Raw genomic sequence first — 41,818 nt, 5'->3', positions numbered from 1 at the left:
ATGCGCCTCACCCACCAGCCAGCCGGTCGCGCCGTCATAATTCATGACGCAGGTTGGTTGCGCATGAATGCCCATTTTATGTTCCAAAGCCCCGACTGACATATCGTTGCGTTGCCCAAGGCTTCCATCTTCCTTGACGAGGAACTTTGGTGCCAAGAACAGACTAATGCCTTTCACGCCCTTCGGCGCATCCGGCAGGCGGGCCAAAACCAGATGGATGATGTTACCGCCAAAGTCATGGTCACCGGAGGAGATGAATATCTTGGTGCCCTTCAGCTTGTAGCTACCGTCATCGACAGGTTCAGCGCGTGTGGTGAGTAGACCAAGATCTGTACCGGCAGATGCCTCGGTTAGCGCCATTGCACCCGTCCATTCACCGCTTGTCATTTTCGGCAGATAAATCTGCTTCAAGTCCTCATTGGCGTGACGTGCAATTGCCTCTGCCGCGCCGCGTGTCAGCCCCGGGAAAAGGCCGAAAGACAGATTGGCGGATGCCATCATTTCATCTAGCAGCAACTGGAGTACACGCGGTAATCCTTGACCGCCGAACTCCGGATCACCTGACAATCCACCCCACCCCGCATCGACAAAAGCCTTGTAAGCTGCTGCCATGCCACTTGGCGTGCGCACCGCACCATTCTCGAGCGTTGAGCCCTCTTCATCACCGGAGCGATTGATTGGTTCCAGAATGCCCCTCGCAAATTTGCCGGCTTCCGCCATAACAGTCACGGCAAGTTCGGTATTGACGTCCTCAAAGCCTGTGAGGCTCTGCATGACGCTGTCGAAGCCGAAAATCCTCCCCAGCAGAAAGTCTATGTCATCGACCGGTGCAGTATATGGCGCCATTACAGATTGCCTCCAGATTTGGAATGTCGCGTTTCGCGGGGATCATGACTGACCTCGCTCATATCAGATAATGTACCAAACGACCGTTACATTTTTCAAGTTAGAAGTGGAGCAACAATAAATAAGGGCAGTTGGTGGGCGAAGGGGGGATGCCTAATTCGACACAAATGCAGGTAGTGAACTGCTGAAGTGATGAGAGATTGCCGGAACAATTCATCGACTTGTCGAGAGGCTATCACACAACCAAGCGACGTAGTGATTCGATTTTTTTCTGTAAAATTTTGCAAATTTTGATCCAGCGGCGCTGTCGATTGCGTCATTTGTGAGGCTCGCCGCCCACGGAGCCGGTGTTCGGCGCAAACATCGCTTTGGTGTCAATCTTGTTAATGCGACGTACGAATAGGTATCTGAATTATCTGTGTAATTTCGGATTTTCTGAAAGCTGAAAGCAATGTCATTTCGTTTGTTATGGTCTAATATATGAATGAATAAGGCGTAGTTTTCTGTGGTGTAAAACTCCTGTTAACTGTCACTTCTGGACGAAGTGTCAGAATCGTGTTCTATGTCTTGGCGGACACTGGTCGGCAAACCGACGAAAGGTCGCCAAGGATAGAAAATGACGATATCTGAGCGTGCAGACGCCATGGTTGGAGCAAAGGAAGACGCTGGTGATAAGATCACGCGTCACGCTACCCTTTTGTCTGGCCAGTTGCAGCAGCTTAGAACACGCATGTATCCGCCAAAAGCTGAAAAATCTTTGCGTTATTTCATGACCAATGAAGTTTCGCGGCTGACTTCCATTCCGGATTCGACGCTGAAGCTGATGTCCAGTGAGGGACGCGGGCCTGTGCCGAGCCGTCTTGAAAACAATCATCGAGTCTACACGCTTCCGCAAATCAATGAATTGCGCGAACTGTTTGCCAAGCAGAAGCCGGCGGATGCGTTACGTTTCCTGCCGCGCCGGCGCGACGGTGAGCATCTACAGGTATTGGCGATTGCCAACTTTAAGGGTGGTAGTGCGAAAACGACGACCTGCGTGCATCTCGCCCACTACCTGGCTTTGCAGGGGTATCGCGTTCTGGCGCTCGACCTTGACCCGCAGGCATCGCTGTCTGCGATGTTTGGTGCGCAGCCAGAAGTCGACGTTGGTGCCAACGAAACCATCTATGCAGCGCTTCGTTACGACGACGCCGAGCGACGCCCGATCCGTGACATTATTCGCAAGACCTATTTTGACGGGATTGACCTGATCCCTGGCAATCTCGAAGTCATGGAATATGAGCACGAAACACCACGTGTGCTCGCAAACAAATCGAGCACTGGTGCAATCTTCTTTGAGCGGTTGAAACTCGCTTTGGACGAGGTTCAGGACGATTATGATATCGTCATTCTGGATACGCCGCCATCGCTCGGCTTTTTGACTTTGAGTGCCATTTACGCTGCGACGAGCATGATCATCACGGTGCATCCAGCCATGCTTGACGTGGCGTCGATGAGCCAGTTCTTGTTGATGATGGGCGACCTGATTGGCGTCCTGAATGAAAGTGGCGCACAGCTTGATCAGGATTTTATTCGGTATCTGATCACGCGTCATGACCCGAATGATGGTCCCCAATCACAAGTGGTTGCCATGTTGCGCCACCTGTTTGGCACGGATGTCCTTTTGCCAACCTCGATCGAAAGCACGGCGGTCGAAGCAGCAGGGCTTGCCAAACGTTCCCTCTATGAATTGGAGATGGGGCAGATTGGTCGGGACACTCATAAACGTGCACGTGAAGCCGTTGATGCCGTGAACGAAGCGATCATCGAGTTGATCAAAAATAGTTGGGGGCGCAAGTGAGCAAGGGATCACGCAAATCAATCGTTGCCAGTTTCGGATTGCTCTCGGCAGAGTTGGAAAATCATCTGAAAGGTGAAGTGTCTGTGCCTGTTGTCACACCACAGGCATCGAGCAATCGTGTTGGTGCTGGAGTGATAGGCGCGGCCCATCGGGCAATTGATGATATTCGCGCGGAACGTGATCGTTTGAAAGCCTTGGTCGAGGCTGGCGGCGGTGCGCTGCAGATGCTCGATACGGGTATAGTTGATCCCTCCCCTTATCCGGATCGTTTGCCGGAAGATGATCCCGATGCGTTCGTGCTTTTCAAGAAGTCGATTGAGACTGACGGGCAAAAGGTACCGATCCAGGTTCGCAAACATCCGACAGCCGATGGGCGATATCAGATTGTTTATGGGCACCGTCGTTGGCAGGCCGCCAAGGAGCTTGGTAAACCTGTTCAGGCTATCGAAGTCGATATTTCCGATCTGGATCTTGTTGTTGCACAAGGTATTGAGAATGCCAGCCGCCAGGACTTGAGCTGGATTGAACGCGCTTTGTTTGCGTCGCGAATGGATGCTGCCGGCATCAAGCCGCGCGATATCTATGCTGCATTGTCAATCGATGATGCTGAGTTGGCCCGCATGCGTGGTGTTTATCGCACGGTTCCTGCCGATATCATTGAAACGATCGGCCGGGCTCCGAAAATCGGTCGTCCACGATGGGTCGATTTTGCCAAAAGAATAAATGCCCGGGCAGATGCCTTGGAGCTGATCCGCAAGACGTTGGCGGACAACTCTGACAGTGCGCTGAATTCAGATAGGCGTTTCCAGACTGTGCTAGACGCGCTCAAGCCAGCAGTTGGTGAAAAGGCGCCAACCGAAATCCTGGACGCAAATGGTGATCGGCTCGTGGCGTTGAATATGTCCTCGAAAGAGGTGCGAATTTCCGCTGAGGATCAGCTCGGCAAGGAATTTATCAAATATGTCACGGAGCAATTGCCGGCTTTGGTCGAGCAATTTTCGCTTCAACGTGCACAGAAGAACAACTGAACATGAAACCTAACGTATTGTTTTACAACAGGGAAAGGTAATTACAGCAAAAGAAAAAGGCCCCCAAACGTTGCCGCATGGAAGCCTCTCTCAGATTTAGCACTTCGAGAATCGCATTTCCATGATTCACAGTCAAGAGTTTTTGGCATCTTTTTGGTGAGCGGATTTCTGTTGCCTTATTAGAGGTAAAAGAAGATGCAACCTGTCAACGTATCGACGCCCTTTGGGCGGCGGCCGATGACGCTTGACCTAGTTAAACGGCAAGTGGCTTCGGCTCAAATCAAATCTGGCAAAACTGCCGATAAGTGGAAGGTATTCCGGGATGTCTGCGAAGCACGCAGCATGTTGGGGGTACAGGATCGTTCGCTTGCTGTGCTCGATGCCTTATTGAGCTTTTATCCTGAAACGGAACTGAAGCAGGGCGATCAGCTGATTGTTTTCCCGTCCAATGCAAGTCTTGCTGTTAGAGCGCATGGTATGGCAGATGCAACATTGCGCCGACATCTCGCAGCGCTGGTCTCGGCCGGACTGATTGTTCGCAAGGACAGCGCCAATGGCAAACGCTTTGCGCGCAAGGACCGTTCGGGCGAGCTGCAGGATGCATTCGGCTTTGATATTTCGCCGCTGCTGGCGCGCTGCGAAGAATTTGCGCATCTCGCCCAAGAAGTGGTGGCGGAGAGGGCGAAATTCAGACGGTCAAAAGAAGCGCTTACGATTTGTCGGCGTGATGTCCGCAAATTGATTTCGGCTGCGATTGACGAGGCTGCCGAGGGCGATTGGCATCGCGTAGAAGATATTTACAATACAATCGCAGCACGAATCCCGCGTTCACCAACCATCATTGAACTTGAAGAACTGCTGGATGAAATGCAGATGTTGAGGGCAGAGGTCCTTAATATGCTGGAAACGCTTGATAATTCCAACAATATAAGCGCCAATGCCGATCATTTTGAGCGTCACAAACAGAATTCAAATACCAAACCCCTCAATGAACTTGAACCTGGCTTAGAAACTAAGCAGGCTACGATCCTTGGTGACAAATCGCCAAAGCCGAATACGGAGCTAAAGGCTTTTCCTTTAGGTATGGTGTTGAGGGCCTGCCCGGAGATCATTGCTTACGGACCGAATGGAGTGATTGAAAACTGGCGCGATCTGATGTCGGCGGCAGTGACTGTTCGATCGATGTTGGGTGTGAGCCCATCGGCCTATCAATCCGCCTGCGAAGTCATGGGGCCGGAAAATGCAGCGGTGGCAATAGCCTGCATTTTGGAAAGGGCACAACATATCAATTCCGCTGGTGGTTATCTTCGTGATCTGACGCGAAGAACTGCACTTGGCGAATTTTCGCTTGGGCCAATGGTGATGGCGTTGCTTAGAGTTGCGGGCACGAGTCAAAGGCAGGTTGGTTGATGCATTCGTTCACTCTCCCACGAAAACTATCCGAGTGTGTTCGGTGTGAAGGGATAGCTCACATTGGTTTTTGCGGATGAGACGTAGGGAATGATCGTCCTGAATTTTTTGACAGGCTTTGCGAAGCGTCGTTGGCGATTGATCCGGGTGGAAAGTTGGGAGCCCGGATATCACATGATCGACGTTGGAGATGGTTATTCGAGTGGTCACAAATAAAGGAGCTGGGACAAGCCAGGTAGTTTGACATCGCAATTGGCCTAAGGCCGTCGACGTAATTGTGCGAGCAGCAATCCTGTCAATTGACAGGGTTCGCGCTGTTGCGTGTTTTGCAGTAAGGCTCAAGGGCCTTCGCTTGTTTCCAGACTATGCTGAATATACAGCTGCCGCAATTTCTGGGTAATTGATCCAGGTTTGCCGGTTCCAATTGGATGGCCGTCAATGGCAACAACTGGCATAACAAATACACCAGCGGATGTGATGAAAGCTTCGTCCGCATTTTTTGCTTCGTCAGGTGTGAAGGAGCGCTGCTCGGTCGCTATGCCGGCACTTTCGGCAATATCCAGAATTGACGCCCGGGTAATGCCATGCAGCAGCGCGTTCGACAAAGCGCGCGTGACGACCTTGCCGTCCTTGGTCACGATATGGAAGTTGTTGGATGTACCTTCGGTGATCAGGCCATCTTCAACAAAAATCGCGTCGTCTGCTCCCCGGCGTTGAGCGTCAACCTTCGCCATGGACGAAAATAGCAATTGCACTGTTTTAATCTGACGATTGGACCAGCGACCTTCCGGAACGGTTGCGACAGAAATGCCGGTTTCCCATCGCGGATTTTGCAGCACATTGCGTGCCTGTGTGAACATGACGATGGTCGGTTCGAGATCTGCGCTGTAGAGAAAATCGCGATCTTCGGCACCACGCGAAATCTGCAGATAAATCAGGCCGTCTTTCAATTCGTTTCGACGGAGGATCTCGAAATGAAGGGACTTAAGGGTGTCCTCTGTTACCGGATTTTTGATGCCGAGGGATGCCATGGATTTTGCAAGCCTGGCGGCATGGCCAGTGAAATCAATCAATCTGCCATTAGCAACGGCAGTCACTTCATAGATTGCATCGGAAAAAAGGAAACCGCGATCAAATACGGATACCTTTGCATTTTCTTCCGAAACCCAATCACCGTTGACATAAACGGTCCTGCTCATTTCGATCGTCCTTTAAAGAATTTTGAAGCTAACTCGTCCTACAACAAGTCTCATTAACGGGGAATTGCTTTCGGCATGAAAGCTGGTTGAATGCGGCCATCCCGTAAGTGCGTTTATTGCCGAGAAGGTGTTTTCAAGACATGTCCAAATTACCACCCATCGCTTTTGTCTCTCGTGGTGATGCCGCGTCCGAAGCCTCTTGGATTGCGACACTAAGTGAAGCGATGCCTCAGGAAAACATCGTCGCCTTTTCAGCACTGTCGGGTGAAGACAAGCGTCGCGTTGAAATTGCCATTGTAGCCAATCCCAATCCCGCTGATATTGCGGAACTGACCGGATTAAAATGGGTGCACAGTCTTTGGGCTGGTGTCGAACGACTGGTCGCAGAATTGGGTGCCGGCGCACCACCTTTGGTCCGCCTGGTTGATCCCGAATTGTCCCGGGTGATGGCTGAGGCAGTTCTCGCGTGGACTTATTATCTCCAACGCGACATGCCGGCCTACCGGAAACAACAACAACGCAAGATTTGGGAAGAGCTGGAATACCGGCACCCGAGTGAAATGACCGTAGGTCTGATCGGACTTGGTGAATTGGGCACAGCATCTGTTCGCAAGCTGAAAGAGGCGGGTTTCAACGTTATCGGCTGGAGCCGTTCACTGAAATCGATCAGTGGTATTGACACAGTATCCGCTGATGATGGCCTGAGCACACTTTTACGCAAGTCCGATATTGTGGTTTGTCTCGTGCCTTTGACAGCAGAAACACGGGGATTGTTGAATTCGACACGTATCGCGGAAATGAAACACGGCGCGTCTATTATCAACTTTGCCCGTGGACCGATCATCGTTGCCGATGATCTGCTCGGTGCATTGAATAGTGGTCATCTCTCCCACGCTGTACTTGATGTGTTTGACGTCGAGCCACCGCCGCAAACCTCACCCTTCTGGGATCGTGAAAATGTAACGGTATTGCCGCACATCTCTGGACCGACGAGCCCGGCGAGTTCCGCACGCATTGTCGCGGCAAATATTCGCGACTGGCGCGCGACTGGAAAATTGCCCGTGACCGTCGATATGCAGCGCGGGTACTAAATGGAAAAATGCCCAGCTCTTAAATGAACCGGGCATTCTTTTGATCTCATAATGTTGGGATCACTGTTAGAATTTCGTGGTTACACCAAGGAAGAAGGTACGGCCATTTTCCACGAAGTTGGATTCACTCTTCGGCTGTGTGTCGAAGATATTATTGATGCCGGCCTTGAAGTCGACATTCTCATTGAAGCTGTACTTCGTGGAGATGTTGGCCACGGCATAGGGATCAACATTCTGTGCGACCAGCGTTTCCGGTGTCGTGACATAATCAACCTGCTTGCCATAATAGTCACCGGAAAGCGTGAAGCTGAGGTTGTCACGGACCTGCCAAACCAGTTCCGTATGAATGGAAATTTCCGGATCGGCTGACAGCGGCATGTTGGTTTCAAGGTTCTTCGACTCGAACAACCACGTAAACGAGTTCGTCCAGGTCAAAGTGTCGTGCAACGGTATGGAGAGGTTTCCTTCCAGACCTTGAGATCTTGCCCTGTCGACGTTGATCTGCTGCACATATTTCGTACCACCTGATGTGATCAGGGAGGCAACACGGGCCGATGTGATCTTGTCTTCAATCTCGTTGAAGAAATAATTCAAGCCAGCCTGCAGACCAGTCGAATTTTCGTAGAACAATCCGCCTTCAAAGCTGTTGCTGGTTTCGGGCTTCAGGTCAGGATTGCCGACCATTTCGCAAGGACCGCCAACCGCACCGCAACCACGGCCGCGGGATGTTTGAACCCAGTTGGGATTAAGCTGCCGAAGATCTGGTGCCTTGAATGCCTGGGCCCAACCGGTCTTGAAGGTGAGATCCGGGGTTATGTCCCAGGTGACATAAGCGCGAGGCGAGAGATGACTACCAAACATATCATGATAGTCATAACGCAGGCCGGTCGTTAGATGGACGGTTTCAATGATGTCCAGTTTGTTTTCCGCAAACAGGGCAGCAGTCCATGTGTCCGTTTGTGGCGAGCCGCTTGAACCGGTCACTGTATTGGCCTTGCCCAGATTTTCCGGGTCGTCGAGTTCCTCGTACCGGAATTCACCACCAACAGTCAGCCCGTCTGTCCAGAAATAGTCTAGCGGCATCGCCAACTTGCCATCCAGCGTAAAGCTGCGAGCGGTGATGTGATCACCCAAAACATTGCCATCTCTGTCTGTGATGGTGTGTTGGTTTTCGGCATTCTCCATGAAACCCGTCACTGTCGACGTACCAAAGTCCCATTCGCCGACATGGCGCAGGGAAGCCGAAGTGCGTTCAATCGTGGTTGGGGTATCTACTTCGCCGGGTGCGAGATACGGAATGTAACGCTCACGGCCAAAACCTGCTTCGAGATCAATGACGTGGTCTGCGGATGGTGTCCAGGTTAGACGACCTGTCAGGTCGAAGTCGCGCGTGCCACGCGGTGTTTCCACCCCGCCGCCCAAGCTTTCGTCGGCTGCTTTTTGCTTGCTGACATTGCCAAAAACGCTGAATGCCAGCACATCTGGGATGACTGGGCCGCTGATATAACCGCTGAGTTTCTGTTTGTTGCCGGTCAAACCGTTGCTCGGCATCAATGTCTCAGCAGTCAAGGAACCGCGTAAACGATCGCTGTTTTTCTTCGTGATGATGTTGATGACACCGCCAAGTGCGTCAGAACCATAAAGTGTCGACATCGGACCGCGCACCACTTCAATACGTTCGATGGCGTCGATTGGAACCCAATCAAGATCACCATTGTATTTGCGCATCGTCGTCAGTCCGGCATTAACCCGTTTCCCGTCAATCAGGATGAGGGTGTAGCTGCTGCCCAGGCCACGAATGCTAACGCCACGTGTACCATTGCTGCCGAAACCGACATTGACACCGGGCTGTGTACGGATCGCCTCTGAAATATCCGTGACGGCTTTGCGCTCAAACGTATCGGAATTGATGACCGATACACTGGCTGGCGCATTGCGAAGATCGGTCTCAACCGAAGACGCTGTGACAACCAGTTGCTGAAGCACGAGTGTGTCTTCATCTGATGTTGTCTCAGCCTGCTGAGCATAGGCATTATGAGCAATAAAAATGGCGGTTCCGGCAAGGCATGCACGGGTTAAGCGCTTCATTCCGGATTTCAGGTTTTCGCTTGAATATTGGCGGTTTTTTGCGCGCAACATCGCCCCCTGCCCGCCCCCACGACGGTCAGCGATCAACTTCATGTGACACTCCAGAGAATTAACTTGAGTAATGGTATCCACATAATTAACGGGTTAGGTAAGGGCAACCACGTTGTTTTTGAATGATTCCAAATTTGAATATGAGGAAGTTACCTCGGCAGAATCGGAGCGGTCGTGACAGGGGAAAAATTACGGCGCGGGGGCGTTGATCAGCCACAGGATCGTTCGGGGCAGCTGCGCCTTTTGATCGTGCTCGACACGTTGTTGAGAGAAGGCAGTGTCAGCCGCGCTGCGGCAAGCATGGGAATTCAGCCGCCTGCGATGAGCAGAATGCTGAGCCAATTGCGGGAAATTTATGGCGATCCGCTGTTTCATCGCACGGCCAGAGGTCTTGTGCCGACGCCGCTTGCCGACTCCCTTAGGGTGCGCGTGCGTGCACTCGCAGCGGAAACGGACCGATTGTTGAACCCACCGAAGGATGTCACGCCCTCCTCAAAACCAAACGAAACCGGTTGGAGCGGTCCGGCACTCCTCGATGTTCCGCCCCTTGCCGTTCGCCCGTCTGTTTTATTGGATGGCCAACCCTCCCCCGAGCACATCGCTGACAAACTATCGCGTATTGGTGATAATGCGCCGCCGATGCAGAGGCTGGCAAAATATATCGCACTTTCAGGAGCCGGCGTCGGCCGCAGTCGCTCTCTTGCTCAGGACGAAGCGCGCGATGCACTGGCAATCATTCTGGATGGTGAGGCTGATCCGGTTCAGATTGGTGCTTTGTTGGCGACGATGCAATATCGTGGCGCAACGACATCTGAATTTGCCGGTTTTGTTGAAGCCGTGCGGCAACATGTAAATGCCGTCGATGTCGGAACTGGGTTGGCAGATCTGGATTGGCCGGTCTATCTGTCTCCAAAACTGCGCTCTTCTCCATGGTTTATGCATGCAGTGCGTCTGGTGGGCATGGCCGGATATCGTGTCGCCATGCACGGGTCGGCGGGCGGCGGGCAGGATGCTGCGAAATTCATTATTGCAGCAAAAATGTCAGGCATTCCGGTATGTACTTCGATCAAGGATGCCAAAAAAGCCCTGAAAGATGGTTCAAGCGTCTTCATTCCATTGGAAACGCTGGATTCTCAGATCACGCGACTTATCGGTCTTTATCCATTGATGGAAATGCGTTCACCGCTGAACTCGATCCTGCAATTGATCAACCCACTCGGCGCAAAGGCCAGCATCATGGGGGCGTCTGGCTCATCTCGACGAGATCTGCACCGTGATATTTCAATGTTGCTCGGTGTCCAGCAACTTTCCATCATTGGCAATATCAGGGACATTCCCGAATTTTGGCCGTTCCGAGCGACAACAATTTATCGTTTGCTGGATGGTGCACCGTTTGATTTTTCCATTCCGGGCATGAAGCAGCCGAGTGCTGAGCCGGATACGTTGATGACCATGCGCGAATATTGGCATGCAGTTTGGACAGGCGCGGCACGGGATGAACGCATGGAGATGGTGATATGTGCCACAGCGGCAATGGCACTCATGACCATCGAACGGGCGACTGCGGATAGTTTTCAAGAACACTATCAACGTGCTTTGAGGTTGTGGAAAGAGCGGCCAACTAGTGTGCCGTGTGCAGCGTCCAGTACCTATGCGGCACCTTCAAAATCCCCAGTATGATGTCACAGTCTTGAAATGGCTGACTAAAAACGATGTTTGAAATTGTAATTTGAAACTTGGCTTTGAAAGCAGCGGGATTTTGAAGGTACCGTTAAGCCAATGATCTCAAAAGATAAATTTCAATCTTCTAGAACATCGCCTGGCTGAAGTTGCGACGTTTTATAGCAAATAAACGTCACAACAAACTGTGGTGCGATTTCAGATCACGGGGTAGAGCGACCAGAAAAACAGCTCTTGTTCCTGCTCGATATCCTTACGTGATGTTTCGTCACGTTTTGTGCGAGCTGCAGTTTTTTCGCTGCCCGTGTCTATGGTGTTCTCGGGCTTTTTGCGGCCGAGACCGAAGAGGTCAAAGGAAAGCATGTTCATACCTGCCACCATTTCCGTGTCTCCTGTCTAATCGTTTACGACCCGTTAAGTGTGCTTTGTTGCCACTTTTTCGTCAAGATTGGTCAGGCAATCAATTTTCTATTTTTTCTGTAGACTATAGCAAGAATGTTTACACGGACGGCGGCTGGGAAAATTCAGGCTGATATTGATATTACTGACTTATTTTGACTGGTCATAAATCTTGGCGATTGCAGACAGGCCGGCTTGCTTGTCATGCTGTATCCCCAGATGTGTCAGGATAGAGCAATAAGCCTCTATATTGGCTGTGACTGCGTCGCGTGTTGCACGGCACCCAGTGTGATTGAAGCGGAGAATACGCTCTGCGCCTGGGCCAACACCTGGTGTCAAATCTGCCTGTTGTGGCAAAGGTCGCGCGAGTACGTCGTCCAGACTGATTTCGTGTGGTAACGCGATTGTTGTGACAAGGGCCGATGCTTCGTTCTCCGGCACCCAAAGAGTGGCACCAAGTGCAGTCATGGCATCACGTGTGGCGCGGGCGGCAGATGCATGCCGGGCAATGATCGACGCCATTCCCTCTGCCTCAAGGCGATCGACGGCGGCTTGTAATGCGTAAAATTCCAGAGGGGCGGGTGTTCCCGGCAATGCTCCCCTGCCCTTCTCAAGCCATTGTTTTTTTTGATCAATCAACGACAATATGGAATCACGTGGGGCATCATCACGGTCAAGAAATGCCCAAGCCTGCGGACTGACTGAAAGGGCTGAAACGCCCGCCGGCCCTGCGAGCGACTTTTGTGGTCCGATAACCGCGATGTCTATGCCAAGCTTGTCGACCTGCAGCTGGTGGCCGCCAACTGATGCGACCGCGTCAACAATGGTGAGAATGCCGCGTTGTCTGGCAAGTGCGACAATCTCTTCCAAGGGGTTGAGAATGCCGCTTGCGGATTCCGCGTGTACCAATGCCAGAATTTTCGTTTCGGGTGCTGCGTCGAGCGCTTCTTCGACCTGTTCCAGCAAAACAGGCTTTGCCGCTTCCGCCTGCAAATTGTTGACTTTTGTTCCACCACGGGTCAGCCGTGAACCGAACCATGTTCCATAGGGGCTGGTGACGATGTTGAGGGCTGTCAAATTGGGCCGAGCAAGGCTGGTTGCAACTGCTTCGAGTGCCACTACCGCCTCTGCTTGGATCAACAGGACATCGTTTTTTGTACCAAGCAGCGCCGCGATCCTGTCCGCCAAAGGGGCATAGGCGTCTGCTGGAAAGGCAGGCACATCGAGCAATGAAGTCCAGTCACGGTTGGGCATTATGGGTATCCTCATGCGGTATGTTCAGCCGTGGAACGGCCTCAATAAGCTGTTTGGCAGCGCTGGATTGTGGAGCTGCGATGACCTTGCCAGTCACACCACTTTCGACAATATGGCCTTTTTCCATCACCGCGATGCGGTGGCAGACGGCACGAATGATGGCCAATTCATGAGAGACAAAAATGCAGGCAATGCCGGTGTCACGTTGGATTTCGACAAGCAGTTGCAAAATACGGCTGCGGACAGACACATCCAGTGCTGACACGGCTTCGTCCATGACGAGGAGAGCGGGGTTTAGGGAAAGAGCTCGGGCGATTGCCACACGCTGACGCTGCCCACCGGAGAGTGCCATGATGGACCGGTCGGCGTAACTGGCAGGTAGCCCTACCCTATCAAGCAATCGGTTTATCGCCTTGTCACGCTCACCGGATGACACGATGTTATGGATACGCAGCGGTTCACCAATCGCACTTGAGACCGTTGCGTGCGGGTTAAACGCACCGACAGTGTCTTGAAACACCATCTGCATATGTTTGCGTTGCGCGCGTAACGCTTTGGGTGAAATACTTAGCCAATCCTGCCCCATGAATGTGATGGAGCCGCGATCAGGTCGCACCAGCCGCATTAGAATACGGGCAAGCGTTGATTTTCCGCAACCTGAAGCGCCGGCAAGGCCAAGCGTTTCACCCCTGTCCAATGCAAAGGAGATATTCGATAGAGCTGTGATCCTGCGCGGTCCGTCCTCGTAGGTTCTTGAAAGGCCATTTACCTGCAACAGGATGTCGCTCATTGGAGTGGCTCCAACACCAGTGGCGGCGTTGCGAGGTCGATATGAGCGGCAATCAGCTCCCTCGTATAAGGATCACGTGGCGTTGTTATGACCCTTTCTGCCTCCCCCTGCTCCACCAGCCGTCCGGATTGCAGGACAGCGATGCGGTCGGCAAGGCTGCTGGCCAGAGCAATGTCGTGGGTGATAAAAATCAGCGTCATACCTTCCTGCTGAACCAGGCTGTCCAGCAACCGCGCGATGGCCGCTTGTGTCACACTGTCCAAGGCACTTGTGGCCTCGTCTGCAATGAGGATGGACGGCTGCGCCGCAATCGCAGCGGCAATGGCCACACGCTGTTTCTGACCACCAGAAAGTTGATGAGGGTAGGCATTCATCAGCCGTGTCGGGTCCGGCAATTGAACGCGTTCAAGCAATTCTCTGGCATGATTGAGTGCCTGGCGGTAGGAAAGCGCGAGATGCCGATGTGCACTTTCGGCGACCTGTTCGCCAATTTTCAGCACAGGGTTGAGGCTGCCAGCGGGATCTTGAAATACATATGCCAGCTCTCGCCCGGCTAAAGGGTGGGCTGCACTCTGGCCGCCATGCATGGTCCATTCAACGGACCCGCTGGATTTGACGTTATCGGGTAAAAGCCCTGCGAGAGATCTGGCCAATGTCGTTTTGCCAGAACCGCTTTCGCCGATGATTGCCACTCTCTCTCCTGCATAGATGTCGAGGTCGATGGCTGTCAATGCCGAAGTCGTCTGGCCAGGATAAGTGATGCTGAGATTTTGGATACGGCAAAGTGGCAGGCTCATTCGTCGCCTCCCTTATTTCCACGTGCCAGGGCGAGGTTGATCCCTTCACCCAGGAGATACACACCCAGAACAAGTGTCAGCAATCCAAGCCCCGGTATGATGGACAGGAAGGGAGCGGAACGAATGACATTGCGTCCCTCTGCTATCATCGATCCCCATGTAACGATGTTGGGATCTCCCAATCCGAGAAACGACAGCGCTGCTTCCGTCAGGACAGCTGCAGCCACAATGATGGCGGCGAGGGCTAAAACCGGTGGCAGTGCATTTGGCAATATTTGCCGGAATGCAATCTCCAAAGGATGCATGCCAATTGTCCGTGCCGAAGCGACATAGTCGCTTTCGCGAATGGACAGGACCTGGGCGCGTGTCAATCGGGCCGGGTCTGCCCATGCACCCAGTGCAATTGCGATAACGACGATGGGCATGGATGTGCCAATGGTGCTGACCAAGGCCAGCGCCATCAGGAAACTGGGAACGATCTGGAAAGCGTCAGTCACTCGCATCAGGGCTTCATCGATTAGTCCACTGGCAAAGCCAGCAAGGGTGCCGATGATTGTGCCAAGGCTGATGGCTGTAAGCGCCGCTGCCAGTCCGACCGCAAGAGAGGCGCGGGTTCCATGCGCCAATCCGGCCAGAACATCGCGCCCCAGTCGATCGGTTCCGAGCGGAAATGCCATATCGCTAAAGGGTGGAATAAGTGGGCCGCCGGCAATCGAAAGAGGATCAGCCGGGAACACATAAGGCGCTGCCAGAGCAACGGCAGCCAGTGCTGCCAGTATGATGAAACCTGCCAGCCCTTCCGGCGAGGCAATGAGGCTGCGCAGAGCTTTCATGTGCCGCTGTTCCCTGCCCCAACCCGTGGGTCGAGTGTGGCATAGACAATGTCGACGACCAGATTGACGAGGATGACAAAAGCGGCGCTCACCAGAATAATTCCCATCAACAGCGGTGTATCACGACCAGAGACGGCCTCCTGTGCCAGACGACCAAAACCGGGTATGGCAAAAACACTCTCAATCACTACACTACCGCCAAGCATTGCTGCGGTTTGAAGACCCAGCACTGTTATCAGCGGTAGCAGCGCATTGCGGGCAACATGACGCAAAACGATCCTGCTGCGGCTAAGACCTTTCGAACGGGCAAAGAGCACGAAATCAAGTTTCCAGATGCCGGCCATGGATGTGCGCATCACACGCAGGAACAGCGCCAGATAGATCAGTCCAAGACTGGCAACCGGCAAGACGAGATGTCTTGCAATGTCGATTGCTCGTTCCCAGCCGACCTTACCAGAGGCGATGGTCTCAATGCCTGACGTCGGTAACCAGCGCAGCTGTACGGCGAAGACGATGGCAAGGACAAGACCGAGCCAGAAACCCGGCATGGCGTAGAGGGCAAGCGAGGAAATCGACAAAAAGCGATCACGCAGACTGCCAGGTTTTGCCCCCGCCACGATGCCCAAAGTTGATCCCAGCGCAAAAGAGAGTGCAGTCGCGCTTCCCATCAATAGCAGCGTATTTGGTAAACGCTCGAGTATGAGAGCCAGCACAGGACGATCAAAGGCAAGAGACCAGCCAAGGTCAAAACGCGCCACAGAGCTAACGTAGAGCCAAAGACGGGCCATTACGGATTGGTCGAGACCGTATTGTGCCCTCAGCGTCTGCACAAGCGCTGCATCACCGCCACCTATGGAGGTGAGATATGCATCGACCGCGTCGCCTGATGCATTTTCCAGCAAGACAAATGTGAACAGAAGCACAATCAGCAGCACCGGAATGGCGCTGACCGCTCGTCGCTTCAGCAATGTCATGGAGCGGCGCATGGCTCTATCCCCGACTGTCGAATCCTGATTTTGAGGTGCAGCCAAGCAGTATTTGGCAGAGTTGGCCAGCCTGTTTTGAAAAATTATGCTCCCGCCTTTGGGTAGGCGGGAGCGATGTTATGACGGCCGGTGATTTGGCCACCGGTGTCGCCTTTTGAGATGGTAGGGTGGAGAGATTGTATTTACTCCCCTACCCTGTCAGCTGTCAGGAAACCAGTTCCGTATCCGCCCAATTGGATACGGCCCAGCGCGGGTTGCTTGCAACATTGTGCACGCTGTCACGGGCAACCGTGATGAAGCCCCACTCAGCCACATTGATCAATGGAAGGTCCTGTGTGACCTTGTTCTGGAATTCCTTGTAGAGCTCGGTGCGTGCTGCCGTGTCGACTGTTTCCGCCGCCTTGTCGATCAGCGTATCCAGTTCCTTGTTCTCGTAGCCGCCCTGATTGGAGAAACCGACGCCGGCTGGTGTTCCCGATTTCACCAAAATGGTGGTGGAGATGGCGGGGTCGCCACGGAAGACGGGTGGCGCGATGGCCAGGTCAAATGCGTGATCGGTATAGACCGCTTTTTGATGGGCCGCTGAATCATTATTGACCAGTTCCGCATCAATGCCGATTTCGGCCAGTGCTTGCCGCAGATAGGCGCCAAACTGCTTAGTCTCGTTAAAGTAAGGTGCTGGAAGCAGCTTCAACGAAAAGCGGTTACCGCCCTCGTCCCTGGGGTAGCCGGCCTCATCCAGCAGCGCATTGGCCTTGGCAACGTCGAAATCATAAGTCTCAACCGCGTCGGTGTAGAACTCAGGCGCGTTCTTGGGCACGGGTCCAGTCGAGGCGGTTGCGTAGCCAAGGAAGATCGTATCCACCACGAACTTCTTGTCTACGGCGTGGGCAATCGCCTGACGAACCTTCAGATCCGCGAGCTCCTTGCGGCGATGATTGATCTCGACAACCAGCTGATAGGTTAGCGCTTCGTAGCCACCGGCAATGACCTTGATACCTGGAACATCCGAAATGCGTGCGAGATCTGTCAGTGGAACGGCGGAGAAGGCTGCGAGGTGAATTTCTTCTGCTTCCAATGCAGCCCCCGCACCTGCCCGGTCTGGCAGAATGCGATAAATGATTTCCTGGAGTTTCGGCTGACCCGCATTCCAGTATTTTTCGTTGCGTGTCAGTCGGTAATATTCACCTGGCTTGTATTCCGCAAAAACGAACGGACCTGTCCCTACCAGCTTGTTGTTGGCCGGATTGGTGGCGATGTCAGTGCCTTCATAAATGTGCTTTGGCAGCACGCTGGTGACGACTGGAAGCGCGTTGCGGATAAGCTGGAATGGAGTGGGCTTGGAGAAGCGGAAGACCGCTGTATGGGCATCGGGAGTGTCAACAGCATCAAGATTTGCAAACACCAGACGACCGAGGTTCTGCAGGGTCTTCCAGACCGACAGAGCCGAGAAGGCAACGTCAGCAGATGTAAATGGCTTGCCATCGTGCCATGTGACGCCTTCCCGCAATTTGAAGGTGGCGCTGAGACCATCGTCAGACCCTTGCCATTCAACAGCAAGACGAGGCGCCAGACCATCTTTTCCATCGAACGATGCCTCAGCCAGCGGCTCGATGACCTTGCTGGAAATGAAGAACACGCCGTTCGAAGCGACGATGGCTGGGTTAAGATTTTTCGGTTCGGAGTCGGCTGCAACAATTAGCCGTCCATTGGCGGCGGCATCCTGCGCGAATGCCCTGCCCGCAAGCGCCGTTGAAGCGGCCAATAGTACAGTGCTTTTCAGCAACAGACGGCGGGACAGTGACGACGTGAAAGGCATGTTTCCAACTCCGATAGATGAGACGCTTGCGTGCCGCAATGCAGCATCTTATGCCTGCGGTGAGAGAAGTGTCCATCTTAAATGGACGATGGAACAGCAATCTCATTTTTGCTTTTTTCAGATGCAGAGCAATTTCGATACAATCGTTGGTTTTGGGCGCAACGGTATTCTGCGAAACGGCCATCATTGCTGAAATGCATGAAAAGACTTGCGCCCGTACCGCTCCTATCTCATGGTCTGTCACCGCTGAAACGGCATGCCTGCCGGGCCAGATTTCGCAAGACGTTCAAGGAAATTCCATGCCAGCCGCCTCCCCCAAACCTCTGTTCAATTCTCTTGTGGCGGAGTTGTCGCCACCGCCGGTGCCCTCTGTATTTGCATGGGCACGCGCTTACGACGGCACGCGTGGTCCGATGATCGACCTGTCGCAGGCGGTGCCCGGTTATGCGCCGCATGACGATATTCTGCGATGGTTGGGCGAAGCAGCGTCTTCCACGAAATATTGTGGTTACGGGCCGATTGAGGGTGAGACAGAATTGCGGGAGGTTTATGCCGAGCACGTTTCTGCGCTGTACGGTGCCCATATCGGGTTGGAAAATATCCACATCACGTCTGGCTGCAATCAGGCCTTCATGTGCGCTGCCATGGCGGTGGCCAAGGCGGCTGATACTGTTGCCTTGACGGATCCATTTTATTTCAATCAGGACACGACATTGGCGATGCTCGGCATCAATCGGGTTCTCGTTTCCTGTGATCCGGACAACGCCTTTTTACCAGATATTTCGGACGTCCGCCGTGTGCTTGAAAGCGGTGTGAAAGCTCTGGCGATAGTGACGCCAAACAATCCAACCGGTTCGATCTATCCACCTGAACTGTTGAGGGAGATTTTTGAAGCCTGCCGCGAGAAGGGCGTCTGGCTCATTCTTGATGAAACGTACCGCGATTTCCTTCCCGGAAATGCCGCTCGTCCGCACAGCCTGATGAACATTGAGGGCTGGCAGGATAATCTGATCATGCTTTACAGCTTCTCGAAATCCTTCTGTGTGCCTGGTCATCGCCTGGGTGCGATCACGGCTGGTGCTCAAACTATCACCGAGATTGCCAAGATTATGGACAATCTGCAGATCTGCGCGGCGAGGGCGCCACAGGCCGCCGTCGCGAAGGCCATTCCGGCACTGGTGGACTGGCGTGACGGCAACCGGGTAGAAATCGAAAAACGGGCCGATGCCTTGCGGCAGGTTATGCCAAAAATCAGTGGCTGGGACCTTGTATCCGTCGGCGCATATTTCGCATTTATCCGCCATCCATTCCCGGGTGTTTCGTCCGCCGTGGTGTCGGAGCAGTTGGCAAAAAGGGCAGGGGTCGTTTGTTTGCCTGGTGTCTATTTTGGCGACAATCAGGAGGGCTATCTTCGCTTTGCCTTTGCCAATGCGGATGTCGATACGATCGCAAAACTGGAAGAGCGCTTGTCGGGATTTGCTCTTGTGTGACGCGTTGATGGCGAAGTTTATCGCGAGTTGACAGCTGTCAACTCGCTTCGAAAAGGGCCGTAGAAGTTCCACTTATGCGGCTTGCTTTTTTGCGTTCGAACTGTCCCGTTTTGCAGATGACGCTTCGAAATATCGCACGTATTTGATTGTTGCGTGAAGCGATATCTGTTTAATATATTGATATTAAATCATATTTATTGGTTGACAGCTGTCAACTAGGGGTGAATTTTCAACTGTTTTTATGTTGCGATCTCTCTTGTCTGGGTTGACGAGAATCACTGCGTCCGTCATCCTCTTACGGAAATAAGCGGAAAATTGATCATTTGTCGTAACTGATCATCTTTTCTGTAATTCCCGGTTTGTTTTGTTTGCTGTTTCCCGTGTTTTTGTGATGGGCGCGGCAACAAACAAACTGGAAACAGGCCCCTAACCGGGCCCATCAATTCGCCAGTCAGGAGATCGAACCCATGGTGTCTGTAGTGCAGGCGACCGACGAAAAGCCACAAGGCATGCCAAGTGTGGTGGCAGATGCTGCAATCGCGGCCGATGCCCGAGCGCTTTCCGAGCAGTTGAAGGCGATGCGTGAGCGTCTTTATCCACCAATGGCGCAAAAGACCTTGCGCCAGTTTTCGTCTGGTGAAGCCGGCAAGCTGATTGGTGTGTCCGATGGTTATTTACGTCAGCTGTCGTTGGCAGGCGAGGGGCCTCAGCCGGAAACCGGGTCTGGTGGTCGCCGCTTCTACACGCTGAACGACATCAATGCGCTGCGTCATCATCTGGCCGAGCAGGCGCTTGCCAAGGGCAACACAGCCAAGGCTCGCAGCTATCTGCCACAACGCGATCTGTCGCGTGGTGAGCATATGCAGGTCATTTCAGTGACGAACTTCAAGGGCGGTTCGGGTAAAACCACATCCGCCGTGCATCTGGCGCAGTATCTGGCACTCACCGGTCACCGGGTTCTTGCCATTGATCTCGATCCGCAGGCCTCTCTTTCGGCGATGTTCGGTTATCAGCCGGAGCTGGACCTGACCGGAAATGACACCTTGTATGGCGCGATCCGCTATGACGATCAGGCCCGTCCTTTGTCCGATATCATTCGCGGCACATATTTCCCCGGACTAGACCTGGTGCCGGGCAATATTGAACTGCAGGAATTCGAACATGAGACGCCACAGGCGCTGACGCGGCGTCACAGCGGCATAGACAGCGGGCCGCTGTTCTTTGCGCGTATACAGGCCGCTCTGGCCAGCGTAGAGCAGAATTATGACGTCGTTGTCATCGATTGCCCACCGCAGCTTGGTTATCTCACCCTGTCTGCGCTGTGTGCATCAACATCGGTCATCGTCACCGTGCATCCGCAGATGCTGGATGTGGCGTCGATGAACCAGTTTCTGTTCATGACGTCAGATTTGCTTGGCGTGGTGCGTGAGGCTGGCGGTGAGCTAAACTTTGATTTCCTGCGCTATCTGGTTACCCGTTTTGAGCCGAATGATGGGCCGCAGGCGCAGATTGTCGGCTTCATGCGGTCGTTGTTTGGCGACCGGGTTTTGACTGCGCCGATGCTGAAATCCACAGCCGTTTCCGATGCGGGTTTGACCAAACAGACCCTTTACGAGGTGGGGCGTGAGAACTTTACCCGCACCACTTACGACCGCGCACAGGAAGCGATGAACGCGGTGAATGCGGAAATCGAAAAACTTGTTCACGATGCGTGGGGCAGGTAGGAGGCTGACGAAGATGGTTGGAAACGCCCGTAAAAATGAGTTGAAAGCCCTGTTTGGTGGCGCATTGCCAGTGACGGCAACACCGGCAGCGAACCCGGAAACACCACCGGCGCCACCCGTGGCAGCTGCTACTGCTACGGCAGTGGAGAGCGCTCATGCCAGCGCCACGCCGGCACGTGCCCCTTCTGGTGCGGTTCGTGCTATGGGCTTGTCGCTCGGTTCAATGACACGAGAGGCTGATGAGGCGCGGGCTTTGCGCCAGGCCATGAGCGATGGCGAACACGTGCTGTCCATCGACCCTGCGCAGATCGATGCGTCTTTCGTGGAGGATCGGCTCACCGTGGCGGGTGTGGACGATGAAGACTTCAACACGCTCATGAAAAGTATCCGTGAAAGTGGCCAGCAGGTGCCGGTTCTTTTGCGACCACACCCGGAAAAACAGGGACGATACCAGACGGCTTACGGCCATCGCCGTATTCGAGCAGCGCTCAAGCTGGGTCAGCCTGTAAAGGCCATTGTTCGTCCTTTGAATGACGATGAACTGGTGCTGGCGCAGGGCAAGGAAAACGCCGAGCGTCGCAACCTGTCATTTATCGAAAGAGCGATTTTTGCCAAAAATCTGGCCGATCGTGGTTTTGACCGCAAGGTCATTGGAGATGCGCTGTCGGTTCAAAAAAGCGAATTGTCGCGCCTTTTGCAGGTCATCGACAATGTGCCGTTGCGCTTCATCACCATGGTTGGTGCTGCACCCAAGGCCGGCCGCGATCGCTGGCTGAAGCTGGGCGAGATGCTGAAAGGGTCTGGCGCAGAAGGCAAGGCTCTGGAGGCAATGCGTGGAGAAGGGTTTGAGACCTCGCAGAGCGACCAGCGATTTGAATTGCTGTTCAAAGGTCTGTCAGCTCGTTCCACCACCCAAACGAAGTCACAGCGCCCGCGCGAATTGCGCGATGCCAAAGGCAAGGTGTTTGCCACACTTCGGCTGGACGGCAAGGCGCCGCGGATCGATTTCGTTGGCAAAACCGATCCTGATTTTCTGGAAAAGGCAGTGGAACTGCTGGCTCGGGAATATGCCGCTCACATGGCAAAGGGCTGATTAAAGGTCGGGCGATTTAGTCCTTCTTTGTGATTGCATGAGACACTCGCTTGAGTGTCTGACCGTAACGCTGGCCGGGCATCATTGTCCGGCCGCTTTACCTCGGAAACGTAGGCTATATGCAGACGTTGGGTCTGGTGCTCGGTTCATATCGGCGCCAAATGGCGTAACGGGCTGACTGATTTGCCGATATCAGCTGGTATGATCGTTATTTTCACCAAAAACGGCGATTTTTCAGCGAGAAGAAACAGACGACAGGCTGTGCGGTATTAGCTATTTTATGGCACTAAAGCGCTCTGATGTATTTGACCGTCAAAAATGAAGGTCTGTGATCGCAGGCTTTGCATTTCTGTCGCCACACCGTTCAATCTGCGATGAGATACTTGCCAATCGTTTCCTCAAAGGATGGATATGCCTTCGGCTGACAGACACTTGCGGTAATGATCAATCGATATGACCTGATCGATGTGCCAGACGCCTGCCGGCATTGAACCGTCATGGAGCAGATGGATGGTTTCCGCTGCGATCAAGGCGGTGATAGCAGCTTCCTCTTTTCCCTCCAGCTGCATGGTCCGCCTGTTGGTCATGCCATCTCGGGTTCCCTTTACCTCCACGGAAAGGGCAGCTCGGTCCGAGCCGAGACGAATATGCATCATGCTTTTGCTGAAAAGGCGACGCAGGGCGGCGTGTTTGACGATGATGGGAAGGGTACGGAACAATAGCCGGGTGAGTGTTGGGCTATCAAAGGTCATCAAGGTTCTGATGTCCTCGATGCCAAGCGTGCGGCGAAGCACGTGCTGGTCGGCAAAGTCGAAAGCGATGGCTGGGTGCGGTCGATTGCTGCCACCGAACTGCAGCAACTCAATCGGCGCAGATTTGAAATTTCGCAATGTCCAGTCGATGGCGGCGGGACCATGTGTATCACCAAGACCCAACAGGATACCGATGCGGGCTTGCGTCACAGTCTGCAGACTGTTGGCACAGGCCTTGACCATCAGATTGGTGAGGCCGGGGGCAAGGCCAACGGACAGCAATGCCGTGCCGCCGATTGTTTTTGCCATTGGTCCCAACAGCTCGACTTTTCGGAAAAAGCCGTCATCTGCGGTGATGTCCAGATAATGTCGGCCATTCCTCAGCACATGTTCGGCAAATCGGCTGTCGGTCTGGTCCACACAAACCACCACAGTTTTGATGCCAGCGAGAGCCTGGTCCCAGTGGTCAGCGCGCCGCAAGTCAAGTTGCACAGCTCTGCATCCCAGACGCTTTGCCATTGCTTCGGCTTTGGCCTCGTCCCGTCCGGCAAGCCAGACGTCCCGTCTCCCGCCTTTCAGTAGGCGGCTGGCGATCTGGCTTCCAACATGTCCATATCCGCCAACAATGAGGATGCGGGATTGGGTGTCAGTCTGCTCAACCATCTGTGGTTCTGCCTTTGCATGTGGTGTCGAAAAAACTAATGTACCGACGAATCGATTGGTGCAGCTGGCAGACAAAGCAGATGGTATCTGAACTAACCAAACGGGAAGAACAGGGATCTCAAAACGAGCCAGCTGTCACGCACTCGTCAGCTCGCCATGTCTCGGAATGCCCGGTGGAGGATTGGCTGACATTTCTCGGCCACCGCTGGAGTGCGTTGATCCTGTGGCGCCTTTCCGATCGTGAACTTGGTTTTTCGGAACTCATGCAGACGCTGCCGAAGATTAGCCCGAAAGTGCTGACGGAACGGCTCGAAGGTTTCGCTGAAAGGGGACTGGTAACCCGGTCTTCCCAATCGACCTTTCCGCGTCGGACAACTTACGCCCTTACCGATGCAGGGCGGGAAATTTCACAGATGCTGTCGCGGCTTTATGAGTGGGCCCGCTGAGCAGTCGTCTGATGTCACTGTTGTATTGAATGACCAGATGTTGTGACCCTACGCACAACAGCCATTGTCAGACGTCTATTGTCTGTTATGGTTACTGACAGTGTGGAGCGATAAATGGTCAAACCCAAAATAGCAGTTATCGGTCTTGGCGGGACAATTGCCTCTCTGGCAGACCATCCCCTCGAAATTCTCGATTATGGTGCCAATGGCTCGCTGGATTGCGATGCTGTGGTGGCGCTGTTTCCAGAGCTCAACGAACTTGCCGATATTATCGCTGTGCCGTTTCGTGCGGTGCCGAGCTTCAATATTTTCTATCCCGAATGGAAAGCCTTGCTGGAGCGCATGGACGCCATCGAGACCGAGACACCTGATCTCGCCGGGTACGTTCTGTTGCACGGCACGGGATCGATGGAAGAGACGGCATTTTTCCTGTCTCAGACCGTGCACACCAAATTTCCGGTTATCATGACAGGTGCGCAACGACCGCCCAGTGCCCGCTCCAGCGATGCCGGCCTGAACCTTGCAAATGCCATTCGTGCTGCGGCCAATCCGGCCTCGCATGGCATGGGTGTTATGATCCTGATGAATGATGAGCTCCACGCCGCACGCGACGCAACGAAGGTATCGACCTTGCGGCTTGATGCGTTTCAGTCTCCCGATAGCGGGCCACTCGGATTTGTGGATGGTGACGCGGTGACGTTTTATCGACGACCCGTTCGTCGTTGCGCGCCGGAGCATCGATTTGACATCACCAACCTAGAGACGTTGCCGCGCGTCGACATTCTCTATGGTTATACAGGATCAGACGGTACGGCGGCCCGCGCCTTTATTGGGGCCGGTGCCATTGGTATTGTTTCGGCAGGCTTTCCGCCTGGTTATACCGGGGATGCGGATGCACACGTGCTGGCTGAAGCGGTGCGTGAAAAAAAGCTGATTGTCGTGCAGGCATCACGCGGCGGTGCAGGCCGTACCTTTGACAGCCGTCGCGCAAAGGGCCAAGGTTTCATTCCAGCGGACAATCTAAACCCTCAGAAAGCCCGGTTGCTTCTGGCGCTTGCTTTGACAAGAACGCGGGATGTGGCCGAGATCGCGGAGATATTTCGTTGTCATTAGAAAGTCAGACACTCATGAACGGACCGGCAATGATAAAAAAAATGGGACGTGACCGTACGGTGGTTTCCCAGTTGCGAGATGGGTTGCTTGAACTCATCAAGGAACGCGGGATGCAGATGGGAGAAAAGCTGCCGAGCGAGGAACGTTTAACCGAGCATTTTGGCGTGTCTCGCCCGACATTGCGTGAGGCCCTGAAAATTCTCGAGCAGGACGGCATTATCCGCACGGAACATGGTCGCGGTCGGTTTCTGATGGCGGGCGCTGCCCTGCATATCGACCGACCGATTACCACTTTCGAAAGCGTCACCGAAATGGTGGGCGGTTTTGGATATGTCACGACGACGCGTCTTCTGGCGCTGACAGAGATGGTTGCTGATGCAGAAATTGCCCAAGGGCTGCAATGCCCGGAGGGAACTGCCGTGTTGCGCATCGAGCGGGTTCGCAGTGAAGGTAAACGGCCGATCCTTTATTCCGTGGATTTTATCCGGGCAGACACGGTTGGGCAGGCGCAGTCCAATATCAACTGGACCGGTTCGCTGGTGCAGATCCTGCGCAAGCGCGGCATGGCGCCGGTCGCGTCCACAGCCAGTGTTGCTGCGACATTGCTGCCCGCCGAGGCGCAAAAGAATTGGGGTCTTACCGATTTTGGCCCGGTGCTGCTGGTGACGGAAACATGCTTTTCAGCGGAGGGCGTGCCGGTCCTCTTTGCCAAGGATTACCATCACGGCAGCTACTTCAAGTTCAGCTTTGCCAGACGATGACAGAAAAGCCCGCGAACATTGTTTGCGGGCTTTTGTTTTGGCCCGTGTTTTTACACCGGTGCCGTCAGATTTTTTGAAAATGCGGTGTGAGCGGATTCAATGGGTTGCGGGAAATGAAATCGACTGCAGCAATCTGGCCAGCGGAATCCATCATCTTCCGCTTGACATTCATATCAATTCGTAGATGTTAGTCGTCAGACGTCTTTCAAGTATGGATGTCCACTAAGACCACAAAGATGGTCATCAAAGGGGTTCTGTCGAATGATGAAGCAAGCTACGGCGCAACAGCCGGTTTTGCAGGCTGCACAGCCTTGCGTCGAAATGACCGGGGTCAGCAAATGGTTCGGTCACTTCCAGGTGCTGACCGATATCGATTTTACCGTCGCGCGCGGTGAGAAGATTGTGGTGTGCGGTCCATCCGGCTCCGGAAAGTCCACGATGATCCGTTGCATCAATCGTCTTGAAGCGCACCAGAAGGGGGATATCCGGGTAAACGGAACATTGTTGACCGACGACAAGAAAACAATTGATCGCATCCGTCTTGATGTCGGCATGGTTTTCCAGAGCTTCAATCTCTATCCCCATCTGACCATTCTGGAAAATTGCATGCTGGCCCCGCGTTGGGTCAAACATGTCACGCGTAAGGACGCTGAAGCGCGTGCCATGCATTATCTCGAGCGTGTGCGTATTCCCGATCAGGCCAATAAATATCCGGTTCAGCTTTCTGGTGGCCAGCAGCAACGTGCCGCCATTGCCCGGTCTTTGTGCATGAACCCTGACATCATGCTGTTTGATGAGCCAACTTCGGCGCTCGACCCAGAACTGGTGCGTGAGGTGCTTGATACGATGGTCGAGTTGGCCAGCGATGGCATGACGATGATCTGTGTGACCCATGAAATGGGTTTTGCACGTCAGGTCGCCGACCGGGTGGTGTTCATGGATCGCGGCAGCATCATTGAATCGGCAGCGCCGAGCGAATTTTTTGGCGCGCCGAAAGAAGAGCGGACGCGCAACTTCCTGAGTCAGATCTTGCATTGATCATTCAATGTCCGCACCGCCTTTGCGGCGCGCAACAATAAGTCAGACGACAGAAGTCTGCCTTTAAAACTCCAAGAGCAAAAGGGAACGATACGATGAAAAAGTACCATACCTGCTTTCAACGCATGCTGGCTTCGGCCGCTTGCCTTTCCGCAGTTCTCCTCGCAATGCCAGCAGCCCAGGCGAATGACTTACCTCCGCTCCCGGCCGCCATCAAAGAGGCTGGCGTGCTGCGCTTCGGCGTAAAGTGCGATTCTCCTCCTTTTGGTTCGACCGGCCCTGACGGCAAGCCGATGGGTATCGAAATCGAAATGGCCAAGCAGATTGCCAATTATGCCTTTGGTTCTCCTGACAAGGCCGAACTGACTTGCGTGACCAGTGAAGCGCGCATTCCGTCGCTCAATGGCGGCAAGATCGATCTGATCCTTGCTACGCTTGGCAAGTTCCCGGCTCGTGAAGAAGTCATCGATTTCTCCGACATTTATTTCTGGGGCACCAGCAATGTTATCGTTCCCAAGGATAGCCCTGCACAGAAACTTGCCGATCTTGCGGACAAGACAGTCCTGATCGTCAAGGGCGGCTCACAGATCAAGTGGCTCAAGGAAAATATCCCAGGTGTTGAGATGATGCAGCTCAACACGACAGCGGATGGTGTTCAAGCGCTCCAGCAGGGTCGTGGTGACGGTTTTGTCGGTGACGGTGGTTTGATCTGGACGCTTGCCAGCAACTATCCCGAACTGCGCGTGATCGATGAAGGTCTTGATCTCGGCGTCAATGGTATCGGTCTGCGCAAGAACGAGCCCGAACTCAAGGCATTTGTTGATGCGGCACTCGCCAAGCTGAAGAGCGACAAGTTCTACGACGCCACCGCAGCCAAGTTTATCGAAAACGATCTCGTTCGTCAGGCCATGCTCAAGGGTTTCACCACCGAGCCACCGGCAGTGAAGTGATCTGACTTGAAATCCCGCCGGCGGTCGGCTGGCGGGATTTTACGACGACGATAACGGGATTTTGGTATGGACTGGCTCTACATATACAAGGCACTTCCTGATCTGATGCGCGGTCTCGGCATGACGCTGATGGTCAGCGGCGTTGCGATTGTGCTTTCTCTTCTCATCGGCATCATTGGTGCAGGTTTGAGAACAAGCGGGATCAAGGCGGTCGAGATGTGTGTGGCGGGTTACGTGGAGTTCATCCGCGGCACTCCCTATCTCGTGCAGATATTCTTCATCTTTTACGGTCTGCCGAGTATCGGCATGAAACTGTCGATCTTCTGGTCCGGCGCCTTGGCGCTGACCATCTGGGCAAGTGCATTCCATATTGAGAGTTTCCGCGCGGGCCTCGCTTCGGTTGGGCAAGGGGTGCGCGATGCATCCGCATCGCTCAGCCTGAAACGGTGGCAACATGGGTGGTTCATCGTTTTCCCACTGGCGCTGCGTGCAGCTTTGCCATCCGTTATGAACACCGTCGTCGCCACCGTGAAAAACTCTGCCTATCTCCAAGCAATTGGCCTTGTTGAGCTGACATTCGTTGCGGTTGATCGCATTGCCTACGAGTTCCGCACCGTCGAGATGTTTGCCTCCATCTGCGTCATCTATCTGATCTGCGTCTTTATTCTCTCCGGCCTCGGGCATCGGCTCGAACGTCGTCTCAACCGTCCGTTTGCGGGGAGATAAGCCATGCTGTTGCTCGAATATCAGTCATTCATTATCGAAGGTTTTTATCACACGTTGCGGCTGTCACTGGTCGTTGCGATTGGCGGTACTCTGGTTGCGGTCATTCTGGCAACCGGTCTGATGCAGCCGGTCAAGCTCATCAGCCGTCCCGCCTATCTGATCGTTGAACTCTTTCGCGACATACCGCTGATGGTGGCGGTGCTTTTGACCTACTTCGTGTTGCCCCGTATTGGCCTGTCGCTCGATCCCTTCTGGTCCACTTCGCTGTCCATTTCGCTGTGGGGTGGTGCCAATGGTGCGCAAATCATCCGTGCCGGTCTGATGTCGGTGTCGCAGGCGCAGCGTGAAACGGCTGCAGCTTTCGGATTGCGCTCCTGGAAGGGTCTGCTCTTCGTCATTCTGCCGCAGGCCATGCCGGTTATCCTTCCGCCCTACGTTAGTTTGCTAACTGCTCTGGTGCAGGCAACATCACTGGGAGCCGTGGTTGGTGTGCATGAGTTGCTGCGTTCGGCACAGGTCCTCATCGAACAAACCACCATCTCGCGCGGCGGCAGCCCTGCCTTCCTGGTCTACGGCTTTATCCTCGTTGTCTATTTCGTACTTTGCTGGCTGATTTCGCGTGCTGGACGGCTGCTGGAAAATCACTTTGCCCGGCCTTACAGCCGACAGGCCAGCGGTGGCCGCAAGAAGCGCAGTGAGACGGCCCCCAAGCTCGTTGATGTGTCCAATGCCTGAGGTGACGCCGATGCAAGCGGAAATCCGTCTGGCCGAAATGATTTGCGGAGAGGGTCAACCCGTCTCCCGCGCGGTGCTCGAAACGGCGTCCCGGCATTTTGCGGATCTCGTTGGCGTCACACTTGCCGCACAGGAGGAACCGCAACTTGTTGCATTGTCAGCCCTTCTGCCGGAACAGGAAAGGTCACCACGCACCGCACGTCTCTGGGGCACGGATCGGTGTTTTTCACCACGGGATGCCGCCCTTCTCAACGGCTTTGCCGCACATTTCCATGATTTTGATGATGACGAGACTGAGCTTGCCATGGCCCATGTCACGGTCAGTGCCATGACGGCGGCTGCCGTTTTCGGTGACAGTCGCTACGGTTTTTCTGGAGAAGCGGTGCTGCGGGCTTACATTGCCGGCAGTGAAACAGCCATGCGTATCGGCCGTCTTGTCAATCCCGCCCATTACAAACGCGGTTGGCACGCTACGGCAACACTGGGTGTTTTTGCAGCCTGTGCTGCCGCCGGCAAATTGATGAAGCTGGATGTATCGCGCATGCGTCATGCCCTTGGCATGGCGGCATCCTTCGCAAGCGGCATTCGCAGCAATTTCGGTACGGATGCCAAACCGCTCCAGGTGGGTCAGGCCGTTGCCAATGGGATTTTTGCTGCAGAATGTGCAAGTCTTGGTCTTGAAGCCGCGCCTGGCAGCCTGTTTGGCCCAGCCGGATATGTAGCCCTTCATGACGGTGATATAAAACAGGCAACTGAGGTGGTCGAAGGTTTCGGTCAACCCTATGGGTTTTCCGGCGGCAGCATGGTGATCAAGGGATATCCTTGCTGCACGGCCTCTCACAGTGCCATTTCCTGCATCCTGTCCCTGGTTGGCAGTGGCCGTGTGGCGATCGAACAGATCAGCCGTATCCGCTGCCATCTCGATCCCGCCGTGCGCGGTATTTTGATCTATGATCGACCAGAGACTGTCGCGCAGGCCAAATTCAGCCTGCCCTTTGCGCTGGCCGTTGCGGCGGTATCCGGCAAAGCCGGTCTTGCCGACTTCAGCGAAAGCGCTCTATCCAATCCTGCGGTGCAGGCCCTGATGCCACGGATCAATCAGATCGATGATCCGAACCTCCCCAAAGGTGCCAGCGGCATTTCGGTTTCGTCACGCGTCGTCATTGATCTTGTCGATGGCTCGGTGCTGGACGCCTTTTGCGCTTTCGTTCCAGGTAGTGCGGCCAATCCACTCGATGATGCCGCACTCGGTGACAAATTCATTCGCTGCGCCGAGTCACTGCTCGGCTCGGATCATGCCGCCCGGTTGTTCGCAACACTGCTGACGACGGCCGATATCTCCGACTTTTCTAGTCTTGTTGATGCGTTTGTCCCGGCGCGCCGGGCTGAACTCTCTTTTGCCAACCAAAGGTAATGCCATGAAAAATGCCGTCAGTTCCCGCCTTTCCGAGCGCACCGCCGAAGAAGTGGTGAATGCCATCTATCGTCCGGGTATGGCCAGCTTTGACGATGCGGTTCTGGAGGCCATGTGCCAGCTCAACGAGGCGCATCTTGTCATGCTGGTGGAACAGCAGCTTGTCGGGCGCCCGGTTGCAGCGTCCCTGTTGAAAGCCATTGCCCATATTCGTGCCGAGGGCGCCAGCACCATCGATCTCGATCCGCAATTCGAAGACGGTTATTTTGCCTTTGAAAACCGGCTGTCCGGCATTGCCGGTGCCAAGGACACCGGTTTTATTCACACCGGGCGCAGCCGCAATGACATTGGTGGCACGCTGGACCGGATGAATGCACGGTCATTGTGCCTGAAAATGATGGACGGCATGAACCGCGCGCGGGCTGCATGTGAGGCCGCTGCCGAAAAACATGCTGAAACCATCATGCCGGGTTATACACATCTGCAACCGGCACAGCCGATGACCTTCGGTTATTTTCTCACCAATGTGGCTGCGGCCCTGTCGCGGGAATATGACAAGATTTCTGCGGTGCATGAACGTATCAACCGCTCAAGCCTTGGTGCTGCAGCCTTTGCCGGTACGACCTTTGCCATAGATCGTGATCGTACGGCGTCACTGCTCGGGTTTGATGGCATTGTCGAACCTTGCCTTGAGGCGGTTGGTTCGCGTGACTTCGTCACGGAGCTTTTGTGGACCGCGACCAGCACGCTGTCGATGCTGAGCCGTGTTGCGCAGGACATGTATGTGTTCTGCACGCATGAATTCGCCGCACTGACCTTTCCTGACCGGGTGGCTGGAACATCCAGCATCATGCCGCAAAAAAAGAACATGCTGGCGCTGGAATATTTCCGTGCTGCGGCCGGTCGCAGCATCGGCGCGCTAACCGGTGCACTGGCAAGTGTGAAGGGCAGCAACTATTCCATCGGTCTTGATTCTGTCCGTGAAGGGGTCGCTGACGCCTGGCCGTCACTGTCGCTGTTCATCGATGGCATGGAATTGCTGCGGCTGGTCTTTGAAACTGCGACACCCGACGCAGAACGTCTGAAAAAACGCTGCTACGAAAATTTCTCAACCGCCACCGATCTTGCCGACGGGTTGGTGCGGGAGCACGGCCTGTCATTCCGGGAAGCGCATCATGTCGTCGGCGGTGCCGTACAACGTGCGCTCAATGCTGGCTTGGATGCCCGTGGCATGACCGTTGAGATCATCAATGAATCGGCGGTTGAGGAGCTTGGTGCGCCTCTGCCGATCACTGCAGATTTTGTGCGTGACTGCCTTGATCCCGTGAGATCCGTCAACGCCCGCACAACAGCGGGTGGCACTGCACCGTCTGAAGTGCGGCGAATGCTGGTGGCACTCGCCATCAAACGTGGCCGTGATGCCGACCTTGTGACGTCGCGCCAACAGGCCATCGACGATGCTGCAAAGCGTCTGCGTGATGCCGTTCAGGACCTTGTTATCTGAAATCCTCCAATCCCTCTGAACCATGAAAGAGAATGCCATGCTGAATTTCGATGAAGCCCGTTTCCTGCGCATCCAGTCCGGTGCCGTTTCGCTTGCCGAACGTATCGACACGGTTGTTGCTTCCGCCCTTAATGCCGGTGCTGAAAACCTGTTTTTCCTGGGGACCGGTGGTGTCGCTTATCTGATGCAGCCTGCCTACCAGCTATTGCAGCATCGTTCGACTTTCCCTGTGTTCATCGATTATCCGGCAGAGCTGGTTCTGGCGGGTTCGGTGAACCTGACGAACAAGTCAATCGTGGTGATGCCGTCACTGTCCGGTACCACCAAGGAAAGCGTGGCCATGCTGGCCAAGCTGAAGGAAATCGGCGCGACCGTTCTGACCTTCGTCGGTCATGAAGAAACACCGCTTGGCAAGGGCGGCAACCACGTCTTCGTCAACTTCGCCGAAGACGATACGTCCTGCGAATCCTTCTATCTTCAGTCGCTGTTTGTAGCGCTGTCGATCATGAAATTCCGCAAGGAAATCAACAATTACACAGACATCATATCTGAACTGAAGCGCCTGCCGGAGCTTCTTCTTGAGATCAAGCGCAGCTTTGAACCAAAGGCAGAGGCTTTCGCAGCCCGCATTGCCGCGTCCGATTATCATATCTTCACGGGTGGCGGAAATGTCTGGCCGGCGGCGCTTTATTACGGCACCTGCATTCTTGAAGAAATGCAGTGGATCCGCACCCGTCCCGTTCATGCATCGGATTTCTTCCACGGCACGCTGGAGCTGGTGGAAAAGGGTGTCAGCGTCATGTTGTTCAAGGGCGAGGATTCTTACCGCGCCATCGGTGATCGTGTGGAAAACTTCGCGCCGAACTATACCGACAAGCTGACGGTTCTCGACACCAAAGACTTCGCTTTGCCGGGCATTTCTGACGAGGTGCGTGGCATGGTGTCGCCGGTCGTTCTGGCAACTGTTCTGGAACGGGTCAGCGCCCATCTGGAAGTGATGCGCAACCACCCGCTTGTAACCCGCCGTTACTACAAGCGCGTTGCCTATTGAGATAAACAGGTCATGCCCGTCGCCAGCGATGGCGACGGGATTTTTGCGGAGAAAACAGGCATGCATAAATTCGAGATCGCGACCGTCGGCGACAATTGTGTCGACAAGTTTCTGCCGCCGGTTGGTGTTGCTGCGATTGGTGGCAATGCCGTCAATGTTGCTGTTCATCTGCGCAAGCAGGGACTGGCCACGGCCTATTTCGGCGCGGTCGGAAAAGACAGAGATGGCGAAAGAATGATCGCCTGTTTTGAAGAAAACGATGTGGTTGTTGACCATGTGCAGGTCAATGACGGGATCACAGCCTATACCGACATTGATGTCGATGAAAATGGCGATCGTGTTTTTGTGTTTGAAGAATTTGGGGTCTGCAGACCATATCGCCCGAGCGATAAGGATGTGGATGTGCTGCTTTCCATGCGCCACGTCCATATCGGCTGGTTTGATGATGGAGGAGATTTGAAACGCCGCCTTGCCGATGCTGGCGTCAGCGTTTCACAGGATATTACCGTCAATCCCGGTGCGGACGGGTTGAGCATTGCCTTTGCGTCTGCCGGTTCAAACCCGGATGCGGCTCTCGAGCTTGCCACCCGATTGCTTGCAGAGGGTGCGCGCCTCGCCGTCGTGACGAGGGGTGCTGAAGGCAGCCTGGCAACCGATGGCATTGAAACTGCTGAAACAGGGGTCATTCCCGTGGATGTGTCAGATACAACAGGTGCTGGTGACACCTTCATTGCCGGGTTTATTGCGGCGCGGCTTGCAGGCAAAGATCTGAAGACCTGCCTTGAAACGGGGCGGGATGCGGCGGCCGTTACCTGCACGCATTTTGGCGGATTTCCGCAACAGCCAATAGATATTTGATGATCGTCAAATTTAACGAGAGACGCGGAGCAGGAGTGAAATCGCATCTGCTTCTAGATACTTGGATGTCATCCCTAACATCTTGGAAAGGATGATTTTTAAGGCTTTTCCATCATTCTTTGCATGGTTAAAGTAATACTTAATTTATCCTTTTTGCCAAATGTGCAATTTGCAGGTTCCCTATCTTGAATGGAGGAACCGGTAGAACAATCGGACTTTGTTTCTTCCCTGTCTCTTTGCAGCATAGAACAATATGGCCGCTTGTCGCCCGATGAATGGGCACAACTACCTGCAATGTTCTATCATCTGCTCGCGAATGGCCCGTTGAGGCCGATTTCGGGACCGTCTGGCTTGAGGTCTATATGTCGTTTTTGAAGAATGCAAAGATACAAACAAAGGTCGTTTTTGTAATCGCTTTGATGAGTTTGGTTTCGCTGGCCGGCTTGGGTTACGTCAGTCTGCAATATAAAAGCACTGACAATGATTATACTGTTTTCATTGCCAATAACGGTGTTGCTGCAGTTTTGAACGCCAGAACAAGCGGTAACCTCAACGCATTGGGGATGCAGGTTCTTCGCGCAACTCTGAACGAACCAGGCAGCGCTGATTTCGAAAATGCAGTTAAGGTCTTCCGTGGTGACCGCAAGCAGCTTGAAGAGCGTCAAAACACAATCGTTTCCCTCGTCCCGTCTCGTGGAGAGGCAGCCCGTGACATTCTGAATGGTGTTGCTGAAGTTGAAGCAATCGGTGAACGGACGATTGCCTTGATGCAGGCAGGGCAGACCGCCGAGGCTCAAAAGATGGCTCTCGACCTTCTTAGAAAGCTTGGCGAAGTCTCTCCCAAGATCAGTGCCGGTAATGAGCAGTTGATTGATCGAATGATCAAGGGCAGCACGAAACTTTCAGACGAAACTGGCCAGACGATTTTCACCAGTGTCACTGGAATGGTGATTGTATCTGCGCTGCTGATTGCGCTGGGTCTCTATATTTCTTCGCGTGGTATCACCACACCGATCGCCCGCCTTCGTGAGCGTATGATGTCGCTGGCAAGTGGCGATACCATTGCCGACGTTGATGGCATGGATCGGAAGGACGAAGTCGGACAGATGGCTGCTGCTGTGCAGGTGTTCCGTGAAGGTGCCATCGAGCGCATTCGTCTGGAAAATGAAACGGAAGCCAACCGGTCCTTGTCGGAGAAAGAACGCCTGGAACGCGCTAAGCAGAAGGAACAGGAAGAACGCGATGTTCAGTTCGCTGTCGACAATCTTGCCACTGCTTTGTCGAAGATTGCCCATGGTGACGTGACTTACCGCATTGAGCATCCGTTTGTTGCAGGCCTTGATGGCATTCGTGGTGACTTCAATCGCGCGGCGGAACAGCTGCAGACGACCCTGAACCAAGTCGCGCAGAATGCCCGTGGCATTGATGCTGGTGCCAATGAAATCAAGTCTGCCGCTGATGATCTGGCAAGAAGAACCGAACAGCAGGCGGCGGCGGTTGAACAGAGTGCTGCGGCATTGGAAGAAATCACGACGACGGTAAAGGATTCCACCAAACGCGCACAGGAAGCTGGTCAGCTCGTCAGCCGTACCAAGGTCGGTGCAGAAAAATCTGGCGAAGTGGTTGAAAAAGCCGTTGCTGCCATGGAACAGATTTCCAAATCTGCAGACGAGATCTCCAATATCATCGGCGTGATTGATGAGATTGCCTTCCAGACCAACCTTCTTGCCCTGAACGCTGGCGTTGAAGCAGCACGTGCGGGTGAGGCCGGTAAGGGCTTTGCGGTTGTTGCGCAGGAAGTGCGTGAACTGGCGCAGCGATCTGCAGGTGCTGCCAAGGAAATCAAGAACCTTATCACCACCTCCAACAGCCAGGTTCAGCAGGGCGTACAATTGGTTGGCGAAACCGGCCAAGCCTTGGCAATAATTGTTGCCGAAGTGCAGGAAATCAACCAGCACGTCGCGGCAATCGCTGAATCGTCACAGGAACAGTCGTCTGGTCTCCAGCAGATCAACACGGCCGTCAATCAGATGGATCAGGATACGCAAAAGAACGCGGCGATGGTTGAAGAAAGCACGGCGGCGAGCCACGGGCTTGCACGTGAGGCTCTGTCTCTCAATCAGATTCTGTCGAGATTTACGCTGTCCGAAGGTGGGTACAACAGCGCACCTGTCAGCGTCCGTGCAGCCTCGCCGATTGACCGGCCTGCACAGTCCCCTGCACGTGCCCTTGGTGGTCGCATCAAAGCGGCGTTCTCAGGCAACGCAGCCCTGAAGACCGATGCCGACAACTGGGAAGAATTTTGATCTGTCGTAGCGCCTAGGTGACCGACATAAAAGGTTACTACACACTCCACAAATTTCGCCTCCATCCGGCTTCTGTCGAGTTGGGGGCGACTTTATTTGTAAAACTAACCGAGTGCTCACCCATTGATCTGCGAAAACACATTCCGGCCAAAGGTCGTATTTGAAGATCCGCACGCCGCGTTGCAACGAAGGGTGGTGTTTCCACACAATACTTCTCCCCATTTTTGAACGCGTTTTGGGCACCAGAGGGCGTCGATACATGGCGGTAGTATTGAAAGCGCTGTACTTGCGAAGCCAAATCTCGGCTACTTATTTGGCAAACTTCGGCTTTTCACACCCGCGCGCACCCAAATGCTTTATCAACCTTTCTAGGACGGAGGGAAAGCGTGCTGAACAGTGTCTGCGAGGGGCTGCGCAGTCGGCACTCATGAGCATGTTTGGCAACATCCTGCAATCTGGGGTTGCTGTATATACTTCAGAAATCTCCCCATCATGCGGCAAAAAGACGCCTTGTAGAATGTGCGGCCTGTGACTATTTAAGATGTATGCGAAATATTTGGGTCATTAGAATCTCAGGGCTTATCGATCAAGCACGCTCCTTTACCCGGAGCTGGCAGCACTGATCCTGTAACGCCGCCACAGACCCAGCCGCTCCGGGAACCACGCAATCGACAGTGCGGTTCGTTCCACGTCGCTCATGCGACGTGCCAAATGGAGCGTATACATGTTCACGTTTCGACATCGTCTCACCTGCGTTACCTGCAACCGGAATCTACCGGCCGCGGCCGTGCGTTGCCCTTGGTGCGAAAGGTCATTTTCCTCGAAAACTGCGCTTCGCGCTGCAATTCCCAACAACGTCCGTGGACATTCTTCCCTAAGGCCGGCGGAGGATGCAGGACAATGAATAGCGCGATGACAGCAAGCGGTAAGGCCATGATAGTTGGCGATACGGACGAGTTGCAGCAAGTCGGTGTCCTTCCGTGGCGTATCGGGCGGGATGGTGAGCGCAAGATACTGCTCATTACCTCGCGCAGGCGGGGGCAATGGATCACGCCGCGGGGACTGCCCATGAAGGGAGATGCTCCGTTTGTGGCGGCGTCGCGGAAGGCGTTTGAGGAGGCGGGGATCATCGGTGACATTTCTACTGTCCCGGTAACAACCTACCGGCACACGAAGATTCTAGACGACGGATCGCAGGTTGCCTGCCGCGTCACCGTGTTCGGTATGAACGTGTGTGGCACGCTGACCCACTGGCGTCAGAAGGAGCAAAGACATCGACGGTGGTTTTCCTTCGACGTCGCTGCGGACAAACTTTTTGATATTGAGCTTGCCAAGTTCGTAAGACAACTCGAAGCGGAGCCCGAGCATCTGGAGCTATGCTGCTTTGACCGGGCACGACTATCCGTCAGCGACAACTGTAAGCCCGAAGTCTAAGGTGGCGCTGATGTTCGCGACAGGTTTGGCAAGCAAAATGCCTGCCATCTTTCCTCTTCGAAGGATCATTGCCGGACGCTAACTGCCTGGCGCCTAGAACTGCGTTGGCAGTCGTGGCGTCAGGCGGTTCCCAACCCTAGACTGAAATTGCGCAGTAATTCTGGCCCTGTGTGCTGGAAGCACTGCCTATATCCAGAAAGAGCCAGCAATGACTTTTAGGTACACCCATACCTTTCCAATCAGCGGCCCAAATAAATTGCCCCGTTTCAAGCGTTGGGCGGCCGAAAATATTCCGTGCGTTGCCGTGTCCCTGCCGCCCCAGGTGCCGGTCAGAAGCGAGGCTCTCACGGTGCGATTGAAATCCATCGAGGATCGCAACACCCTGATCGAGAGACTGGTAGGTGTAAGCTTCTAACGCCTGTCTCGCGGCGAACGACCGGGTTGGCCATGGTCCTGTAGTCATTACAGGGAAGGGGCCCGCGTTCGCCGCATTTTCCAGAACACAGGAAAATCTGCCAACATGCACCGAAGGGATACTTTGAACAAAGTATCCCTTCTCGGATTTTGGTTCTGCGAGGTGATTTTTCCACCTCAAAGCATCACGCTCGCTGCGTTATCCAGGCACCCCAAAACAGGCTGGAGAAGAAACGCAGTGGCGCGCCAAAGCCAGCGTTAGCAAGCAGATTTGCAACGGCTTCTTCGGATTCTGGCGGCTCAGCTCCTTGTAATATACGTCCCATCTTTGCCTCGATTTCATCGGGCCCCGCGCCATGCATTCGCCAGCGTTGCGCCCACGCGGTCATCAGCATTGGCTCGGAGCTGTATGGGCGGTAATTACCCGCCAGAATCAAAGGTGCGCCGGGCCTCAGCCGATCTGACAGTTGTTGCAGAACACAGTGTTTGGCCGCGTTTCCCGGAATATGATGCAACACGCCAATCATGATTGCGGCATCAAAACCTCCATCATCTCTAATGTCGGCAAGGTGTCCGGAAACAAACGCCACACGTGGTGCGATACCCGCCTCAACGAGATTTTCCCGTGCAACATCCAGCATGGCCGGTGAGGGGTCGACGGCAACGAAAGTCCATGTGGGTTCAAGCCGCGCTGCGGTGATGATTTCACCCGCTGTTCCACCTGCGCCGACGACCAGTATTTTTGCCTGCTTTGTCCCAGGCAACGATGCCGCCAGCATGCAAGCAGACAGTTCATGGCATGCATCGTAACCGGCAAGGGCTATCCGGCTTTGCCGGGCATATTCACCCGCACGGGAATTGTCGAACTTGCTAGCGGAATTCTCTGTCATGTCATCGGCCCATCACGCGTCATTTTTTGCCTGTCTGGCATTTGCTGCTGAAACAGCTTAACGCTTGATGGATCAAGTTCTGGAGAAATGCATGATCGAACGTTCGTCTGAGCACCAAAGACATGATCGATTGGCAGCTTTTCTGAAGGCCTATGGATTGCGGGCCTATCACTGTCACGATGTTTGCGACGCCAATCTGCTGCTTGTCGATGCGAGAGGTGCCGCTACCCCGACCCATCTCATTTACCGGCCAGAAGCTCTGGAGCAGATGCCGGATGATATGAACGTTCTGGCGGCTGCAACGATTGATTTCAAAAGCAGCATCAACCCTCTGGTTGGAGCGTTGCCACGTGAATTGTGTTTCGATCTGATGCTGGAGCCGCAATTGCAGGGACTGTCCGATCTGATTTTTTCAGAAACGGCCAACCGCAGATGTGGTGGCGACACGATCCACGCCCGTCTCTGCGAAGTCGTTGTGGTGCTGGCAATCCGCAGGGCCATTGCGATCGGTACCGTTGATGCAGGATTGCTGGCGGGGCTTGCCCACTACCAGCTTCACATTTCTCTCGTTGCCATGCATGAACATCCCGCGCGGCACTGGCAAATCGCTGAACTTGCCGAAATTGCCGGTTTGACGCGCGGGCGCTTTATCGCGTTGTTCAAGCAGATTGTCGGCCAGCCGCCAGCCACCTATCTTGCCAACTGGCGGCTTGCTTTGGGACGTGTCGAATTGCAAGCCGGGCGAAGCGCCAAAGTCGTTTCTGCCGCTGTCGGATTTGGCAGTACGGCTGCATTTTCACGAGCTTACTCCCGCCATTATGGCTACCCGCCAAGCCAGGAACATTCCCGCTGAGCGTTTCTTCCCATCATTGATTGATCTGACTGCGTCAGACCACATCCGCCATGGAATATTCACCGGCCGGTTTTCCCGCTATCCATTGGCTTGCCAAAATGACACCTTTCGCAAACATGCCCCGGCCAAGCGCAGAGTGGGATATGGTGATTACCTCTTCTTCGCTGGCGAATATGACGCTGTGTTCTCCGACAATGCCGCCTGCGCGCACCACCGCAAAACCGATCTCGCCGTCCGGTCGTGCGCCGGTAACGCCAACCCGGTTGTTCTTTCCAACTGTCTCCAGATCAACGCCGCGGCCCTGTGCGGCGGCATCGCCCAGCATCAGTGCGGTTCCGGACGGCGCATCCACTTTATGGCGGTGATGGGCCTCAACAATTTCGATGTCCCAGGTAGCGGCTTGCAGTTTGGCCGAGATGTCCGCGACCAGTTGCGGCAGCATGTTGAGGCCGACAGAAAAATTGCCTGACCTCAAGATTGCGATATGACGTGCCGCTTTGGCAATCCTGTCTTCTTCCTCCGCATCAAAGCCGGTCGCGCCGATGATGACGGCCGGGCCGCCCAGTTTTGCGCAGTCTTCAACCAGTGCTGTTGCTGCGGAAGCGGTTGAAAAATCAACAATCACATCAGCAATTCTGATCGCTTCCTCGCGTGTTAACAGCCCAGCGCCAATGCTGCCGGGACGGCCAATCCCGCCAAGATAGACGAAACGATTATCCGTCTGAAACGCGGCAACGACCTTTTGGCCCATTTTTCCATTGGGTCCTGCAACCGCGATTCTGAGGGGAGATGTCATGATGTCTGGCCTTTCATTTGCGGTGCCGGGTTAGAGCAAAACCGAACGCTCTGCAAATTCTACTTGCTATGCCGATGGTCAGGCACGAATTGGGTGTTCGATTTTCACGGCGTTCAGATATGGCTGACATTTACTGGGTCATTCGACACGCATTTATTTGAGCGGTCGTTTGCCCCTGACACATGATGGCGGTTGCAGTTTATATGGGTTTTCTTGTCGTTCCGTTGTTGTTGACCGTGCCCACGCACAAAAGCGTATCAACACGCGCTGAACTGACAGATGATCGCCATCCATTATTTCAAAAATCACAATAAAATATCAATTATTGGTGCAATTGTTGCCGAATACAATTGGCGGCAATATCGCTGCATCAGACGAACGGGTGTCGCCTGAAACTGAAACTCAAGTTCACAGGACGTCACATGACCAACACGTTTTCCTCCATCACCCGCCGCGGCGCTTTGCTTGCCGCAGGTGCTGCCGCCGCCACATTGGCACTTTCTCCAAGACGTACATATGCAGCCGATGCTGCCCCTGTTTCCACCTCAACTGAAGGACATACTCACATGGCTACGATCACCACCAAAGACGGCGTTGAAATCTTCTACAAGGATTGGGGTCCAAAGGACGCCCAGCCGATTGTTTTCCATCACGGCTGGCCGCTGTCGTCGGATGACTGGGATGCACAGATGTTGT

Annotated in this window: 37 protein-coding genes; 23 read left to right on the top strand and 14 right to left on the bottom strand. The window is 54.1% G+C overall.

Annotated elements, in window-relative coordinates; genetic code table 11:
• A partial coding sequence (locus RT613_RS18655; RefSeq protein ID WP_313617811.1) for an acyl-CoA dehydrogenase family protein occupies positions 1-846 on the bottom strand: 846 nt, incomplete at its 3' end.
• Positions 847-1,462: 616 nt separating this feature from the next.
• Between RT613_RS18655 and repA (RT613_RS18650) the strand changes: the two genes are divergently transcribed.
• The 3 genes from repA (RT613_RS18650) to repC all read left to right on the top strand — a co-directional run bounded on the left by repA (RT613_RS18650) (position 1,463) and on the right by repC (position 5,124).
• Positions 1,463-2,686, top strand: coding sequence for a plasmid partitioning protein RepA (gene repA / locus RT613_RS18650; RefSeq protein ID WP_313617809.1), 1,224 nt, complete (start codon positions 1,463-1,465; stop codon positions 2,684-2,686).
• Positions 2,683-3,714, top strand: coding sequence for a plasmid partitioning protein RepB (gene repB / locus RT613_RS18645; protein ID WP_313617807.1), 1,032 nt, complete (start codon positions 2,683-2,685; stop codon positions 3,712-3,714). Before repA (RT613_RS18650) ends, repB (RT613_RS18645) begins: the two co-directional genes overlap by 4 nt.
• A gap of 195 nt (positions 3,715-3,909) precedes the next feature.
• Positions 3,910-5,124, top strand: coding sequence for a plasmid replication protein RepC (gene repC / locus RT613_RS18640; RefSeq protein ID WP_313617805.1), 1,215 nt, complete (start codon positions 3,910-3,912; stop codon positions 5,122-5,124).
• A gap of 338 nt (positions 5,125-5,462) precedes the next feature.
• Here the strand turns inward: repC and RT613_RS18635 are convergent, their stop codons facing one another.
• A complete protein-coding gene (locus RT613_RS18635) occupies positions 5,463-6,323 on the bottom strand; it encodes a D-amino-acid transaminase (protein WP_313617803.1) in 861 nt (286 codons plus the stop codon).
• Positions 6,324-6,463: 140 nt separating this feature from the next.
• On the opposite strand from RT613_RS18635, the gene RT613_RS18630 reads away from it, so the two are divergent.
• Positions 6,464-7,414 carry a glyoxylate/hydroxypyruvate reductase A gene (locus RT613_RS18630; RefSeq protein ID WP_313617801.1) on the top strand — a complete coding sequence of 317 codons (951 nt, stop codon included), beginning with the start codon at positions 6,464-6,466 and terminating at the stop codon, positions 7,412-7,414.
• A 66-nt stretch (positions 7,415-7,480) separates the two neighbouring features.
• On the opposite strand, the gene RT613_RS18625 is transcribed toward RT613_RS18630, so the two are convergent.
• Complete coding sequence (locus tag RT613_RS18625) at positions 7,481-9,595, bottom strand: TonB-dependent receptor domain-containing protein (RefSeq protein ID WP_313617800.1); 2,115 nt, start codon at positions 9,593-9,595, stop codon at positions 7,481-7,483.
• Positions 9,596-9,727: 132 nt separating this feature from the next.
• Here RT613_RS18625 and RT613_RS18620 point away from each other — a divergent pair, with 132 nt between their 5' ends.
• Positions 9,728-11,233, top strand: a complete 1,506-nt coding sequence (locus RT613_RS18620) for a glycosyl transferase family protein (RefSeq protein WP_313617799.1) — start codon at positions 9,728-9,730, stop codon at positions 11,231-11,233.
• 198 nt (positions 11,234-11,431) lie between these two features.
• Here RT613_RS18620 and RT613_RS18615 read toward each other — a convergent pair whose 3' ends face one another.
• From RT613_RS18615 to RT613_RS18585, 7 genes are all read right to left on the bottom strand, one after another.
• Entirely contained in the window at positions 11,432-11,614 is a 183-nt protein-coding gene (locus tag RT613_RS18615) for a hypothetical protein (RefSeq protein WP_313617797.1), read from the bottom strand.
• Between the two features lie 168 nt (positions 11,615-11,782).
• Entirely contained in the window at positions 11,783-12,886 is a 1,104-nt protein-coding gene (locus RT613_RS18610; RefSeq protein ID WP_313617795.1) for an aminotransferase class V-fold PLP-dependent enzyme, read from the bottom strand.
• Positions 12,873-13,676, bottom strand: a complete 804-nt coding sequence (locus RT613_RS18605) for an ATP-binding cassette domain-containing protein (RefSeq protein ID WP_313617793.1) — start codon at positions 13,674-13,676, stop codon at positions 12,873-12,875. The genes RT613_RS18610 and RT613_RS18605 overlap by 14 nt, the downstream gene beginning before the upstream one ends.
• Positions 13,673-14,473 carry an ABC transporter ATP-binding protein gene (locus tag RT613_RS18600; protein WP_313617791.1) on the bottom strand — a complete coding sequence of 267 codons (801 nt, stop codon included), beginning with the start codon at positions 14,471-14,473 and terminating at the stop codon, positions 13,673-13,675. The genes RT613_RS18605 and RT613_RS18600 overlap by 4 nt, the downstream gene beginning before the upstream one ends.
• Positions 14,470-15,306 carry an ABC transporter permease gene (locus RT613_RS18595; protein WP_313617789.1) on the bottom strand — a complete coding sequence of 279 codons (837 nt, stop codon included), beginning with the start codon at positions 15,304-15,306 and terminating at the stop codon, positions 14,470-14,472. The genes RT613_RS18600 and RT613_RS18595 overlap by 4 nt, the downstream gene beginning before the upstream one ends.
• Positions 15,303-16,292, bottom strand: coding sequence for an ABC transporter permease (locus RT613_RS18590; protein WP_313617787.1), 990 nt, complete (start codon positions 16,290-16,292; stop codon positions 15,303-15,305). Before RT613_RS18590 ends, RT613_RS18595 begins: the two co-directional genes overlap by 4 nt.
• Positions 16,293-16,497: 205 nt before the next feature.
• Positions 16,498-18,111 carry an ABC transporter substrate-binding protein gene (locus RT613_RS18585; RefSeq protein WP_313617785.1) on the bottom strand — a complete coding sequence of 538 codons (1,614 nt, stop codon included), beginning with the start codon at positions 18,109-18,111 and terminating at the stop codon, positions 16,498-16,500.
• 299 nt (positions 18,112-18,410) lie between these two features.
• On the opposite strand from RT613_RS18585, the gene RT613_RS18580 reads away from it, so the two are divergent.
• The 3 genes from RT613_RS18580 (at position 18,411) to repB (RT613_RS18570) (ending at position 22,418) form a co-directional block, all read left to right on the top strand.
• On the top strand, positions 18,411-19,601 hold the full coding sequence (locus RT613_RS18580) for an aminotransferase (protein ID WP_313617783.1): 1,191 nt from the start codon (positions 18,411-18,413) through the stop codon (positions 19,599-19,601).
• Positions 19,602-20,068: 467 nt separating this feature from the next.
• Positions 20,069-21,325, top strand: a complete 1,257-nt coding sequence (gene repA / locus RT613_RS18575; protein ID WP_313617781.1) for a plasmid partitioning protein RepA — start codon at positions 20,069-20,071, stop codon at positions 21,323-21,325.
• Between the two features lie 13 nt (positions 21,326-21,338).
• The gene (repB, locus tag RT613_RS18570; RefSeq protein WP_313617779.1) at positions 21,339-22,418 is read left to right on the top strand and encodes a plasmid partitioning protein RepB; all 1,080 of its coding nucleotides are present in this window, start codon (positions 21,339-21,341) and stop codon (positions 22,416-22,418) included.
• A gap of 398 nt (positions 22,419-22,816) precedes the next feature.
• Here repB (RT613_RS18570) and RT613_RS18565 read toward each other — a convergent pair whose 3' ends face one another.
• Positions 22,817-23,833, bottom strand: a complete 1,017-nt coding sequence (locus tag RT613_RS18565; protein ID WP_313617777.1) for an NAD(P)H-binding protein — start codon at positions 23,831-23,833, stop codon at positions 22,817-22,819.
• 80 nt (positions 23,834-23,913) lie between these two features.
• Between RT613_RS18565 and RT613_RS18560 the strand changes: the two genes are divergently transcribed.
• From RT613_RS18560 to RT613_RS18505, 12 genes are all read left to right on the top strand, one after another.
• Positions 23,914-24,279 carry a helix-turn-helix domain-containing protein gene (locus RT613_RS18560; protein WP_313617775.1) on the top strand — a complete coding sequence of 122 codons (366 nt, stop codon included), beginning with the start codon at positions 23,914-23,916 and terminating at the stop codon, positions 24,277-24,279.
• Positions 24,280-24,393: 114 nt separating this feature from the next.
• Positions 24,394-25,392, top strand: coding sequence for an asparaginase (locus tag RT613_RS18555; protein WP_313617773.1), 999 nt, complete (start codon positions 24,394-24,396; stop codon positions 25,390-25,392).
• Positions 25,393-25,433: 41 nt separating this feature from the next.
• Positions 25,434-26,153: a GntR family transcriptional regulator gene (locus RT613_RS18550; protein ID WP_313617771.1), complete on the top strand. Its 720-nt coding sequence runs from the start codon at positions 25,434-25,436 to the stop codon at positions 26,151-26,153.
• A 321-nt stretch (positions 26,154-26,474) separates the two neighbouring features.
• Positions 26,475-27,191, top strand: a complete 717-nt coding sequence (locus tag RT613_RS18545; protein ID WP_409558852.1) for an amino acid ABC transporter ATP-binding protein — start codon at positions 26,475-26,477, stop codon at positions 27,189-27,191.
• A 95-nt stretch (positions 27,192-27,286) separates the two neighbouring features.
• Positions 27,287-28,141 (top strand): transporter substrate-binding domain-containing protein, encoded by an 855-nt coding sequence (locus tag RT613_RS18540; RefSeq protein WP_313617770.1) that lies wholly within the window; start codon positions 27,287-27,289, stop codon positions 28,139-28,141.
• A gap of 66 nt (positions 28,142-28,207) precedes the next feature.
• Entirely contained in the window at positions 28,208-28,867 is a 660-nt protein-coding gene (locus RT613_RS18535; RefSeq protein WP_313617768.1) for an amino acid ABC transporter permease, read from the top strand.
• Positions 28,868-28,870: 3 nt separating this feature from the next.
• On the top strand, positions 28,871-29,602 hold the full coding sequence (locus RT613_RS18530) for an amino acid ABC transporter permease (RefSeq protein ID WP_313617766.1): 732 nt from the start codon (positions 28,871-28,873) through the stop codon (positions 29,600-29,602).
• Between the two features lie 10 nt (positions 29,603-29,612).
• Positions 29,613-31,016: an MmgE/PrpD family protein gene (locus tag RT613_RS18525; protein ID WP_313617764.1), complete on the top strand. Its 1,404-nt coding sequence runs from the start codon at positions 29,613-29,615 to the stop codon at positions 31,014-31,016.
• A 4-nt stretch (positions 31,017-31,020) separates the two neighbouring features.
• Positions 31,021-32,520 (top strand): argininosuccinate lyase, encoded by a 1,500-nt coding sequence (argH, locus tag RT613_RS18520; protein ID WP_313617762.1) that lies wholly within the window; start codon positions 31,021-31,023, stop codon positions 32,518-32,520.
• 37 nt (positions 32,521-32,557) lie between these two features.
• Positions 32,558-33,571 carry an SIS domain-containing protein gene (locus RT613_RS18515; RefSeq protein WP_313617760.1) on the top strand — a complete coding sequence of 338 codons (1,014 nt, stop codon included), beginning with the start codon at positions 32,558-32,560 and terminating at the stop codon, positions 33,569-33,571.
• Positions 33,572-33,631: 60 nt separating this feature from the next.
• Entirely contained in the window at positions 33,632-34,429 is a 798-nt protein-coding gene (locus RT613_RS18510; RefSeq protein ID WP_313617758.1) for a PfkB family carbohydrate kinase, read from the top strand.
• A 362-nt stretch (positions 34,430-34,791) separates the two neighbouring features.
• Positions 34,792-36,735 carry a methyl-accepting chemotaxis protein gene (locus tag RT613_RS18505; RefSeq protein WP_313617756.1) on the top strand — a complete coding sequence of 648 codons (1,944 nt, stop codon included), beginning with the start codon at positions 34,792-34,794 and terminating at the stop codon, positions 36,733-36,735.
• A gap of 600 nt (positions 36,736-37,335) precedes the next feature.
• Here RT613_RS18505 and RT613_RS18500 read toward each other — a convergent pair.
• Positions 37,336-37,461 carry a hypothetical protein gene (locus RT613_RS18500; RefSeq protein WP_313617754.1) on the bottom strand — a complete coding sequence of 42 codons (126 nt, stop codon included), beginning with the start codon at positions 37,459-37,461 and terminating at the stop codon, positions 37,336-37,338.
• A gap of 174 nt (positions 37,462-37,635) precedes the next feature.
• Between RT613_RS18500 and RT613_RS18495 the strand changes: the two genes are divergently transcribed.
• A complete protein-coding gene (locus RT613_RS18495) occupies positions 37,636-38,169 on the top strand; it encodes an NUDIX hydrolase (protein WP_313617752.1) in 534 nt (177 codons plus the stop codon).
• A gap of 599 nt (positions 38,170-38,768) precedes the next feature.
• On the opposite strand, the gene RT613_RS18490 is transcribed toward RT613_RS18495, so the two are convergent.
• Positions 38,769-39,473: a class I SAM-dependent methyltransferase gene (locus tag RT613_RS18490; protein WP_313617750.1), complete on the bottom strand. Its 705-nt coding sequence runs from the start codon at positions 39,471-39,473 to the stop codon at positions 38,769-38,771.
• A 91-nt stretch (positions 39,474-39,564) separates the two neighbouring features.
• On the opposite strand from RT613_RS18490, the gene RT613_RS18485 reads away from it, so the two are divergent.
• Complete coding sequence (locus RT613_RS18485) at positions 39,565-40,326, top strand: AraC family transcriptional regulator (RefSeq protein ID WP_313617748.1); 762 nt, start codon at positions 39,565-39,567, stop codon at positions 40,324-40,326.
• Between the two features lie 34 nt (positions 40,327-40,360).
• Here the strand turns inward: RT613_RS18485 and dapB are convergent, their stop codons facing one another.
• Positions 40,361-41,122: a 4-hydroxy-tetrahydrodipicolinate reductase gene (gene dapB / locus RT613_RS18480; RefSeq protein ID WP_313617746.1), complete on the bottom strand. Its 762-nt coding sequence runs from the start codon at positions 41,120-41,122 to the stop codon at positions 40,361-40,363.
• Positions 41,123-41,544: 422 nt separating this feature from the next.
• Here dapB and RT613_RS18475 point away from each other — a divergent pair.
• A partial coding sequence (locus RT613_RS18475; RefSeq protein WP_313617744.1) for an alpha/beta hydrolase occupies positions 41,545-41,818 on the top strand: 274 nt, incomplete at its 3' end.

The organism is Agrobacterium sp. (assembly GCF_032092815.1).
In the GTDB taxonomy this organism is placed as follows: domain Bacteria; phylum Pseudomonadota; class Alphaproteobacteria; order Rhizobiales; family Rhizobiaceae; genus Agrobacterium.
Note: the sequence above shows the minus strand (reverse complement) of the source record. Positions and strands in the feature narration are given on the sequence as shown.

What these genes read in the sequence shown, in the direction of transcription:
- repA (WP_313617809.1), top strand. Translation starts at nt 1,463, where the DNA reads ATGACGATATCTGAGCGTGCAGACGCCATGGTTGGAGCAAAGGAAGAC.
- repC (WP_313617805.1), top strand. Translation starts at nt 3,910, where the DNA reads ATGCAACCTGTCAACGTATCGACGCCCTTTGGGCGGCGGCCGATGACG.
- RT613_RS18635 (WP_313617803.1), bottom strand. Translation starts at nt 6,323, where the DNA reads ATGAGCAGGACCGTTTATGTCAACGGTGATTGGGTTTCGGAAGAAAAT.
- RT613_RS18630 (WP_313617801.1), top strand. Translation starts at nt 6,464, where the DNA reads ATGTCCAAATTACCACCCATCGCTTTTGTCTCTCGTGGTGATGCCGCG.
- RT613_RS18625 (WP_313617800.1), bottom strand. Translation starts at nt 9,595, where the DNA reads ATGAAGTTGATCGCTGACCGTCGTGGGGGCGGGCAGGGGGCGATGTTG.
- RT613_RS18615 (WP_313617797.1), bottom strand. Translation starts at nt 11,614, where the DNA reads ATGGTGGCAGGTATGAACATGCTTTCCTTTGACCTCTTCGGTCTCGGC.
- RT613_RS18610 (WP_313617795.1), bottom strand. Translation starts at nt 12,886, where the DNA reads ATGCCCAACCGTGACTGGACTTCATTGCTCGATGTGCCTGCCTTTCCA.
- RT613_RS18605 (WP_313617793.1), bottom strand. Translation starts at nt 13,676, where the DNA reads ATGAGCGACATCCTGTTGCAGGTAAATGGCCTTTCAAGAACCTACGAG.
- RT613_RS18600 (WP_313617791.1), bottom strand. Translation starts at nt 14,473, where the DNA reads ATGAGCCTGCCACTTTGCCGTATCCAAAATCTCAGCATCACTTATCCT.
- RT613_RS18595 (WP_313617789.1), bottom strand. Translation starts at nt 15,306, where the DNA reads ATGAAAGCTCTGCGCAGCCTCATTGCCTCGCCGGAAGGGCTGGCAGGT.
- RT613_RS18590 (WP_313617787.1), bottom strand. Translation starts at nt 16,292, where the DNA reads ATGCGCCGCTCCATGACATTGCTGAAGCGACGAGCGGTCAGCGCCATT.
- RT613_RS18585 (WP_313617785.1), bottom strand. Translation starts at nt 18,111, where the DNA reads ATGCCTTTCACGTCGTCACTGTCCCGCCGTCTGTTGCTGAAAAGCACT.
- RT613_RS18580 (WP_313617783.1), top strand. Translation starts at nt 18,411, where the DNA reads ATGCCAGCCGCCTCCCCCAAACCTCTGTTCAATTCTCTTGTGGCGGAG.
- repA (WP_313617781.1), top strand. Translation starts at nt 20,069, where the DNA reads ATGGTGTCTGTAGTGCAGGCGACCGACGAAAAGCCACAAGGCATGCCA.
- repB (WP_313617779.1), top strand. Translation starts at nt 21,339, where the DNA reads ATGGTTGGAAACGCCCGTAAAAATGAGTTGAAAGCCCTGTTTGGTGGC.
- RT613_RS18565 (WP_313617777.1), bottom strand. Translation starts at nt 23,833, where the DNA reads ATGGTTGAGCAGACTGACACCCAATCCCGCATCCTCATTGTTGGCGGA.
- RT613_RS18560 (WP_313617775.1), top strand. Translation starts at nt 23,914, where the DNA reads ATGGTATCTGAACTAACCAAACGGGAAGAACAGGGATCTCAAAACGAG.
- RT613_RS18555 (WP_313617773.1), top strand. Translation starts at nt 24,394, where the DNA reads ATGGTCAAACCCAAAATAGCAGTTATCGGTCTTGGCGGGACAATTGCC.
- RT613_RS18550 (WP_313617771.1), top strand. Translation starts at nt 25,434, where the DNA reads ATGGGACGTGACCGTACGGTGGTTTCCCAGTTGCGAGATGGGTTGCTT.
- RT613_RS18545 (WP_409558852.1), top strand. Translation starts at nt 26,475, where the DNA reads ATGACCGGGGTCAGCAAATGGTTCGGTCACTTCCAGGTGCTGACCGAT.
- RT613_RS18540 (WP_313617770.1), top strand. Translation starts at nt 27,287, where the DNA reads ATGAAAAAGTACCATACCTGCTTTCAACGCATGCTGGCTTCGGCCGCT.
- RT613_RS18535 (WP_313617768.1), top strand. Translation starts at nt 28,208, where the DNA reads ATGGACTGGCTCTACATATACAAGGCACTTCCTGATCTGATGCGCGGT.
- RT613_RS18530 (WP_313617766.1), top strand. Translation starts at nt 28,871, where the DNA reads ATGCTGTTGCTCGAATATCAGTCATTCATTATCGAAGGTTTTTATCAC.
- RT613_RS18525 (WP_313617764.1), top strand. Translation starts at nt 29,613, where the DNA reads ATGCAAGCGGAAATCCGTCTGGCCGAAATGATTTGCGGAGAGGGTCAA.
- argH (WP_313617762.1), top strand. Translation starts at nt 31,021, where the DNA reads ATGAAAAATGCCGTCAGTTCCCGCCTTTCCGAGCGCACCGCCGAAGAA.
- RT613_RS18515 (WP_313617760.1), top strand. Translation starts at nt 32,558, where the DNA reads ATGCTGAATTTCGATGAAGCCCGTTTCCTGCGCATCCAGTCCGGTGCC.
- RT613_RS18510 (WP_313617758.1), top strand. Translation starts at nt 33,632, where the DNA reads ATGCATAAATTCGAGATCGCGACCGTCGGCGACAATTGTGTCGACAAG.
- RT613_RS18505 (WP_313617756.1), top strand. Translation starts at nt 34,792, where the DNA reads ATGTCGTTTTTGAAGAATGCAAAGATACAAACAAAGGTCGTTTTTGTA.
- RT613_RS18500 (WP_313617754.1), bottom strand. Translation starts at nt 37,461, where the DNA reads ATGTATACGCTCCATTTGGCACGTCGCATGAGCGACGTGGAACGAACC.
- RT613_RS18495 (WP_313617752.1), top strand. Translation starts at nt 37,636, where the DNA reads ATGAATAGCGCGATGACAGCAAGCGGTAAGGCCATGATAGTTGGCGAT.
- RT613_RS18490 (WP_313617750.1), bottom strand. Translation starts at nt 39,473, where the DNA reads ATGACAGAGAATTCCGCTAGCAAGTTCGACAATTCCCGTGCGGGTGAA.
- RT613_RS18485 (WP_313617748.1), top strand. Translation starts at nt 39,565, where the DNA reads ATGATCGAACGTTCGTCTGAGCACCAAAGACATGATCGATTGGCAGCT.
- dapB (WP_313617746.1), bottom strand. Translation starts at nt 41,122, where the DNA reads ATGACATCTCCCCTCAGAATCGCGGTTGCAGGACCCAATGGAAAAATG.